The organism is Sphingomonas palmae, from assembly GCF_900109565.1.
GTDB lineage: Bacteria > Pseudomonadota > Alphaproteobacteria > Sphingomonadales > Sphingomonadaceae > Sphingomonas > Sphingomonas palmae.
Genome location: NZ_FNZZ01000004.1, coordinates 56,226 through 112,569, shown reverse-complemented (window position 1 = coordinate 112,569; position 56,344 = coordinate 56,226). Strand labels below are relative to the sequence as shown.

The 56,344-nt window shown below is 68.6% G+C and carries 55 protein-coding genes and 1 tRNA gene (2 of these 56 only partly in view); 35 read left to right on the top strand and 21 right to left on the bottom strand.

Annotation, left to right across the window (positions count from 1 at the left end; all coding sequences use genetic code 11):
- The 5 genes from kynU to BMW51_RS10650 all read right to left on the bottom strand — a co-directional run.
- Positions 1-1,106: the 5' portion of a kynureninase gene (kynU, locus tag BMW51_RS10670; protein ID WP_093006240.1), read on the bottom strand. 100 nt of this gene lie to the left of the window's left edge; the window shows 1,106 of its 1,206 coding nt (coding positions 1-1,106); the start codon lies at positions 1,104-1,106; its stop codon lies beyond the left edge, outside the window.
- A 46-nt stretch (positions 1,107-1,152) separates the two neighbouring features.
- A complete protein-coding gene (locus tag BMW51_RS10665) occupies positions 1,153-2,667 on the bottom strand; it encodes a DHA2 family efflux MFS transporter permease subunit (protein WP_093006814.1) in 1,515 nt (504 codons plus the stop codon).
- 136 nt (positions 2,668-2,803) lie between these two features.
- Complete coding sequence (locus BMW51_RS10660) at positions 2,804-3,952, bottom strand: HlyD/EmrA/EmrK family protein (protein ID WP_093006238.1); 1,149 nt, start codon at positions 3,950-3,952, stop codon at positions 2,804-2,806.
- Positions 3,949-5,367, bottom strand: a complete 1,419-nt coding sequence (locus tag BMW51_RS10655; protein ID WP_177171632.1) for an efflux transporter outer membrane subunit — start codon at positions 5,365-5,367, stop codon at positions 3,949-3,951. The genes BMW51_RS10660 and BMW51_RS10655 overlap by 4 nt, the downstream gene beginning before the upstream one ends.
- Complete coding sequence (locus tag BMW51_RS10650; RefSeq protein ID WP_093006236.1) at positions 5,364-5,813, bottom strand: MarR family winged helix-turn-helix transcriptional regulator; 450 nt, start codon at positions 5,811-5,813, stop codon at positions 5,364-5,366. The genes BMW51_RS10655 and BMW51_RS10650 overlap by 4 nt, the downstream gene beginning before the upstream one ends.
- A 141-nt stretch (positions 5,814-5,954) precedes the next feature.
- Here BMW51_RS10650 and BMW51_RS10645 point away from each other — a divergent pair, with 141 nt between their 5' ends.
- The 3 genes from BMW51_RS10645 to BMW51_RS10635 all read left to right on the top strand — a co-directional run bounded on the left by BMW51_RS10645 (position 5,955) and on the right by BMW51_RS10635 (position 9,527).
- A complete protein-coding gene (locus BMW51_RS10645; RefSeq protein WP_093006234.1) occupies positions 5,955-8,822 on the top strand; it encodes a M16 family metallopeptidase in 2,868 nt (955 codons plus the stop codon).
- Positions 8,823-8,860: 38 nt separating this feature from the next.
- Positions 8,861-9,160, top strand: a complete 300-nt coding sequence (locus BMW51_RS10640; RefSeq protein WP_093006232.1) for a hypothetical protein — start codon at positions 8,861-8,863, stop codon at positions 9,158-9,160.
- 91 nt (positions 9,161-9,251) lie between these two features.
- Positions 9,252-9,527, top strand: a complete 276-nt coding sequence (locus BMW51_RS10635) for a hypothetical protein (RefSeq protein WP_093006230.1) — start codon at positions 9,252-9,254, stop codon at positions 9,525-9,527.
- Between the two features lie 15 nt (positions 9,528-9,542).
- On the opposite strand, the gene BMW51_RS10630 is transcribed toward BMW51_RS10635, so the two are convergent.
- The 3 genes from BMW51_RS10630 to BMW51_RS10620 form a co-directional block, all read right to left on the bottom strand.
- Positions 9,543-10,799 carry an MFS transporter gene (locus BMW51_RS10630; protein WP_093006810.1) on the bottom strand — a complete coding sequence of 419 codons (1,257 nt, stop codon included), beginning with the start codon at positions 10,797-10,799 and terminating at the stop codon, positions 9,543-9,545.
- 77 nt (positions 10,800-10,876) lie between these two features.
- Complete coding sequence (locus BMW51_RS10625) at positions 10,877-12,130, bottom strand: arsenic transporter (protein ID WP_093006228.1); 1,254 nt, start codon at positions 12,128-12,130, stop codon at positions 10,877-10,879.
- The gene (locus BMW51_RS10620; protein ID WP_093006226.1) at positions 12,124-13,260 is read right to left on the bottom strand and encodes a metallophosphoesterase; all 1,137 of its coding nucleotides are present in this window, start codon (positions 13,258-13,260) and stop codon (positions 12,124-12,126) included. The genes BMW51_RS10625 and BMW51_RS10620 overlap by 7 nt, the downstream gene beginning before the upstream one ends.
- 146 nt (positions 13,261-13,406) lie before the next feature.
- On the opposite strand from BMW51_RS10620, the gene BMW51_RS10615 reads away from it, so the two are divergent.
- The 10 genes from BMW51_RS10615 (at position 13,407) to BMW51_RS10570 (ending at position 23,631) form a co-directional block, all read left to right on the top strand.
- The gene (locus BMW51_RS10615) at positions 13,407-14,174 is read left to right on the top strand and encodes a Crp/Fnr family transcriptional regulator (RefSeq protein ID WP_143051850.1); all 768 of its coding nucleotides are present in this window, start codon (positions 13,407-13,409) and stop codon (positions 14,172-14,174) included.
- A 146-nt stretch (positions 14,175-14,320) separates the two neighbouring features.
- The gene (locus BMW51_RS10610; protein ID WP_245708438.1) at positions 14,321-15,499 is read left to right on the top strand and encodes an inositol-3-phosphate synthase; all 1,179 of its coding nucleotides are present in this window, start codon (positions 14,321-14,323) and stop codon (positions 15,497-15,499) included.
- Positions 15,496-16,428 carry an HD domain-containing protein gene (locus tag BMW51_RS10605; protein ID WP_218139386.1) on the top strand — a complete coding sequence of 311 codons (933 nt, stop codon included), beginning with the start codon at positions 15,496-15,498 and terminating at the stop codon, positions 16,426-16,428. Before BMW51_RS10610 ends, BMW51_RS10605 begins: the two co-directional genes overlap by 4 nt.
- Positions 16,425-17,567 (top strand): class I SAM-dependent methyltransferase, encoded by a 1,143-nt coding sequence (locus BMW51_RS10600; RefSeq protein WP_093006220.1) that lies wholly within the window; start codon positions 16,425-16,427, stop codon positions 17,565-17,567. Before BMW51_RS10605 ends, BMW51_RS10600 begins: the two co-directional genes overlap by 4 nt.
- Positions 17,567-18,571 (top strand): Gfo/Idh/MocA family protein, encoded by a 1,005-nt coding sequence (locus BMW51_RS10595; protein WP_093006218.1) that lies wholly within the window; start codon positions 17,567-17,569, stop codon positions 18,569-18,571. Before BMW51_RS10600 ends, BMW51_RS10595 begins: the two co-directional genes overlap by 1 nt.
- Positions 18,562-19,377 (top strand): MBL fold metallo-hydrolase, encoded by an 816-nt coding sequence (locus tag BMW51_RS10590; RefSeq protein WP_093006216.1) that lies wholly within the window; start codon positions 18,562-18,564, stop codon positions 19,375-19,377. Before BMW51_RS10595 ends, BMW51_RS10590 begins: the two co-directional genes overlap by 10 nt.
- 8 nt (positions 19,378-19,385) lie before the next feature.
- Complete coding sequence (locus BMW51_RS10585) at positions 19,386-20,888, top strand: YcaO-like family protein (protein ID WP_245708437.1); 1,503 nt, start codon at positions 19,386-19,388, stop codon at positions 20,886-20,888.
- Complete coding sequence (locus BMW51_RS10580) at positions 20,885-21,715, top strand: sugar phosphate isomerase/epimerase family protein (protein WP_093006212.1); 831 nt, start codon at positions 20,885-20,887, stop codon at positions 21,713-21,715. The genes BMW51_RS10585 and BMW51_RS10580 overlap by 4 nt, the downstream gene beginning before the upstream one ends.
- Positions 21,716-21,722: 7 nt before the next feature.
- Entirely contained in the window at positions 21,723-22,931 is a 1,209-nt protein-coding gene (locus BMW51_RS10575) for a glycosyltransferase family 4 protein (protein ID WP_093006210.1), read from the top strand.
- Between the two features lie 10 nt (positions 22,932-22,941).
- A complete protein-coding gene (locus BMW51_RS10570; protein WP_093006208.1) occupies positions 22,942-23,631 on the top strand; it encodes a PIG-L deacetylase family protein in 690 nt (229 codons plus the stop codon).
- Positions 23,632-23,644: 13 nt separating this feature from the next.
- Here the strand turns inward: BMW51_RS10570 and BMW51_RS10565 are convergent, their stop codons facing one another.
- From BMW51_RS10565 to BMW51_RS10550, 4 genes are all read right to left on the bottom strand, one after another.
- Positions 23,645-24,667 (bottom strand): potassium channel family protein, encoded by a 1,023-nt coding sequence (locus tag BMW51_RS10565; RefSeq protein ID WP_093006206.1) that lies wholly within the window; start codon positions 24,665-24,667, stop codon positions 23,645-23,647.
- A gap of 5 nt (positions 24,668-24,672) precedes the next feature.
- On the bottom strand, positions 24,673-25,293 hold the full coding sequence (locus BMW51_RS10560) for an OmpA family protein (RefSeq protein ID WP_093006204.1): 621 nt from the start codon (positions 25,291-25,293) through the stop codon (positions 24,673-24,675).
- Positions 25,290-27,143 (bottom strand): cation:proton antiporter, encoded by a 1,854-nt coding sequence (locus BMW51_RS10555; protein ID WP_093006202.1) that lies wholly within the window; start codon positions 27,141-27,143, stop codon positions 25,290-25,292. Before BMW51_RS10555 ends, BMW51_RS10560 begins: the two co-directional genes overlap by 4 nt.
- A gap of 124 nt (positions 27,144-27,267) precedes the next feature.
- Positions 27,268-28,917: a Na+/H+ antiporter gene (locus tag BMW51_RS10550; RefSeq protein ID WP_093006200.1), complete on the bottom strand. Its 1,650-nt coding sequence runs from the start codon at positions 28,915-28,917 to the stop codon at positions 27,268-27,270.
- Positions 28,918-29,296: 379 nt separating this feature from the next.
- On the opposite strand from BMW51_RS10550, the gene BMW51_RS10545 reads away from it, so the two are divergent.
- Together BMW51_RS10545 and BMW51_RS10540 are read left to right on the top strand one after the other, a co-directional pair.
- Positions 29,297-29,503 carry a hypothetical protein gene (locus tag BMW51_RS10545; RefSeq protein WP_093006198.1) on the top strand — a complete coding sequence of 69 codons (207 nt, stop codon included), beginning with the start codon at positions 29,297-29,299 and terminating at the stop codon, positions 29,501-29,503.
- Positions 29,504-29,520: 17 nt separating this feature from the next.
- Positions 29,521-29,880 (top strand): hypothetical protein, encoded by a 360-nt coding sequence (locus BMW51_RS10540; RefSeq protein WP_093006196.1) that lies wholly within the window; start codon positions 29,521-29,523, stop codon positions 29,878-29,880.
- Positions 29,881-29,967: 87 nt separating this feature from the next.
- Here BMW51_RS10540 and BMW51_RS10535 read toward each other — a convergent pair.
- Positions 29,968-30,057 (bottom strand) — tRNA-Ser (locus BMW51_RS10535).
- A gap of 158 nt (positions 30,058-30,215) precedes the next feature.
- Here BMW51_RS10535 and BMW51_RS10530 point away from each other — a divergent pair.
- Positions 30,216-30,974, top strand: coding sequence for a DUF1134 domain-containing protein (locus tag BMW51_RS10530; RefSeq protein ID WP_245708436.1), 759 nt, complete (start codon positions 30,216-30,218; stop codon positions 30,972-30,974).
- 46 nt (positions 30,975-31,020) lie between these two features.
- On the opposite strand, the gene BMW51_RS10525 is transcribed toward BMW51_RS10530, so the two are convergent.
- Positions 31,021-32,349: a dihydroorotase gene (locus BMW51_RS10525; protein ID WP_093006192.1), complete on the bottom strand. Its 1,329-nt coding sequence runs from the start codon at positions 32,347-32,349 to the stop codon at positions 31,021-31,023.
- Positions 32,350-32,393: 44 nt separating this feature from the next.
- Between BMW51_RS10525 and ygfZ the strand changes: the two genes are divergently transcribed.
- A complete protein-coding gene (ygfZ, locus tag BMW51_RS10520) occupies positions 32,394-33,125 on the top strand; it encodes a CAF17-like 4Fe-4S cluster assembly/insertion protein YgfZ (protein WP_093006190.1) in 732 nt (243 codons plus the stop codon).
- 2 nt (positions 33,126-33,127) lie between these two features.
- Here ygfZ and BMW51_RS10515 read toward each other — a convergent pair whose 3' ends face one another.
- Entirely contained in the window at positions 33,128-34,051 is a 924-nt protein-coding gene (locus tag BMW51_RS10515; RefSeq protein WP_093006188.1) for a glycosyl hydrolase, read from the bottom strand.
- Positions 34,048-34,869 carry a TIGR04290 family methyltransferase gene (locus BMW51_RS10510; protein ID WP_093006186.1) on the bottom strand — a complete coding sequence of 274 codons (822 nt, stop codon included), beginning with the start codon at positions 34,867-34,869 and terminating at the stop codon, positions 34,048-34,050. Before BMW51_RS10510 ends, BMW51_RS10515 begins: the two co-directional genes overlap by 4 nt.
- Positions 34,870-35,023: 154 nt before the next feature.
- Here BMW51_RS10510 and BMW51_RS10505 point away from each other — a divergent pair, with 154 nt between their 5' ends.
- Together BMW51_RS10505 and BMW51_RS10500 are read left to right on the top strand one after the other, a co-directional pair.
- Entirely contained in the window at positions 35,024-35,950 is a 927-nt protein-coding gene (locus tag BMW51_RS10505) for a glycosyltransferase family 9 protein (protein WP_245708435.1), read from the top strand.
- The gene (locus tag BMW51_RS10500) at positions 35,934-36,380 is read left to right on the top strand and encodes a DUF6165 family protein (RefSeq protein WP_093006184.1); all 447 of its coding nucleotides are present in this window, start codon (positions 35,934-35,936) and stop codon (positions 36,378-36,380) included. Before BMW51_RS10505 ends, BMW51_RS10500 begins: the two co-directional genes overlap by 17 nt.
- Here the strand turns inward: BMW51_RS10500 and BMW51_RS10495 are convergent.
- On the bottom strand, positions 36,364-36,948 hold the full coding sequence (locus BMW51_RS10495) for a histidine phosphatase family protein (protein WP_093006804.1): 585 nt from the start codon (positions 36,946-36,948) through the stop codon (positions 36,364-36,366). The two genes, BMW51_RS10500 and BMW51_RS10495, sit on opposite strands and share 17 nt — an antisense overlap.
- 195 nt (positions 36,949-37,143) lie before the next feature.
- Here BMW51_RS10495 and BMW51_RS10490 point away from each other — a divergent pair, with 195 nt between their 5' ends.
- From BMW51_RS10490 to BMW51_RS10460, 7 genes are read left to right on the top strand one after another with little or no spacing between them, the layout of a single operon-like run.
- Positions 37,144-38,256: an NAD-dependent epimerase/dehydratase family protein gene (locus tag BMW51_RS10490; RefSeq protein WP_093006182.1), complete on the top strand. Its 1,113-nt coding sequence runs from the start codon at positions 37,144-37,146 to the stop codon at positions 38,254-38,256.
- Complete coding sequence (locus BMW51_RS10485) at positions 38,253-39,329, top strand: SDR family NAD(P)-dependent oxidoreductase (protein ID WP_093006180.1); 1,077 nt, start codon at positions 38,253-38,255, stop codon at positions 39,327-39,329. Before BMW51_RS10490 ends, BMW51_RS10485 begins: the two co-directional genes overlap by 4 nt.
- Entirely contained in the window at positions 39,326-40,408 is a 1,083-nt protein-coding gene (locus BMW51_RS10480; protein WP_177171631.1) for a glycosyltransferase family 4 protein, read from the top strand. The genes BMW51_RS10485 and BMW51_RS10480 overlap by 4 nt, the downstream gene beginning before the upstream one ends.
- Positions 40,405-41,511: a CgeB family protein gene (locus BMW51_RS10475; RefSeq protein ID WP_093006800.1), complete on the top strand. Its 1,107-nt coding sequence runs from the start codon at positions 40,405-40,407 to the stop codon at positions 41,509-41,511. Before BMW51_RS10480 ends, BMW51_RS10475 begins: the two co-directional genes overlap by 4 nt.
- Entirely contained in the window at positions 41,508-42,596 is a 1,089-nt protein-coding gene (locus BMW51_RS10470) for a CgeB family protein (RefSeq protein ID WP_093006178.1), read from the top strand. The genes BMW51_RS10475 and BMW51_RS10470 overlap by 4 nt, the downstream gene beginning before the upstream one ends.
- On the top strand, positions 42,593-43,675 hold the full coding sequence (locus tag BMW51_RS10465; protein ID WP_093006176.1) for a CgeB family protein: 1,083 nt from the start codon (positions 42,593-42,595) through the stop codon (positions 43,673-43,675). The genes BMW51_RS10470 and BMW51_RS10465 overlap by 4 nt, the downstream gene beginning before the upstream one ends.
- 11 nt (positions 43,676-43,686) lie before the next feature.
- Positions 43,687-44,670 (top strand): UDP-glucuronic acid decarboxylase family protein, encoded by a 984-nt coding sequence (locus BMW51_RS10460; protein WP_093006174.1) that lies wholly within the window; start codon positions 43,687-43,689, stop codon positions 44,668-44,670.
- A 46-nt stretch (positions 44,671-44,716) separates the two neighbouring features.
- Here the strand turns inward: BMW51_RS10460 and uvsE are convergent, their stop codons facing one another.
- Positions 44,717-45,874, bottom strand: a complete 1,158-nt coding sequence (gene uvsE / locus BMW51_RS10455; protein ID WP_245708434.1) for a UV DNA damage repair endonuclease UvsE — start codon at positions 45,872-45,874, stop codon at positions 44,717-44,719.
- A gap of 116 nt (positions 45,875-45,990) precedes the next feature.
- Between uvsE and BMW51_RS10450 the strand changes: the two genes are divergently transcribed.
- The 5 genes from BMW51_RS10450 to BMW51_RS10430 all read left to right on the top strand — a co-directional run bounded on the left by BMW51_RS10450 (position 45,991) and on the right by BMW51_RS10430 (position 51,366).
- Positions 45,991-48,336 (top strand): GH92 family glycosyl hydrolase, encoded by a 2,346-nt coding sequence (locus tag BMW51_RS10450; RefSeq protein ID WP_093006170.1) that lies wholly within the window; start codon positions 45,991-45,993, stop codon positions 48,334-48,336.
- A gap of 91 nt (positions 48,337-48,427) precedes the next feature.
- Positions 48,428-49,411, top strand: a complete 984-nt coding sequence (gnd, locus tag BMW51_RS10445; protein ID WP_093006168.1) for a phosphogluconate dehydrogenase (NAD(+)-dependent, decarboxylating) — start codon at positions 48,428-48,430, stop codon at positions 49,409-49,411.
- Between the two features lie 32 nt (positions 49,412-49,443).
- Positions 49,444-50,244, top strand: a complete 801-nt coding sequence (locus BMW51_RS10440; protein ID WP_245708475.1) for a Cof-type HAD-IIB family hydrolase — start codon at positions 49,444-49,446, stop codon at positions 50,242-50,244.
- Positions 50,241-50,987, top strand: coding sequence for an HAD-IIB family hydrolase (locus BMW51_RS10435; RefSeq protein ID WP_093006164.1), 747 nt, complete (start codon positions 50,241-50,243; stop codon positions 50,985-50,987). Before BMW51_RS10440 ends, BMW51_RS10435 begins: the two co-directional genes overlap by 4 nt.
- A gap of 13 nt (positions 50,988-51,000) precedes the next feature.
- Positions 51,001-51,366 (top strand): hypothetical protein, encoded by a 366-nt coding sequence (locus BMW51_RS10430; protein ID WP_093006162.1) that lies wholly within the window; start codon positions 51,001-51,003, stop codon positions 51,364-51,366.
- Positions 51,367-51,414: 48 nt separating this feature from the next.
- Here BMW51_RS10430 and BMW51_RS10425 read toward each other — a convergent pair whose 3' ends face one another.
- Genes BMW51_RS10425 through ubiA form a run of 3 tightly spaced genes read right to left on the bottom strand, consistent with a single transcriptional unit; the run spans position 51,415 to position 54,555 of the window.
- Positions 51,415-52,215 (bottom strand): 3'(2'),5'-bisphosphate nucleotidase CysQ, encoded by an 801-nt coding sequence (locus BMW51_RS10425; protein ID WP_093006160.1) that lies wholly within the window; start codon positions 52,213-52,215, stop codon positions 51,415-51,417.
- Positions 52,208-53,566: a TldD/PmbA family protein gene (locus BMW51_RS10420; RefSeq protein ID WP_093006158.1), complete on the bottom strand. Its 1,359-nt coding sequence runs from the start codon at positions 53,564-53,566 to the stop codon at positions 52,208-52,210. Before BMW51_RS10420 ends, BMW51_RS10425 begins: the two co-directional genes overlap by 8 nt.
- 56 nt (positions 53,567-53,622) lie before the next feature.
- Positions 53,623-54,555, bottom strand: coding sequence for a 4-hydroxybenzoate octaprenyltransferase (ubiA, locus tag BMW51_RS10415; RefSeq protein WP_093006157.1), 933 nt, complete (start codon positions 54,553-54,555; stop codon positions 53,623-53,625).
- Positions 54,556-54,656: 101 nt separating this feature from the next.
- Between ubiA and BMW51_RS10410 the strand changes: the two genes are divergently transcribed.
- The 4 genes in view from BMW51_RS10410 to thyA are tightly spaced (at most 10 nt apart) and all read left to right on the top strand, a layout consistent with a single transcriptional unit that may run on beyond the window.
- On the top strand, positions 54,657-55,061 hold the full coding sequence (locus BMW51_RS10410) for a DUF2147 domain-containing protein (RefSeq protein WP_093006155.1): 405 nt from the start codon (positions 54,657-54,659) through the stop codon (positions 55,059-55,061).
- A 3-nt stretch (positions 55,062-55,064) separates the two neighbouring features.
- Positions 55,065-55,229, top strand: a complete 165-nt coding sequence (locus BMW51_RS16110; RefSeq protein WP_177171630.1) for a hypothetical protein — start codon at positions 55,065-55,067, stop codon at positions 55,227-55,229.
- On the top strand, positions 55,229-55,972 hold the full coding sequence (locus BMW51_RS10405; protein ID WP_093006153.1) for a 16S rRNA (uracil(1498)-N(3))-methyltransferase: 744 nt from the start codon (positions 55,229-55,231) through the stop codon (positions 55,970-55,972). The genes BMW51_RS16110 and BMW51_RS10405 overlap by 1 nt, the downstream gene beginning before the upstream one ends.
- A 10-nt stretch (positions 55,973-55,982) precedes the next feature.
- Positions 55,983-56,344, top strand: partial view of a thymidylate synthase gene (thyA, locus tag BMW51_RS10400; RefSeq protein ID WP_093006151.1) — the start only. It continues 565 nt past the right edge of the window; the window shows 362 of its 927 coding nt (coding positions 1-362); it begins with the start codon at positions 55,983-55,985; its stop codon lies beyond the right edge, outside the window.

Here is a 56,344-nt window from a genome sequence, read left to right as displayed (position 1 = left end):
GACAGGTACAGGGGCGTGAAACCGAAGCGCAGGATGTCGGGCGCGCGCACGTCGCCGATCACGCCGCGCGCGATCAGCGCCTGCATGACCGGGTAAGCGTGATCGTGGCGGAACGACACCTGACTGCCGCGCGCGTGCGGATCGCGTGGCGAGGCGAGCGCGAGGCCGCAATCGTCTGTGGGGCAGCGTCGCTCGACCTCGCGGATGAAGGTCTCTGTTAATCGAATCGAGGCGGCGCGCAGTTCGCCCATGTCGACGCCGTCCCACGCGTCCAATGCAGCGTCGAGGATCGACAATGCGACGATCGGCGGGGTGCCGACGCGCATCCGCTCGATGCCGGGGGCAGGGCGATAGCCGCGCTCGAACGCGAACGGTTCGGCGTGGCCGAGCCAGCCCGACAGGATCGGCTGCGCGACACCGGCGTGACGCGGGGCGACGTAGATGAAGGCGGGGCTGCCCGGACCGCCGTTCAGATACTTGTAGGTGCACCCGACCGCGAAGTCGGCGTCGGCCTGTTCGAGATGGACGGGGATTGCGCCGGCGGAATGCGCGAGGTCCCAGACGGTGATCGCGCCTGCGGCGTGCGCGCGCGCGGTTAGTGCGGCCATGTCGTGGAGGCGACCGGTGCGGTAGTCGACCTCGGTCAGCATCGTGACCGCGACGCTCTCGTTGATCGCGTCGGCGACTTCTTCGGGTGCGACGACCTTCAGCTCGCGTCCGCCGAGTGCGGTGAGCAGCCCGTCGGCGATGTAGAGGTCACTGGGGAAATTGCCGCTGTCGCTCAGGACCACGCGGCGGTCGGGCGGGGCGAGCGCGAGTGCGGCGGCGAGCGCCTGAAACACCTTGATCGACAGCGTGTCGCCGGTGACGACGCTGGCGGGCGGCGCGCCGACCAGCCGCGCGATCCGGTCGCCGACGCGCGCGGGCAGCGCCATCCAGTCGCTGTCGTTCCAGGCGCGGATCAGCTGGTCGCCCCATTGCTCGCGCAGCACCTGCCCGACGCGCGTCTGCGCGGCGAGCGGCAGCGGGCCGAGCGAGTTGCCGTCGAGGTAGATCACGCCCTCGGGCAGGTGGAACAGCGCGCGCGTCGCGGCGAAATCGGTCATGCGGGTGCGTTTAGCGGGTCCGCGGGCCAAGTCCTAGCAACGCGCGTCAGTCGGCGGCGACGACGTGACCCTCGGGCGGGGTCGGGCGGCGGCAGAACCAGACGATGACGAGCAGGCCGGCGCACAGATACGAGCTGATGCGGAACAGGTCGGTCGAGGCGAGCAGATACGCCTGCCCCACCATCTGCCGCGTGATCGCGCCCGCCGCCTGCTCGGGCGACAGCCCCACGCGCGCCAGCTGCTCGACCGCCATACGGTAGGGCACGCCGTTGCCGATCGCCTCGGCGAGGCGCGACTGGTGCAGCGCCTCGCGCCGGTCCCAGGCGGTGGTGATGATCGAGGCGGCGAACGAGCCCGCGACGATGCGCGCGAAGTTGGAGATGCCCGTCGCCGAGGGCAGCCGCTCCGCCGGGATGCGGTCGATCGCGATGGTCAGCATCGACAGGAAGAAGGTGCTCATCGACACGCCCTGCACCAGCAGCGGCAGCATGAAGTCGTAGAACGACGCGGTATTGGTATAGCCCGAGCGCATCCAGTAGCTGATCGCGAAGCCGATGAACGCGACGCTGGCGAGCAGGCGCGCGTCGAACTTGCCCGACAGGCGCGCGACGAGCGGGGTCAGCAACACCGCGACGACGCCGCTGGGTGCCGCGACCAATCCGGCCCAAGTGGCGGTGTAGCCCAGCTGGGTCTGGAGCCACAGCGGCAGGATCAGGATGTTGGCGAAGAACACCGCGTAGCCCAGCGAGAAGGCGAGATTGCCGATCAGGAAATTGCGCCGGGCGAATAGCGACAGGTCGACCGTCGGATTGGCGTCGGTCAGCTCCCAGATGATCCAGGCGACGAAGCCGATCGCGGCGACGATCGTCAGCAAGACGATCGCGGGATCGTTGAACCAGTCGGCGTTCTTGCCGAGGTCGAGCATTACCTGGAGCGCGCCGACCCAGACGACGAGCAACCCGAGCCCGACCGCGTCGATCGGCAGCTTCGCAGTCGGCGTTTCGCGCGATTTCAGGTTGGTCCAGCACATGAACGCGACGAAGATGCCGAACGGCACGTTGATCAGGAAGATCAGCGACCAGTGATAATTGTCGGAGATATAGCCGCCGAGGATCGGCCCCATCACCGGCGCGACCAGCGTCGTCATCGACCAGATGCCGAGCGCGGTGGCGCGTTTCTGCGGTGGGAAGATCGCGATCAGCAGCGCCTGGCTGCCGGGCATGATCGGGCCGGCGGTGGCGCCCTGCAGCACGCGAAAGAGGATCAGCGACGGCAGGTTCCAGGCAATTCCGCACAGGAACGAGGCGAGCGTGAACAATGCGACCGCGGTGCAGAACACGCGCACCACGCCGAAGCGCCGCATCAGCCAGCCGGTCAGTGGCACCGCGATACCATTCGAGACCGCAAAGGCGGTGATGACCCAGGTCGAATTGTCGCTGCTGACGCCCAGATTGCCCGCGATCGTCGGCAGCGACACGTTGGCGATGGTCGAATCGAGCACCATCATGAACGTGCCGAGCGCGAGCGCGAACGAGGTGAGCGCCAGCTGCCCGCCGACCATCGGTGGTGGCCCGCCACCCGCCTCGACCGCCGCCTTCGCCGGGTTCGCCGCGGGGCGGATCGGCGCGTTGGCCTGCACCTGCGCGGGGGCGGCCTGCGCGAGCTTGCTGGCGTCGCTCTGTTCGACCACGGTCGTGTTACCGGTTCGCGGCGATGATCTGGCGGATGTTGGCCTCCACCTGCGGGTCGGTGCCGGTCACCTCACCCTTGTAGGGCGCAGCGGCAACGGCGGCGAGGCGCGCGCCCGACTTGCTCGCGGTGTCGACCACGGTCTTGACCGACAGGCCGATGCGCAAGGGGTTGGCGGCGAGTTCGCGCGGGTCGAGTGCGATACGCACCGGCACACGCTGCACGATCTTGATCCAGTTGCCGCTGGCGTTCTGCGGCGGCAGCAGCGCGAAGGCGTTGCCGCTGCCCGCACCCACGCCCGCGACCTTGCCGTGGAAGACCAATTCGTTGCCGTAGGTATCGGCGGTGACGCGCACGGGCTGTCCGATGCGCAGGTCTTTCAGCTGCGTTTCGCGGAAATTGGCGTCGACCCAGACGCGCTTCAGCGGCACCACCGCCATGAGCGGCGTGCCCGCGGCGATCTGCTGCCCGACCTGCACCGTGCGCTGCGCGACGACGCCGTCGATGGGAGCGACCACGTGCATGTGGCTGCGCACGATCGCGGCGCGGCGATAGGCCGCGATCGCGGCGAGCACCGCGGGGTTGGTGTTGACGTCGGTGCCTTGGACGCTGCTCTGCGCCTGCGCGCGCTGCTGCTGCGCGAGGCGCAGATTGGCGCTGGCGACCTTCACCGCGTCGGCCGCGTGGGACAGTTCCTCGCCCGAGACGGCGCCTTCCGCGGCAGCACCGCGGCGACGCTGATAGTCGTCGCGCGCGCGGGCGAGCTCGGCCTGCGCCTGCACGATCGTCGCGTCTGATTGCCCGACGCGGGTGATGTCGGCGCGGGTAGCGCGCACTGCCTTTGCCAGATCGGCGGCGGCTGCGGCGACGTTCACGTCGGCGGTGACGGGATCGAGGTCGATCAGCGGCTGTCCCGCCTTCACGCTCTGCGTATTGTCGGCGTGGATGGCGAGCACGGTGCCGGGATCGCGCGCGGTGATCGCGACGACGTCGCCCGCGACATAGGCGTCGTCGGTTTCCTCCTCGGGCGCTGCCAACAGGAAATGGAACACCGCCCAGACGATCAGCGCGACGAGGACGATCACGCCCAGGATCGCGAAGGCGCGACGCCGCGCGCGCGGCTTGCCCGCAGGGGTCTCTAAAGCAGTATCGGTCATCGGGGTGTCACGTCCTGAGCAGGGTCGAAGCCGCCACCGAGCGCGATGGCGAGTTGCGCGCGCGCGAGCAGCGCGTCGATCGAGAGATTGGCGGCGGCGAGCTGCGCGTCGAGCAGCCGCACGTCGTTGTCGACGAGGTCGAGCCGGCTATCGAGCCCGCTCTGCACGCGGATGGCGTTGAGGCGCCCGGTTTCGGCGAACCCTGAGACGACCTGCTGCTGACGCGTGCGCTCGAGGTCGGCGGCACGGACCTGCGCGATCGCGTCGGCGGCCTGGCGCGCGGCGTCGATCACCGACTGATTATACTGCGCGGTCGCGACATCGACGAGCGCGGTCGCCCCCTCCAGCTCGGCGCGCAGCCGGCCATTGTCGAACAGCGGCAGATGGATCGCCGCGCCGCCACCCGCGGTGCCAGCATCCAGGTCGAGGAAGTTGCCGAAGCCGATCGCCTGCAATCCCACCAGCGCGGTCAAATTGACGTTGGGGTAGAAGGCGCGGCGCGCGACCTGCCGCCCGGCCGACGCTGCCTCGACACGCGCGCGTGCGGCGGCGACATCGGCGCGGCGCGACAGCAGGTCGGCGGGGATCTGCGCCGGAATCGGCAGCGCGGCATCGGTCGGCAGATGCGTGGCACCGATCTGCGCGGCATAGTCGCTGCCGCGCCCGGCCAGCGCGGCGAGCGCGTTGGTCGCGAGCACGCGCGCGGCCTGCGCCTGCACCAGCACGAGCCGCGCCTGCGCCAGCAACGTGCCCGCGGCCTGCTGGTCGAGCCGGCTGGCGAGGCGGTTGCGCACGCGCGCGTCGATCAGGCGGACGCTCTGCTCGCGCGCTGCGATGGTGCGCTGAGCAATCGCGGCCTGCCGCTCGGCGCGCGCGACCTCGGCGTAGCTCTGCATCACCGCGCCTGCGATCATCAGCCGCGCGGCGGCGATGTCGTACTGCGCCGCCTGCAATGATGCGCCCGCCTGCGCGATCGCGGCCTTCTGTCGCCCGAACAGGTCGAGGTTCCAGTCGAGCCCGGCCTGCGCGGTGCCGATTGCGCGCACGGTGCCGGCGAAGGGAGGCGGTATGGTGTAGCGCCCCGACAGACGCGATCCCTGCACCTGTCCGTCGAACGTGACGTTCGGTCCGCGCTCCGATCCCTGCCGCGCGAGCACCGCCTGCGCCTGCCGCGTCCGCGCGAGCGCGACGTCGAGCGACGGATTACCTGCCAGCGCGTCGGCGATCAGCCGGTCGAGCTGGGGATCGCCCACCACCGTCCAGAAATCGGGCGCGAGTTGCACCGACGGGCCAGCGAGCGCGAGGTCGCTCGCAGCCTTGGGCGTCAGCATCGGGCGCGTGTCGGGCGGGGTGCAGGCGGCGAGCGCGGTGGCGGCAAGCAGGCTCACCGACAGAGCGGGGGCAAAACGGGTCATGCGAAATGTTCCAACGTGCGGCGCAGCTTCTGCAACTGCGCAATCAGCGAAGCAGTCTCATCCGCGCTCCAGTCGGCGAGCACCGCGTTCCACAACGCGATGACCCCATCGCGGCAGCGCATCGCAACCGCATTCCCCTCGGGCGTGAGCGACAGATTGACCAGACGGCGGTCGGCATCGTCGCGGTCGCGCTGCACCAGACCTTTTGCCTCAAGCACGTCGATCACCCGCGTCATCGCGCCCTTGTCATGCGCGAGATCGCGCGCGAGCGCCGCGCAGTTGGTCATGCCAAAGTGGATCGCGATCAGGGTCGACCATTGAATGCCAGTGATGCCGTAATCGGCGCATACGCGGTCGAGCTGTGCGTATCCCAATTGGTGGTTCGCACGCAGCAGATAGCCGATCGACGTGTCGGGGACGAATGTGTCTCGCGTGTAAACGCTCATGAAGGTTGCTGTGGCAATGGTTGCATCGGCAGTCAAGTACGCGCCGTAAAGATTAGTAACACTCGCCCATTGCCGCGTGCCGGGCCGCTGCTATGCTCCGGCAAAACACCACAGCAAAATATCTCAGGGAGCGTGCCAGTCTTGACCTTCAAGTCGTTCCTCGCCGCGAGCGTCGCGTTCGCCAGTCTCACCCCCGCTGCCTGGGCGCAGTCCGCACCGCCGTCGACCGCCGCCGCGGCGCCGGTGTCGTCGCTGGTGAGCGCGGTCGACATTCCGTATCAGCAGTTCACGCTCAAGAACGGGCTGCGCGTCGTCGTTCACACCGACCGCAAGGCACCGGTCGTCGCGGTGAGCGTCTGGTACGATGTCGGGTCGAAGCACGAGCCCAAGGGCAAGACCGGCTTCGCGCACCTGTTCGAACATCTGATGTTCAACGGCAGCGAGAATGCGCCGGGCGATTTCTTCGAGCCGTTGCAGCAGGTCGGCGCGACCGACTTCAACGGCACGACCTATTTCGACCGCACCAATTATTTCGAGACGGTGCCGCGCGCGGCGCTCGACCGCGCGTTGTTCCTCGAATCCGATCGCATGGGGTACCTGACCGGCGCGATCACGCAGGGCGTGCTCGACGAGCAGCGCGGCGTCGTCCAGAACGAGAAGCGGCAGGGTGACAACCAGCCCTATGGCCTGCTTGAATACAAGCTGACCGAGGGGCTGTTCCCGGCGTCGCACCCGTATGGCCACACCACGATCGGATCGATGGCGGACCTGGATGCTGCGACGCTGACGACGGTCAAGGACTGGTTCCGCGACCATTACGGCCCCAACAACGCGGTGCTGGTGCTGGCGGGCGACATCGACGTCGCGACCGCGCGCCCGCTGGTGGAGAAATACTTCGGCGCGATCCCCGCTGGTCCCAAGAGCGTCGCGCCGCCCGCCGCGGTTCCGGCCTCGCTGCCCGGGCCCTCCAGCGCGGTGATCAAGGACAATGTCCCCGCGACGATGATCGTCAGGACCTGGGCGGTGCCGGGGTTGAACGATCCCGCCGCCGCACCGCTCGACGTGGCGGCGGGCGTACTCGGCGGGCTGCAGAGCTCGCGCCTCGACAACGAACTGGTCAAGCGAGACAAGCTGGCGGTGCAGGTGTCGGCCGACAACAGCAGCTTCGCGCAGGTCGGCACGTTCACGATCAACGCAATCGTGCGCCCCGGCGTCGACCCCGCGGTCGTCTCGCGCCGGATCGACGAGATCATGGCCGAGTTCCTGAAGAACGGGCCGACCGCGGACGAGGTCAACCGCTACGTCACGCAGACGGTGTCGCGGCGGATCAGCGGGCTTGAATCGGTCGGCGGCTTCGGCGGCAAGGCGGTCGCGCTGGCGGAAGGCGCGCTCTATTCGAACGATCCGGGCTATTACAAGAAACAGCTCGCCCGGCTCGCGGCGCAGACCCCGGCGAGCGTGAAGGCGGCGGCGGACCAGTGGCTGTCGCGCCCCAGCTTCTCGGTTCAGGTCGTGCCGGGCAAGCGCGACGCGTACGAGGAGGCGAAGGTGCCTCCGGCGGTCGCGGTGCAGGCGGCACCCGAGCCCGCGGCGAAGGGCACGCGCGGACCGCTGCCGACGGTCGGTCAGATCGCGGGCCTGAGCTTCCCCAAGGTGGAGCACGCGCGGCTGTCGAACGGGGTGGAGATCGTCTACGCGCAGCGCGCCACCGTGCCGATGACGCAGGCGGTGCTGAGCTTCGACGCCGGGGCAGCCGCCGACGTGGCGGACAAGCTCGGCACGCAGGCGCTCACGCTCGCGATGATCGATGAGGGTACGCGGACGCTCAACTCGGTGCAGCTGGCGGAGGCGAAGGAGCGGCTCGGCGCGACGATCGGGACGAACAGCTCGGCCGATCGCACCACGCTGTCGCTGCAGGTGCCGAGCGCCAATCTGGGTGCCGCGTCGCAGATCTGGGCCGATGTGGCGCGCGCGCCCGCTTTCCCGGAAAGCGAGTTCGGCCGCGTCAAGACGCAGCAGCTGACGCAAATTCAGCTGGAGCTGACCAGCCCCAACGGGCTTGCGCAGCGGATGCTGCCCCGCCTGATCTCGCCCAACTCGCCTTATGCGAAGGCGCAGGGGTCGGGCGATCCGCGCGCGGTGCAGGCGCTGACCCGCGCCGACCTCGTCGCGTTCCAGCAGGCGTGGCTGCGTCCCGACAAGGCAAAGATCTTCGTCGTCTCCGACCGCCCGCTCGGCGAGATCCGCCAGCTGATGGAGCAGCGTTTCGGCGACTGGCGCGCGACCGGCACCGCCGGGCAGAAGGCGTTCCCGCCCGCCGGCGCGGCGACGCGGCCGCGCATCGTCCTGATCGACCGGCCGGACAGCCCGCAGTCGCTGATCGTCGCGGGCGCGCAGACCGGCCTGAAGGGGACGGACGACCTGCTCCCGTACGAGGTCGGCAACGACGCGCTGGGTGGCAGCTTCCTAGGCCGCATCAACATGGACCTGCGCGAGACGAAGCACTGGTCCTACGGCGCGGGCGGCAATTTCCGCCGCTACGAGATGGCCGCACCCTACGCGGTGCAGGCGCCGGTGCAGGCGAACCAGACGGGTCCCTCGATCGCGGCGATGCGCGGCGACATCGCGGGCTACGTCGGTGCGCAGCCGATGACGCAGGCCGAGTTCGAGCGCGCGATCAACGGCGCGACGCGGTCGCTGTCGGGTGATTTCGAGACCTCGGGCGACGTGCTGCGCGCCATGCAGGCGAACGACCTCTACAAGCGGCCGGACGATTACTACGCCACGATCACGCAGAAGTACCGCGCGCTGACGCTGCCGCAGGTCAATGCCGCCACCAAGGCGGTGATCGATCCGGGCAAGTTCGTCTGGCTGGTGGTCGGCGACGCCAAGCAGGTCCAGCCGCAGCTCGGCACGCTCGGCCTGCCGGTCGAGGTGATGCCTGCCGCGGCGGTGGCGGCGCCGGTCGCGACCGCTGCACCTGCAACGCCTGCACCTGCGCAGCGTTGAGCCCGCGCATGCAGTTTCTGAACGCTTAGGAGAACATCATGGCCAATCTCGACGGTACCTACGATTGCACGGTCAAGTCGCCGCTCGGCGACCAGAATCTGACGCTCACGGTCAAGACCGAGGGCAGCAGCTTCACCGGCCAGGCCTCGGGCGCGATGGGCGCGTCCGACGTGTCGGGCGAGGTGGAGGGCGACACGCTCAAGTGGAAGCAGCAGATGACCTCGCCGATGCCGATGACGCTCGATTGCAGCGCCACGATCGACGGCGACACCGTGACGGGTCAGGTCGGCGCTGGCGCGTTCGGCAGCTTCCCGCTGTCGGGCGCGCGCAAGGGCTGAGCGACCGGTTGGGCACGCGTCGCGGTTTGCGGCGCGTGCCCCTTGGGTGTCCCGTGATGACGGTCGCGGGGCGAGCCTGTATGCGGCGCCGATGGCGAGAAAGAAGCGCTATCTGACCGCGACGATGCCCGACGGCTACGTCAAGACGATCGGGCCGACCGCGTCGCCGTTCACGCATTTCTGGCGCATCGTCGCCGAGCTAGAGAACGGCCGGACCGAAGTGTTCTGGGGCCACGCCGCGTCGTTGAAGGAAGCGACCGCGAAGAAGCAGGCGACGGCCGATGCCGCGCGACAGCGGGGCTGGCGCGCTTACCTGTTCGAGGTCGTTCCCCTGGAGGAACACCGCGACGATCCGCGCCGCGGGTGACGCTCGGGCAGCCGGTCAGTCTTCCTTCGTCTCTGGCATCGCCACGAGGTAGAGCGAGAAACCCATCGCCGCGATCGCTGCCAGCGTCAGAAAGCTGGCACTGTACCCCGCCCAGACGATGATCGCGCCCGCGAGGCTCGCCGATAGCGCGGCGCCCAGCCCCTGCGTCGTCGCGACCGCACCCTGGCTGACGTTGAAGCGACCCGAACCCTCGGTCAGATCGGCGATCACGACCGGGAAGATCGCGCCGAAGATGCCGGCACCGACGCCGTCGAGCGCCTGCACCCCGACCAGCCACCACGGATTGTCCGACACGGTGTAGAGTGCGCCGCGCGCCGCCAGGAACGCGAAGGCGACGAGGAAGATCGGCTTCGTGCCCCAGCGGTCGGCGTTGCGCCCGACCAGCATCGCGATCGGCACCATCACCAGCTGCGCCGCGACGATGCACGCAGCCGTCAGCGAGGTCGCCTGATCCTTGCCGACGCTTTTCGCGAGCAACTGGCTGACCGAGGTCAGCATCGCGGCGTTCGACAGGTGGAACAGGAAGGCGATGACCGCGAAGATCAGCAGCGGCTTGTTCTCGATCAGCGTCTTCCACCCGCTCGGCTCCTCGCAACCTTCCTCCGGCTCGCAGTCGAGCCCGCGTGCGACCGCATTGTCGATGTCGTCGTTGCGGATGCGCGCGGCGCTGGCAATGCTTGCAACCGTCAGCGCGCCCATCAGGTAGAAGACGACCACGGGCCCGAATTCCCACGCCAATCCGCCCGCGAGGGCCGCCGACACCGCATTGCCGGCGTGATTGAACGCTTCGTTGCGCCCGATGCGATGCGCGAACATCTTCTGCCCGACGAGGCCAAGCGTGATGCCCGAGATCGCGGGCGCGAACACCGCGCCTGCCGCCGCCGCGATCGACTGGGTCGCGGCCACGACCGCGAAGCCGTGGACGAACGGTAGCGACACGCTGGTCAGCGTGACGAGCAGCGCGGCCGCCATGACGATCCGCGGCTTGTTGCGGCTCTTGTCAATCAGGCTGCCCGCCGGGGTCTGCGCCAGCAGGCCGAAAATGCCGGCGATCGTCAGCACCATGCCGACCGTCGCCTCGTTCCAGCCGTGCGCCGGCCCGCGCACCGCGACGAGGTAGATGGCGAGGTAAGGCCCGAGACCGTCGCGCACGTCGGCCAGGAAGAAGTTGAGCGCGTCGAGCGTGCGGCCCGAGGTCTCCCGCTCCGGCGCGGAGCCGCCTGCCATGATCGATGCCGTTGCCGTCGCCATGATCCGTTCTTCCATCAGTTGAACCAGCATTCAGCCAGTGGACGCGAGCGCAACGGCGCCGCACCCGCGGGCCCGTGTCATCCCAGCATCAATCGCGTGCCCAGCGCGGCGACGAGCGCGAGCGGCATCGCCACCGCGCCGACTTTCAGAAAGGCGAGGAAGCCGACATCCTCGCCCTCGCGCCGGATCACCTGCAACCACAGGATCGTCGCGAGCGAGCCGGTTACCGACAGATTGGGGCCGAGGTCGACGCCGATCAGCAGCGCGTCGGTGACGATCCGCGGCGGCTGCGCCTGCGCGACCGCGGTCGCGGCGACGAGGCCCGCGGGCAGGTTGTTCATCAGGTTGCTGACGAAGGCGAGGATCGTTCCCGACGCGGCGGCCGCCTGCACCGGCTCGCTCGAGACGGCGCGCAGCCACGCGGCGACGTGCGCGATCACGCCGGTGCGGTCGAGCGCTTCGACCAGCACGAACAATCCGGCGACGAGCGGCAGCACCCCCCACGACACCTGCCGCGCGAGCGTGAGCGGCGACGCCTTCGCCGCCGCGGATACCACGAGCGCGGTGGCGATCCCGGCGATGGCGGTCGGCAGGCCGAGTTCGCGATCGAGCGCGGAGACGACGAGCAGCAGTGCCGCGGTCGCGACGATGCCGAGGATCGCGAGCTTGCCCGGACTGGTCAGCGCCTCGCGCGTCACGTCGCACGCGCACTCACCCGCCAAGCGACGCCGCTCGATCCAGCGCAGCACCAGAAAGGTGACAACGATCGATGCGATCGACGGCACGGCGAAGGATCGCAGCCATTGTCCCAGCGGCGGCATGTGCCCGCCGTAGAGCACGAGATTGGCGGGGTTGGAGATCGGCAGCACGAAGCTCGCCGCATTGGCGATCAGCGCGCAGGCGAACAGCAGGGGCAGCGGGTCGGCCTTCGCCTTCTTGGCCGCGGCGAACACTGCGGGCGTCAGCACCACCGCGGTCGCGTCGTTCGACATGAAGGTCGTGACGACCACGCCGGTGGCGTAGACGAGCAGGAACAGCCGCGCGCGCGATCCCTTGCTCGCGTTGACCGCGGTGGCGGCGATCCAATCGAACGCGCCGTGCTCGCGCGCGGTCTCGCTCAGCAGCATCATGCCGGTCAGGAACAGGTAGACGTCGAGCCCCTTGGCGATCGCGCCGCCCGCTTGCGCCAGCGGCATCAGCCCGAGCAGGACGAGCAGCACTGCGCCCGCGACCGCCCAGATCCACTCGGGCCAGCGCATCGGCCGCGCGATCACCGCCGCGGTCGACAGCCCCGCAATAGCCCAGCTTGCGCCGGTGGCGAGGCTTACCATCCGGCACCGTTCTTGTTGGGGCCAAGCTGCGCGCCATCGATCCCGGCGATCGGCCACGCACCGACCGCGTGGCAGTCCTGACCAGGCGCGACCGGCAGGCGGCGCTTCGGGATCGCGTCGGCGCCGCGCACCAGCACGTCGATTGTATCTTGGGAATTACCGCATGTGACGCGCAGCGCGTGCAACCCGGCGTCGAGCGACACCGCGCCGCGCCACCATCCGTCCGCACCGCGCGTCATTGGCGTGGCGGTCGAACCGTGCTCGAGCGTCACGTTGCTGTCGTGGGCGGCACCGTGGACGCACGCGGTCACGGTCACGCTGCCCGGCCGCGGCACCTGGTACGGATCGGCGGGGCGCGTGACGAGGCGGCGGTCGCACGGCGACACGATCTGCACGTGCGGCCAGGGTGCGTCGAGGGTGCGGAAGCGCCAACTCGGCACGCCGTCGTGGACGGTGACGATCGCGAACCCAGCGCGGCCGCGACCCTCCTCGATCTGCCCGGTCGAGCGCGTCGCGCCGTAGACGACGTAGCCGTCGTTCAGCAGCTCGTTGTAATGCGTGTGCCCGGTGTCGACGAAGGCGACGTCGCCGTGGATGAAGCTGAGCGCCACCGCCCCGCCGTCCGCCGCCAGATCGCCCGGGTAGGCGTGCATGAAGACGAGCGGCGTTTGCTGCTCGGCGCTGGCACGCGCGAGTTCCTCGGCGATACGGTTGCGGTCGTGCATCGTCAGCCGGAAGTCCGGACCTCCGGCGCCTGCCGACACGATGTTGAGGAAGATGCAGCGGTGCCCGGCGATCACCTCGTGGTCGGGGCGGTTCGCGGGCGGGATCGCGGCGTCGTAGGCGGCGAGGTCGCCGGGCTCGAAATCATGGTCGCCGGGGATGATGCGCCACGGCACGGTCAAGGCTGAGAGCGTGTCGGTCATAACGCGATATTTCTCGGGCGTGCCGTGGTTGGCGTTGTCACCGGGCAGGTAGACGAAGTCGACCGAACCGCGCAGCCGCGTTTCGACCTGATCGACGATTGCCGCCAGACAATCGCGGCTCTGCCAGCCGTCCGCCTCATCGAGGTGCAAGTCGCCGATATGGACCCACGTGATCGACCGAGACGGTGCGCGCGCGTCAGTCATGCCGGTGTTCCATCGACTTCGCCTTCGCTCGAGGTGGCGCTGGAACCCAGCAACGTTCAGAAATGTCCACGTCGGCCAGAATAAAGTAGATCAGTCCTCCTTCGGCCCGCGTGGACACCGCGACCGGTTCGGGCGTTTGCAGCGCCATGTCGGCCAGCCAGCTCGAAACCCGCCTGTCGCATCACCTCGACCTCACCTTTGCCGAGCGCGACGCGCTGCGCTGGCTCGAACGGCGCGAGCGGTCCTATCCGGCCGGCACGTTGATCTTTCACGAAGGCGAGGCGATCGAGAACCTCTACATCGTCGGCAGCGGATGGCTGCACAGTTCGGTGACGCTGCGCGACGGCGACCGGCAGATCCTGCGCTTCTACTTCATCGGCGACATCACGACGACGCTGTCGGTCGCGTGGCAGCACAGCGCGGCGACGTTGCAGGCGGTCAGCGACACGACCTTGTTCGAGATTCCGAAGGCGCATTTCGGCGACCTGTTTCGCAAGCATCCGCGGCTCGGCGCGCTGCTGTTCGCGATCTCCGCGTCGGAACAGGTGTCGATCGGCGACCGGCTGACCTCGATCAGCAAGACCGACGGGTTCACGCGAATTGCGACCTTGCTGCTCGACATCCGCTCGCGGTTGCGCGTGGTCGACAATCTGGAGGGCAGCGCGTTCGAGCTGCCGCTGACGCAGAAGGACATCGGTGATGCGGTCGGTTTGACCAAGACGCACGTCAACCGATCGCTCAAGGCGCTGGAGGCGACCGGGCTGGTCGAGCGCGACGGGAGGGTGGTGCGGATCACTGACGTCGATCGGCTCGCTACGCTGGTCGACTTTCGCGACCGGCACGCGGTGATCGCGACCGATTGGTTGCCGGCGGTCGGTGCCGCCGTGTCTCCGGTGCTCGAAAAAGTGACATAGGTTACACTGCTAAATCAAATTAGTGATGTAGATCACCGTCGCGGAACAAAGTTGCGTTTTGTACGTGCGTCATGGGAACGGTGGCGCTGTCCGCTTCTTTTTCCTTCTCATCGGGTCCGCTCTCGGGCCGGGGTTGGGGAATGAACATGGCAGAACGGCTGGGCGTGGCGATCGTCGGCGTCGGTGGTGCGGTCGCGACCACCGCGATCGCGGGGATCGAGATGATCAAGGCGGGCTCGAACAGTCTCGACGGGCTGCCGCTCGCCGACCGCGACGTGGCGGGCATGGTCGCGTACCGCGACATGGAGTTCGGTGGCTGGGACCTCGCCGACGACACGCTCGGCGCGTGCGCGCTGCGTCACGGCGTGATCGGCGAGAAAGAGCTGGCCGACGGCGCCGCGGTACTTAACCAGATGCGCCCGTGGAAGGCGGCGGGCTCGACCGGCTATTGCGCCAACATCGACGGCAGCAACAAGCTGACCGGCGGGCACCGCGGCGCGATTGAGCAGATCCAGGCCGATCTTGCGCGGTTCAAGGACGAGAAGAAGCTCGACCGCGTCGTCGTCGTCAATCTCGCCTCGACCGAGCGCAAGCCCGGCGACGATGCCGCGCTGCAATCGCGCGAGGCGTTCGAGCAGGGGCTCGATCAGGACGACGCCGCGATCAGCCCGGCCATGCTCTACGCTTATGCGGCGATCGATTCAGGTACGCCCTACGCCAATTTCACGCCATCGGTCGCCGCCGACGTCGCGCCGCTGGCGCAGTTCGCCGCGGAGCGGAACGTGCCGGTCGCGGGCAAGGACGGCAAGACCGGGCAGACGTTCATGAAGACGGTGATCGCGCCCGCGCTGCGCGACCGCGCGCTCCACGTCGACGGCTGGTTTTCGACCAACATCCTCGGCAATTCGGACGGCCTCGCCCTCGACGATCCCAAGTCGCTGCAGTCGAAGCTGGGCACCAAGAAGAGCGTGCTGAACCAGATCCTCGGCTACCCGGTCGAGGATCACATCATCATGATCCATTATTACAAGCCGCGCGGCGACGACAAGGAAGCGTGGGACAACATCGACCTGACCGGCTTCATGGGTCAGAAGATGCAGCTGAAGCTCAATTTCCTGTGCAAGGACTCGATCCTCGCCGCCCCGCTCGCGATCGAGATCGCGCGCTGCCTCGATCTGGCGAAACAGCGCGGAGAGGGCGGCGTGCAGGAGCAGATGGGACTGTTCTTCAAGCTGCCGCAGACGCGCGGCGACTATGATCCCGTGCACGGCGTGCCCGAGCAGCAGCTGATCCTCGACAATTGGCTGGGCGACAAGAGCGCGTGACCGACGCGCCAGTGCTGGACGGACGCGCGGCGGAGGCGCCGGGGCTGACCCCGGCTGCCTTGCCGTTCCTGCGTGAGCTGGGCGACCTCAAACGCGTGCGATCGGCCGCCGCGCCGGGATCGATCGCGGAGCGGTTGTTCGTCGCCGGCTGGGCTGCACTGGTGCGCGGCGAGGACCCGGCAGAGGTGACCGCGCGCGTGACCGCGGCGGCGCTCGTCTCAGCACGGCTCGGCGACCTCGATCTCGCGGCGATGCAGGCGCTCGGGATCGGCGACCAGGCGGCAGCGGTACTCGAACGCGCGTTCGACGAGATCGCCGATCAGGTCGCGCCGTCGCTTCACGCGACGCTGCGCGCGGCATTGCCGCTCGGGCGGCCAGCGACCGGCGATACGCCCGCGTTCGTCGGCAAACTGGCGCGGCAACCGCGCGCGGGTGTGACCTGTCCGGGGCAACCGCGCATCATGCTGCAACCGCCCGAGAACCATGCCGAGCATTGTCTGATGGTCGCGGTCTACGGCGTGCTGGCGAGCGCGTGGCATGGTGCCGATCCGGTGCCCGTGTTTCTCGCCGGCATGGCGCACCATTTCCACAACGCCGACATGCCCGACAGCGGCTATTCGGGCGAGATGCTGCTGGGCGACGCGCTCGACACCGCGATTCAACACGCGCGTGCGGCGAGCATGGCGGAGCTCGCGCCCGATCTGGCGCGGGTCATCGGCGATGCGCTCGCGCCGATCGGCGGCGACGCGACGCCCGAAGCGCGTGCGTTCCACGTCGCCGACGTGCTAGACCGCGTGCTGGAGATCGAGCAGCACACCCGCGCCGCCAAGCTGACGATGCAGGTGGTGCTGGGCGATTACGGCCTCGTTCACGACGGCCCGGTCAAGGCGTTCCATGATCGCATCCTGCTCGACGCGGGGTTGATGTGACGGGCATTGAAGGGAAGGGGGAGGCGAGCCGCTGGCGCTCGCCGCTGACCGGGCGCGTGCTCGTGCACGATACGCCGCACTCGCTCGCGTGTCTTGGCGAGCGCTGGCCGGTGGTCGACGGCATCCCCTACCTGCGGATCGAGAGCGAGGGGCTGGTCGCGGTCGCGCTCGACCACCTTGACGCGGGCTGCCCCGATGATGCTCTGGTGGCGCTGCTGACCGATCAGGACGCGTGGTGGACCGGGCCGGCGACCGACCTCGCCGAACTGAAGCGGCTGGTGCGGGAACGCGACACGCTCAGCTTGCGCGAGGCGATGGCGCTGCTGCGGCTGGGGCCGGTCGCGGATTATTTCGCCTATCGCTGGAGTGATCCGACCTATCTCGCCGGGCTGGCACTGCTGGAGGCGCATTGGACACAGCCCGCGACCGCGTTCGAGCTCGCCTGCGGGATTGGCCATTACCTGCGCGATCTGACGCGTGCCGGCGTCGCGTGTCTCGGTGCCGATGTGGTGTTCGCCAAATGCTGGCTGGCGAAGAACTGGGTCGCGCCCGACGCCGATTACGTCGTGTTCGATGCTGCCGGAGAGTGGCCGGTCGCCGATCAGCAATTCGACCTCGTCATGTGTCACGACGCCTTCTACTTCCTGCCCGATCAGCCGCGCGTGGCCGAGCGGCTGCGCACCGTGACCGCGGGAGGTGGCGTGCTCGCGGTCAGCCACGTCCACAACGCGGGCGTGAATGGTGGCGCGAAGGGCCCGGCACGCAGCGGTGCGGAGTGGCGCGCGCTGTTCCCGACCGCGCAGGTGCACGACGAGCGCGCGCTGCTATGTGCGCTGATGAAGCAATCGGTGCCGCCGACCACCGACTGGCGCGACGACCCGGTGATCGAGGCGTGGTCGCTGGTCGAGGGCGCGGGTGACGCGCGCGCGGTGACCGGCGGTGTGGCGGTGCCTGCTGGCGGCGCCACGCTCAGGCGCAATCCGCTGATCGGCGACGATGGCGAGGTCGACTGGCCATCGCCGCGCTACCGCGACGAATATGCCGCCGGCTGCTTCTGGGCGCTGCCGGACGAGGCGCTGCCGTTCGACGCCGACGATGCGCGGCTGCGTCGCACCGTCGACTTGCCGGAGCGGTGGTGATGGCTGCGCGCACCCGCTGGGGGATCGCCGGCTACGGCTGGGTGGCGCGCGATTACATGGCGCCGGGCATTGCGGCGGCCGGCGGCGTCGTCAGCGCGGTGGCCGATCCATCCCCCGCGTCGCGCGCGCGCGCTGAAGCTGCGGGCCTTGCGGCCTTCGACAGCGTCGAGGCTATGCTCGCGGCGGACGCGTGCGACCTCGTCTACGTCGCGACGCCGAACGACGCGCATGCCGCGCCCGTCGCCGCCTGCGCTGCCGCGGGCGTGCCGGTGCTGTGCGAGAAGCCGATCGCGGCGACCGTGGAGCAGGCCGAGGCGATGGCCGCGGCGCTCGGCGATACGCTCTACGGCACCGCGTTCGACCAGCGCCACCATCCCGCGCACGCGGCGATGGCGGACGCGATCGCGGCGGGCGACATCGGGCGTCCGGTAGCGGTGCGGATCGTCTATGCCTGCTGGGTCGATCCGGCGTGGACGCCCGATGGCGGCGAGCACGATAATTGGCGAGCCGATCCGGTGCGCGCGGGCGGAGGCGCGGTGATCGATCTCGCGCTGCACGGGCTCGACCTGTCCGAGCGGTTGCTCGGCGAGCCGCTGACTGATCTTTCGATCCAGTTGCAGCGTCGCATTCACGATTACCCGGTCGACGACGGCGGCATGCTGAGCGGGCGCACCGCGTCGGGCGTGCTGTTCCAGAGCCACGTCGCCTATAATTGCGCCGAGGTACTGCCGCGGCGGCGGCTGGAGGTGCTAGGCGACCGCGGGCTGCTGGTCGCCACCGACACGATGGGGCAGACCGCCGGTGGTACCTTGGTGCGGCGCTGCGGGCAGAGTGGCGCGGAGATGCCGGTCGCGTTCGACACCGCCACATCGCCGTTCGCTGCGCAGGCCGCTGCCTTCATGGCGGCCGCGCGCGGGGAGCCGCACGATTTCTCGATGACGCGCGACCTGGCGCTGATGCAACTCTTCGACCGCGCTTATACGGAGGCCCGCCGGTGGCTCTGAGCTGGTTCGCCTGCGCCAATTGCGGCTTCTGGCAGAAGCATTTCGCGCCGCCCGACTGCCCCGTCTGCACCGACGTGCGCAACGATTTGCCCGAGGACGGCTGGTGCTTCCTGCCCGAGACGGAGGTCGCGGCCACCCACGACGGAGCCGCGCGCGAGGTCGCACCGGGGCTGTGGGCGTTTACTACCACGCCCGCGCTCGGGCTCGCCGGTACCGGCTGGCTGATCGTGCGCGATGGCGGCAACATCGCGTTCGAGGCAGCACCGTTCTACACCGAAGCGATGCTCGACCAGATCGAGGTGCTGGGCGGGGTCGCGTTCCTTTCGGCCAGCCACGCGCACGGCTACGGCGCCTTGTTCCAGCTCCAGCGCCGCTTCGCGCCCGAGATCGTCGCGATCCAGCGCGACGATCTGAAGATGACCAAGGCGTTCCGCGTCACCGCGCCGTTCGACGACACGCTCGAACTCGCCCCCGGCTACACGCTGCACCACGTCGGCGGGCATTACGAGGGGCAGGCAGCACTCCACGATGCGCGGGCACGCCGGCTGTTCTGCGGCGACATGTTCAAGATCGACCAGGATGCCGATGGCCGATCGCACGCGATTTCCAGCCACAAGGCCTTTCACAAGGATATTCCGCTGACCCATGCCGAGCTTCGTCGCTACCGCGACGTTATCGCCCCGCTCGACTTCGATGCGGTGCTGACCCCGTTCGAGTACGCGCCGGAGGTGAACCGCACCGTCGCGCTCGCCGTACTCGACGACGGCCTCGCGCGTGCACCCGGCGTGCGGCGCATTTCCTTGTGAACGCGCGCGTGACAAGCGGCCTTCCGGCTGACCTCAGCGACGCGGCGCGCCGGTACCTCGACGCGTTCCCGGCCGGCGACGTGGTCGCTTTCCCGATTCACCCGCTCGACCGGCTCGGGCTGCCGGTGTGGGTGGTGGCGCTGTTCCCGGACGACGAGGCGCTGTCGGGAATCATGCCCTACGGCGTCGGCTACGGCGCAACCGACGAGGCGGCGGTGCTCGGCGGGCTGGGCGAGATCGCCGAGATGGTGTGGCCGACGCTGACGCTTGGGCAACGAGCCAAGACGCGCGGTAGTTACACCGAACTGGTGCGGTCGCTGGGCGCTAGCGCAATCGCCGATCCGTTCACGCTGTGTCTGCCCGCAGGATCGCCGGTCGATCACGACACGGTGCTGGAGTGGGTCGAGGCGAAGCGCTGGCGGGACGGGTCGAGCGTGCTCGTGCCGATCGACCTCGCCGCCTATTCGTCGAAGGAGCTGTCGCCCGGGTACAAGCCGTTCACGACAATCATCTCGAACGGCATGGGGGCGGGGCCGGACCTCGATTGGGCGATCGGGCATGGGTTGTGCGAGATTCTGCAGCGCGACGGCAACGGGCTGCTGTTTCGCGCGCTCGATCGCGGCGTGACGCTCGAGCTCGACGGCGACCTGCCCGCCTCCACGCGCGCGATCCTCGACCGGTTCGATGCCGCCGGCATTCGCGCGATCCCGAAGTTCGCGACCGATCAGTACGGCTTGCCCAACCTCTACTGCGCCGGCGTCGACGAGCGCGGCGAGCCCGCGGCGCCGATCATGGTCACCGCGTGCGGCGAGGCGTGCCACGCCGACCGTGCCGCCGCGCTCGACAAGTGTTTGACCGAATTTGCCGCCAGCCGCGCGCGCAAGGCCTTCGCGCACGGCCCCGCCGACCTCGTCGCTGAGGTCGCGCCCAAGGGTTATGTCGCGCGCTTCATGGCGCAGGCGGGCGGTGCTGCGAAGTCGAGCGATCGCCGCGCATTCGACGCGATGCGCGACTGGACCGGGCGTAGCGCAACCGAACTGCGCAGCTGGCTCGCCGACAACGTGCTGTCCGAGCGGTCATCGCATCGTTTCTCCGACCTGCCGACGCAGGCCGCGCCCGACGGCCACGCGCGCGCGGCGACCGCGCGTGCCGCGGTGGAGGCGGCGGGGTTCGACGTGCTCTACGTCGACATGTCGCCCGCCGACGGATCGGTCACGGTCGTCAAGGTGATCGTGCCCGGCATGGAGGTCGAGACGATGAGCTATTACCGCATCGGCGCGCGCAATACCGAGAAGCTGCTCGCACTCGACTCGCCGCTGATCCAGTTCGGACGCGAGGAGGGGGCGGCGCTGCGGCGCATTCGGCTGTCGCCGGCGGACGCGGAGCGGTTGAACCACCCACTGTTCGACACCGCCGCCGCCGATCGGCTGGTGGGTCCGCTCTATCCGCTGTACCGCGAGCCCGAGGCGCATCACGTCGCGTGGAAGAGTGATGGAATTACGGGGGCATGACGTTGCGTTACGCCTACAACACCAACGGCGCGGCCAATCACCGGTTGGACGACGCGCTGCGGCTGATCGCGGACGCGGGCTACGCCGGGGTCGCGCTGACGCTCGACCACCATCACCTCGATCCGTTTGCGGGAGATTGGGAGCGGGAGTGCGAGCGCGTCGCGCGGTTGCTGGGTGACTTGGGGCTCGGCAGCGTGATCGAGACGGGCGCGCGCTACCTGCTCGATCCGCGGCAGAAGCATGAGCCGACGTTGATCACGCCCGACGCGGAGGGACGCGCGCGCCGCGTCGCCTTCCTCAATCGCGCGCTCGATGTCGCCAAACGGCTCGGCAGCGAGACGGTGTCGTTCTGGGCGGGGGTGCCGAAAGCGGGCGTCGATCATGCGCAGGCGTGCGTGTGGATGAACGAGGGGCTGGAGCAGGTCCTCGACCATGCCGAGGCGGTCGGGGTCGATGCGAGCTTCGAGCCCGAGCCCGGCATGCTGATCGAGACGGTTGCCGATTACGACGCGCTCGCCGCGCGCCACCCGCGGCTGCGGCTCGCGCTCGACACCGGGCATTGTCTCGTCACCCAAGACATAGAGCCAGCCGACGCGATCCGGCGCTACGCGACCCGCCTCGGCACCGTCGCGATCGAGGATATGCGGCGCGGCGACCATACGCATCTGCCGTTCGGACAGGGCGACATGGACATGCCGGCGGTGCTGAACGCGCTCGACGCAATCGGCTTTACCCGCCTCGTCTGCGTCGAATTGTCGCGCGAGAGCCCGCGCGCGCACGCGGCGATCCCGGAGTCGATCGACTATCTCAGGAACCTCGCCCGGTGAGCACACGATGAGGGTGTGCTTCGTCTCGCGCCGCTTCTTTCCGGCGATCTCGGGCATGTCGATCTACGCGATCAACCTGCTGCGGCAGCTGGTCGCACAAGGGCACGACGTGACGATGGTGAGCCAATATTACGGCGATCCCGAGCGCGCGCGCGTCTACGGCGGTGGTCCGCCCCCGCCGGTCGAGGGCGTTCGCGTCATCGGGCTGGAGGCGCTCGGCGAGCAGTCTGGCGGTGATTTCGAGCGCGATGTCGAGACGATGATCGGGGCAATCGCGGCCGAGCACGCGCGCGCGCCGTTCGACGTGCTCCACGCGCAATATGGCTATCCGACCGGCTGGGCGACCCTGCTCGCGGCACAGAGGCTGGGCGTGCCGTGCGTCGTGTCGATTCAGGGTGGTGATGGTCACTGGGTCGGTTCGTGCTGCGACACCCACCGGATCGCGATGGAGCGCGTGCTGGACAACGCCGGTGCGCTGCTGATCGGCGGGCAAAGCTTCGCGCGCGAGGTGCACGATCGCCTGGGGACGCCGATGGAGCGGTTCACGATCGTGCCCGGCGCCGTCGACACCGAACGCTTCACGCCGGGCGACCGCGCACCCGATGGCGTCACGCGCTTCTTCTATCACGGCCGCGTCGATCGCCGCAAAGGCGTGCTCGACCTGCTCCGCGCGCTGCCGGATGTGGCGGGCCGATGGCATTGCACGATCTCGGGCATCGGACCCGATGTCGACGCGGCGCACGCGCTCGCCGCGGAACTGGCATTGGGCGACCGTGTCAGCTTCACCGGTTACGCCGAATACGACAGCGTGCCCGAGCGCTACCGCGAGCACGACGTGTTCGTCTCGCCGACCTACGCCGAGGGCTTTTCCAACACCATCCTTGAGGCGATGGCGAGCGGGCAGGCGGTGCTGTCGTGCCGCGCGGTCGGGGTGACCGACTGCATTCGCGACGGCGAGAATGGTCTATTGGTCGAGCCGGGCGACGTGCCCGCGCTGACCGCGGCGATGTCGCGGCTCGTCACCGACATCGGCTTGCGTGAGCGGTTGGCGGCGGCGGGACTCGCCGAATGTCGCCGCGTGTATAGCTGGCACGCGGTGGGCGCGCAGATCGCGGGTATCTACGAGGACCTGCGCGGCACCCGGCCCGCTACGGGCATCGATCCGCATATCGCGGTGACGCCGTGCCGTTTCCGCGCCGAGCCGCACCTGTTGTGAGCGGATCGAGATGACGCACATCGTCGCAATCTCGCCGCATCTGGACGACGCGGCTTTCTCGGTCGGCGGGCTGCTAGCCGCGCGGGCGCGGGCCGGCGCGCGGGTGACGATCGTCACCTGCTTCACCGGCAACGTCCCGCGCCCGACCGGCTTCGCGCTGGCATGCCAGCTCGATAAGGGATTGTCGGCGGACGTCGACTATATGGCGCTGCGCCGCGGCGAGGATATCGCCGCCTGCGCGGTGATCGGTGCTGAGGCGGTTCACCTGCCGCTGCTGGAAGCGCCGCACCGCGGTTACGCTAGCGCACCCGAGCTGTTTGCCGGGCGGCGCGCGGACGACACGGTGCTGGAGTCGCTCACTGAGCAATTGGTGGAAACGATCGACCGGTTGCAACCGGATGCGCTGCTCGGCCCGCTGGCGGTCGGCAACCATGTCGATCACTGGCTGGTGCGTGACGCGCTGACCGCCATCGGCAGGCCGATGCTGTTGTGGGAGGATTGGCCCTATCTGACCCGCGCCTCGCACAAGCCTGGCGAAGCAGTGCGCGAGCGGCACGAGTTGAGCGCGCAGGATCGGGAGGAGCGCACCCGAATGTGCGCGGCATACGCGTCGCAGATCGGCTTCCAGTTCGGCTCGGTGGAGAAGATGGAGGCGGCGATCGCGCAGGTGCGTGAGGAACGGCTCTACGCCGCGGAGTGACGCCGGTTCGCGATCAGCAGCGGCGTTCGACCTCGACGATCACGTCGCCTGCCATCAGCGACGCGGCCTGCGGGTCCCAGTAACCGTACGGCTCGGTTCCGCGATAGATACGTAGGCCGAGCCCGGTCCGGATCGCGGACAAGGGCTGCCCAATCTCGTCGGCTGTGACCGTACGCTCGGTCAGCGACACGCGACCGCCCGCGTTGGCGAGATCGGCGAGGTAATCGGCGATGTGCGGGCCGTGGCGCGATCCGGCGAGCAGCAGGCCGGCGAAGCTCGCGGGGTTGATGACGGTGTTCGCGCCCGCCTGGCGCGCCAGCACCTCGTTATCCTCTGACCGGATGACGACACTGATCGGCACGTCGGGCGCGATCCGACGCGCGGTCAGCACGATCAGGATCGAGGTGTCGTCGCGCCCGGCGGAGACGAGGATGCTGCTCGCCTGGTTGGCGCGCACCGCCTCAAGCGTGACGTTGCGGGTCGCGTCGCCCTCTATCACCACCGCGCCCGCGGCCTCGGCGGCGGCGGTCGCCTCGGCCCGCGGATCGATCACCACGATCGTTTGCGGGTCGGCACCGCGGCGGATCAGTTCGCTCACCGCCTCCTCGCCGCTGGTACCGAAGCCCGCGACCACCGTGTGCGCGCTCAGATTGCGTTGGATCGACCGCATCTTCCATTTCTCCAGAACACCGCGCAGCAGGAATTGATAGGCTGAGCCCAGAAAGATCAGCCACACGAACAGCCGGATCGGCGTCACCACGAAGGTATCGAACAGCCGCGCACCGTCGGTCACCGGCACGATGTCGCCGTAGCCGACCGTGGTGATGGTGATCATTGTGAAATAGATCACGTCGACCACGCTGATGCTGCCGTCGATGTTGTCGCGCAGGCCGTCGCGCTCGATCCAGTGGCCGGCAAGCGCGATCCCGATCAACCCGGCGACGAGCAGCACGCGCCACACGAGCGCGGCCCAGCTCGGTGCGGTGTTGCGCCGCAGACTGGGTGCGACGCCGCGGTGGCGAACGGGACGTGCCACCCGCGTCAGCCTTGCGCGTTGGCGAGCGGCTCCGGCGGGCTGGCCTCGGACGCGGGCGCTTCCGCCGGGTCGGTCGCGGGCGGTGCCACGATCTCGATGTCGACGCGGCGGTTGCGGCGGCGGCCGTCGGGATCGTCGCTGCCGTCGAGTTTCACGTTGGGCGCGATCGGGCGCCCCGCCCCCAGCGCGACCACGGTGACGAGCGCCGGGTCGACCTTCTTCTCGATCAGGTAATCGCGCACGGCCTCCGCGCGCCGGCGCGACACGCGCAGGTTGGCGGCGTTTTCGCCGTCATTGTCGCTGCTGCCGCGCAGTATCCAGCGCGCTTGCGGCGGCAGCGCCGGCGCTGCGAGCAGTTCGTCGAGGGTCGCGCGCGCCTGATCGTCGAGCAAGGCACCACGTTCGAACAGGATCGTCGCACCCGTTGGTGGCGCGGCTACCGGGGTGGGCGTCGGTTCGGGCTTGCTCGCCGCGATCACCTCGGGCTGCATGATCGACTGCGCCGCGGCGCTGTTGTCGAAACCGGTCGTAGAGGTCGGCGACGGCGACGGTTCGGGCCGCGGCGATGCGCCGTCGCACGCGGCGAGCAGCAGGAGCGTCAGCAGCGCGGATGCGGTCTTCGTCATGCGGTGATCTCCTCTGCCCGGTGTAGTTGATCGGCGGCGCCCAGCGCCTGCCACCCCGCCGCGTCGATCCGGTCGCTCGGCACGTAGAGCAGCACGGTGTCGCCGTGCGACGGCGTCGGCGTCGACGCGTGCGAGAACATCCGCAGCGAGCCGTCCTTTCTGAGCAACAGCAGCGGCCCGCCGTCCTCGGGCAGGCTGCGCGCGGCGTCGGCAAAGTCGGCCACGTCCACTATCCTCGCAGCGGCGAAGGTCCAGCCCGCGCGCTCGCGCATCGCGACATCCTCGACGCCCAGCCCGGAGCGGAACATCGCGCGACCGCGTAGCGCGTCGGGAAGTCGCCTGGGATCGTCGCCGGCCGCGTCGCCCAATTGGTAGACGTTGTCGCGACCGAGTTCAGGGGCGAACTCGCTGCAAACCAGCGCGTTATATGCCTCGTTCTCGGTCGTCGCGGCGAGCAGGCCGAATTGCTGCAGGTCGAGCTGCTCCTCGGTCGCCTCGGCCAGGATTTCGCCGTGATAGGTCGGCACGCCTTCTTGACGCGCGGGGGCGAGGCGTTGCCAGCTGGTGTCGCTGATCGTGACGCCGACGCCCAAGGCACGCAGCGCGCGCGCGAGCGACAGGCTCCAGCCGGTCGAGCCGACGACCAGCACGCCGCGTCCGCCCGGCGCGGTCACGCCCAGCAGGTTGGCGAACGGGCCGATGGTGAATCCGTGCGCGACGATGGTGGAGGCGACGACCGCGAACGACAGCGCGACCAACGTGCCGCCATCGCCGTAGCCCAGTTCGTCCAGGCGCAGCGCGAACAGACCGGTGATCGCGATCATCACCACGCCGCGCGGCGCGATCCAGCCGATCAGCAACCGCTCGCGCCACGGTATCCGGCTGCCGGCTAGGCTGAGCAGCACGGTCGCGGGACGCACGACCAGCAGCAGCGCGACGAGGAACAGCCCGAAGCGCCATTCGAACTGGCGCAGCACGCCGAGATCGAGCGAGGCGGAGAGCAGCACGAACACGCCTGACACCAGGATAATCGTCATATTCTCCTTGAAGGTCAGGAAATCGCGCAGCGACGCCAGCTGCATGTTGCCGAGCGCCACCCCCATCACGGTGACCGCGAGCAGCCCGGTTTCCTGCTGGATCGCGTTGGAGGCGACGAACGTCCCGATCACCGCGACCAGGATCACCGGTGCCTTCAGATATTCGGGCACGTAGCCGCGCGGCAGCGCCCAGCCGAGCAGCCGCGCCACTGCGTAGCCGAGCAGTCCCGCCACCGCGGCGGCGGCGAGCAGGCTGACGAGGCTTTCCAGCATCGTCGCGCCGCTGCCCGCCTGGCGCAAAATCTCGTAGGTGACGACCGCGCACAAGGCGCCGATCGGATCGTTGACGATCGCTTCCCATTTCAGGATCGCGCGCGGTCGAGCCGCCACGCTCGATTGCCGCAGCAGCGGCAGGACCACGGTCGGCCCGGTCACCACCAGAATGCCCGCGAACAGGATCGCGACCGGCCACACCAGCCCCGCGACATAGTAACAGGCGAGGGCGCCGAGCACCCAGCCGAGCGGCACGCCGATCAGCACAAGCCGGTGGACAGCGCCCTCGGCATGCTGCAGCTCACGCAGATTGAGGCTCAGCCCGCCCTCGAACAGGATCACCGCGACCGCGAGCGACACCGCGGGTTCGAGCAGGTGGCCGAAATCCTCCTCGGGGCGGATCAGCCCGGTCGCAGGCCCGGCGATCAGCCCCGCGACCAGCATCAGCGCGATCGCGGGCAGTCCGGTGCGCCACGCGACCCATTGCGCGCCGATGCCGAGCAGCCCGACGAGCGCCAGCACGAAGGCCAGATGGTTCATTGCAACTCCCCAGTCGCGCGCGCGGCGCGACTGCCTACCAAGATTTCAGCCGCCGCGTTTGTTCCGGCGCGGCAACGAGCGCTTACAGCGCTCAGGAAAGGTGCGATGCGCACGCCCCATTGCCTCAGACACTGTGACGGGTGAGGCGCGCGTCGGCGAGGTCGAGTTCGCGCCCGAGCTGGTCCGCCAGCGTGTTGCTGATCTCGCCCTGCCGCGCGAGGTCGAACAAGGTCGCGCGCTCGGCACGGATCCCTGCGAGCCGCAGCGTCCGCTCTAGCCCGTATCGCTGCGCGTGCCACGTCCGGTCGTCGTCGTCGGCGGTGATGCTGTCGATCCGCTCGCGGTACTGGTCCATGATGCGCGCGGCGATCTCGGTCGAGCGATCGGCGTCGCCGTGCTCCTCCGCCATTCGGTGCTGGACGCGCTCGATCTCGGCGATCGCCGCCTTCGCGCCCTTGATGCGCGCGCGGTCGCGTTCCTCCGCGATGCCTTCGTCGACGGGCAGGTGCAGCCCGCGCAGCAGCAACGGCAGACCGACCGACGCGATCACGAGCGAGGCGAGGATCACGCCGGAGGCGAGCAGGATGGCGAGATCGCGTGCCGGGAAGGGCGAGCCGTCATTCATCGTCATCGGCAGCGTCAGCGCACCCGCGAGCGTGATCGCGCCGCGTGCGCCCGCGGCCGACATCGCGGCGATGATCCGCTGCGGCGGGCTAGCGGTGTTCGTCGCGCCGGCGCGCCGCGCGCGCAGCAGCGTGAAGCGCAGTGCCACCCACACCCAGGCGTAGCGCAAGGCGCCGAGCGCCGCGACGATCGCACCGACGTAGAGCAGCAGCCACCACATGCTGCCATGCCCGGTCACCGCGATCGTCGCGCGCGCGCGGTGGATCAGGTCGGGGAATTGCTCGCCCAGCAGCACGAAGATGACGCCGTTCAGCGTGAACTGCAGCATGTCCCATACCGCACGGCGCCTGATCCGCGCGACAGCCCCGAGTGCCACGCCGCTGCCGGCGAAGGTCATTGCGATGCCCGATGCCGCCGCGGCGAGCACGCCCGAGGCATGGACGTGCTCGGCGAGCAGATAGGCCCCGAACGGGATCAGCAGGCTGACCAGGATGTTCGAGCCGGTATCGTCGCCGAACCGCTCGGCGAACAGCGCCTTGCCGCGCACCACCGCCCAGGCGGTCGCGACACCGATCGCGACGCCCGCCAGCGCCATCCACGCGAACGTCGTCGCGGCACTGCCGAGCGAGAAGGTGCCGCTCAGCGCCGCCGCGATCGCGAAGCGCAGGCACACGAGGCCCGAGGCATCGTTGAGGAGCGACTCGCCCTCCAAGATGTGCATCATCCTCTTGGGGACCGTGACCTTCTGCGCGACCGCGCCGACCGCGATCGGATCGGTCGGGGAGACGATTGCGGCGAGTGCGAAGGCGACCGCGACAGGCATCGCCGGGATCAGCCAGTGGATGAACAGGCCGACACCCAACACGGTCAGGAAAACCAGACCCAGCGCCAGCCCGAGGATCGCGCGACTGTCGCGAAACAGCTCGTCCTTCGGAATGCGCCAGCCGTCGAGGAACAGCAGCGGCGGGACGAGCAGCAGGAAGAACAGGTCGGGATCGAGCTCGACCCGGATGCCCGCGAACAGCCCGATCAGCGCGCCGAGCCCGATCTGGACCAGCGGGCGGGGCAGAGCGGAGGGCAGCAGGCGCGAGACGATGCTGCTCGCAACAACCGCCAGCAGCAGGAAGAGGCACAAGGTGACGACGTTCAATACACGCTCCGGTAATTGGCTGACGGCTTGTACCGCGATTGCGGGTCAGGTCACCCCCGGGCGGACAGAGGCACCCACTTAGCCTCTAAGTCGGGGATGCGCCGGTTCCGCCGCCAAGGCATCGCGGGTGCGTGTTCACGATCCCGTGGGCGCGGTCGCCGGATCGTCCGCGCGAAGACCGTTTGCTGATCAATCAGCGCACCAGCCGCGCGAGAGGATGGCATCACTCAGTATCACCGATCCAGCCGCTTCGATTTGGGGGTCGATCAGCGCGGGCGATCACGCCATAACGATGGCGCGGTTCATTCCGGTCAGCGCATGGTTTACGTGCGTTCGTCCGGGTTCCAGCTATTGCCGCGCTCTGTCCGTCGGGAGAACCATGACCGCCTTCGATGCCCTGCACGCCGCACCGGCCGACGTGCGCGCCGCCGCGCTCGGCCTCCTCGACGCCGTCTCCGCGCCGCTGACCGAGCGGCAGCTGGTGACGGCGCTGCGGAAGGGTGGCCTGGGCGTGCTGGAGGCCCGGCGCGTCGCGCGCAGCCTGCGCAAGGTGGACCTGATCGCCGTGTCGCGACGATCGTTTTAGGCGAAGGGCGACGAGCGATGACCAAACAGCCAGATGAGTGGAACCAGACCGCCGTGCGTACCTGGCTGAACAGCCGCATCGCATCGTCCCGGGCGGATCAGGCGAGCGCACAACGGCGTGGCCGCTCAGGCGAGGACGACTGCGATATCGCGAGCGCCGAGGAGCTGGTCTGCTCTGGCGTGAACACCGACGCCGCGACCGCTACGCAGGCCAGCTTCGTCGCCGCACTCGACACGCTGCTCGATCGCGACGACTATATCTGGCGCGGCGTCTACGATGATCGTCGCTTCGACCGCCACGTGCGCAGCGTGATCAGGAAGCTGCGCCGGATGGCAAAGACCAATACCGGCTTCGAGCGCCTTTCGCATTATCAGTAAGGGTGCCTGATGGACGATGCACAAGGATCGTCCTGATCCTGCATACGCGCCGCGTCGACTAAGCCGGCGCCCACGGCGTCCGAGGCATGGCGGAGACGGAGGGATTCGAACCCTCGGTACGGTTTCCCGTACGACGCTTTAGCAAAGCGTTGGTTTCAGCCACTCACCCACGTCTCCGGATGCGGCGCGAGGGCGGGCTATAGCGAGGCGCAGGGCGGTGATCAACCGGGCTCTCGCATCGAACAGACGCGAAATCGTGCCATATTGTCGAACGTTCATTGCCGGGACAGCAGGGGGGAGCGTAGATTGCGCCATCGGGTGATGGGGCGAGTGTCATGAGTAAGTGGATGCGTGGGCTGGGCAGTCTGGTTGCCGCGGTGGCGATGGCGGGATTGCAGGTAGCGCCGGCGCTGGCGCAGGTGCGCTCGATTGATCCCAATGCGGCGATCGACGCCGATGTGCAGGGGCCGCAGGAAGTGCTGCGCGACGCCTCGCCGCGCTATCCCGATGCGCCGGTACAGACACCGCCGCCTGCCTCCAGCGCGACCGTGACCGGCAACACCGCGCGCAGCGGCGCACCGGTCGACCCGACGCAGACCACCGCGGCGGCCGACACGTTCAAGCGCGACGACCTGATCGGCGCGGGCGAGGACGTGTTCGGCAAGGGCGCGGAAGGCTTCGCCTCCTTGATCGAGAAGATCCTGAAAGAGCAGGGCGAACCCAACGCCTATATCGCGGGACGTGAAGCGTCGGGCGCGTTCATCCTGGGGCTTCGCTACGGCTCGGGCATCATGACGCACAAGGTCGAGGGGCAGCGCCCGGTCTATTGGACCGGTCCTTCGGTCGGGTTCGACGTCGGCGGCGATGCGAACAAGGTCTTCGTGCTGGTCTACAACCTCTACGACACGCAGGAGCTGTTCAAGCGCTTCCCGGGTGCGGAGGGGCGGCTGTACTTCGTCGGCGGGTTCGCCGCGACCTACCTGCGGCGCGGCAACGTGGTGCTGATCCCGGTGCGCTTGGGCGTCGGCTGGCGCGCGGGCGTCAACGTCGGCTGGATGAAGTTCAGCGAAAAGTCGAAGTGGATGCCGTTCTGAGGCGGATGGCGCCGCGAACCTGACGCCGCGCCCTTTGTTTAACGCCTTAGCGCCCGAACGCGGTCGCCTCGAACCGGATCGGCGCGCCCTGCGCCCGCTCGCCGAGCTGGTCTTCCCACATCGCGACCTGCCCGCGCACGATCGTGCCGATCGGTTTGCCGGTCAGCTCCATGCCCGTGAACGGCGACCAGCCGCTGCGCGAGGCGAGCCAGCGGTCCTCGATCGTCCAGCGCTTCTTGAGGTCGACCACCGTGAAGTCGGCGTCGTAGCCGGCGACGATCCGTCCCTTGCCGACGATCCCGAAGATACGCTGCGCCCCCGCGCTGGTCAGCTCGATCACTCGCTGCAGGCTTAGCCGACCGTTGGCGGCGTGGTCGAGGAGCAGCGGCAGCAGCGTCTGCACCCCCGGCATGCCGCTTGGGCTGGCGGGGTAGGGCTTCGACTTTTCCTCCAGCGTGTGCGGCGCGTGGTCGGAGCCGATCACGTCGGGCACGCCCTGGTTGAGCCAGTGCCACAAACCGTCGCGGTGCGCGCCCGAGCGGATCGGCGGGTTCATCTGCGCCAGCGTGCCCAGCCGCGGGTACGCTTCCTCGCCCGCCAGCGTCAGATGCTGCGGCGTCACCTCGCACGTCGCGATGTCCTTGTTCTGGCCGAGCAGCTCGAGCTCGGCCGGCGTGGTGACGTGGAGCACGTGGATGCGCCGCCCCGCCGCACGCGCCAGCCCCAGGATGCGGCGCGTGGCGAGGATCGCGCTCTCGTCGTCACGCCAGACGGGGTGCGACGAGGCGTCGCCGGTGACGCGCTCACCCTCGCGCGCGTTCATCCGGTCCTCGTCCTCGGCGTGGATCGCGACGCGGCGCGTTCCGTGGGCGAGCACCTGCGACAAGGTGGCGTCGTCGCTGACCAGCAGGTCGCCGGTCGATGCGCCCATGAATATCTTGACGCCCGCGGTGCCCGGCATCCGCTCCAGCTCGGCGAGCGCCTGCGGATTGTGGTGCGTGGCACCAACGTAGAAGGCGTGGTCGCACCACATCCGGTCCTTGGCGCGCGCCAGCTTGTCCGCAATCGCCTCCGCACTGTCGGTGTTGGGTTTGGTGTTGGGCATCTCGAACACGCCCGTCACGCCGCCCATAACCGCGGCGACGCTGCCGCTTTCCAGGTCTTCCTTGTGGACGAGACCCGGTTCGCGGAAGTGGACCTGCGTGTCGATGACGCCCGGCAGGATGTCGAGCCCGGTGCAGTCGATCGTGCGGCCGGCCTCGCCCACCTGTCCGATTGCGACGATCCGCCCGCCGCTCACGCCCACGTCGGCCTGCACGGGACCACCCGGCGTGTGAACGGTGCCGCCCGTCAGTTTCAGGTCACAGGTCGCCATCGCCAGCCCTTTCGTCGCGTGAGGAGCCTCCCTAACTCGGGGGCATGAGCGATGCCACCCCGACGACCGCGCCTGACGGCACCACCTTGAGTGATCGCGCGGTACTGCGTGTCGCGGGCGAGGACGTGCGCGGCTTCCTGCAAGGATTGGTCACGAACGACACCGCGCGGCTGCCGGCGTACGCCGCGCTGCTGACGCCGCAGGGCAAGGCGTTGTTCGACTTCATCATTTGGGCGGACGGCGACGACGTGTTGCTCGATGTCGAGGGAACCCAAGCCGACGCGCTCGCGCGGCGCCTGTCGATCTACCGCCTGCGCCGCGCGATCACGATCGCGCGCGACGAGAGATTGGCGGTGCATTGGTCGCGCGAGCCGGTCGAGGGTGCCGCCCCCGATCCGCGGCTGGCGGCACTCGGCTATCGCTGGATCGCGCCGCCCGGTGCGCCCGCGGCCGGCTGGCACGCGCATCGCCTATCGCTCGGCGTGACCGAAGGGGTGGCCGAACTCGGCTCAGGCGAGACTTTGTGGCTGGAGGCGAATGCGCGCGAGCTGAACGGCGTCAGCTTCACCAAGGGTTGCTACGTAGGGCAGGAGAATACCGCGCGGATGCATCACCGCAGCAAGGTCAACAGACGCCTCGCGGTCGCACCCGACGACCTGAGCGATCCGAAGCGGCGTATGGGTTATGCGGACCTTGGCCTAATGGTGACGGTGCGCCGCGCCGAGGAGCTGGGTGACGCGGTGGTGCCTTCCGGTGGGGAAGACACCACCGGCTGAATTCAGGCCGCGACCGTCTCGGTCACCGGCGTCGCCACCTTGGGCGCGTAGCGCTCGATCATCTGCGCGCAGAAATCGGCGAAAGCCTGCGGGTCGCGCGCCGCGCTGGTGTGGTGCGGCTGGATGCCGAGATGTTCGGGCGTGAAGCAGAAGGTGACGGTGGTGTCGAAATCCTGCAGCGCTTCCATCTGCCGGTCGAACCAGCCGAGCGCGTCGGGACGGAAGCTGTCGGCCCAGGACAATCCGGTGCGCAGCTTCTTGGTGCCGAGCCGCTTCATCCACTCCACCGCGTCATCCAGTCGCGGATCGAGATAGTGGAACCACTGCATCAGCCCCATCTCGCTCGCCACCTTGGCATAGGAGTCGAGCGACGGCTTGGGCGTGCCGTCGGCGCGGATCAGCCCCATGTAGAAATGGCGGTAATAGCTCGACCCCTCCGCCTCGCGGTGGCGCGTCGTCGCACCCCATTCCTGCGGCAGGTCGAACAGCGAATACCAGTAGATGCGCGGCACGCGGCCGATCAGCAGCTCGGCGGTCTTCTCGACCCCGAACACCTGCACTTCCTCCGCGCCGAACGATCCGACGCCGACCTCGGTCACCCAGACGGGCTTGTCCGTCACGGCCTCGATCTCCGCAATTTTGTTCGGCCATTCGTGGATCGACCACAGGTTCCAGTCGAGCGGGAAGCCGTGCACCGCCAGCACGTCGACTGCGTCAAGACAGCCGTGGCCCTCCAACCGCTTCACCCACATCGGGTCGATCGGCGACATCCCGCCCAGCACGCGCGTGACGCCCGGATTGACGGCGCGGATCGCCGCGCCGGTGCGGCTGACGGTGTCGGCGAACTTCGACCAGTCGGGGTCGACTTCCGGATCCCAGTGCGACTTGTTGTTCGGCTCGTTCCAGATCATCGCCGCTTCGATCACTTGGCTGCCCCCATCTCGTTATTGGCCGGATAGACCGCGGCCGGACCGAATTGCGCATAGGGCACGTCGGCGACGCGGCAAAGGAAGACGTCGTCCTGCGGGCTTTCCACGATCTCGAACCCGGCCGCGCGCAGCATCGCCATCGATCCCGCACGATTGGGCGCCCACCAATTGGTCCAGTCACCCGCGAACTTGCGCTCGATGAAGTGCATCTTCGGATAGCCCGGCTCGTCGAAATAGGGCGGCGGGGTGTAGCTGTCTGGCAGGAAGAAGGGGTGATCCTCGGGCACGTTGGACACTTGCGTGGAGCCCTGCTGCATCGTCTGGAATAGCATCAGGTCTCGCGCGACATGCTCGCGGATCAGGTCGAGTGCTAAGAGCGGGTGGCGCAGGTGGTAGAGCACGCCCATGAAGATCACGAGGTCGAACCGCTCGCCCAGCTTCGCGACATCGTAGACTGACAGGTTGCGGAACTCGACACTGTCCTCGAACCCCAGCGCGCGCGCGGCGACGCGCGCCTGCGCCAGATAACGCTCGTCCGAGTCGATCCCGACGACGCGCTCCGCGCCGCGCCGCTTCATCTCCATCGAGTAGAAGCCCGCGTTGCAGCCGATGTCGAGCACGGTTTTTCCCGTCAGGTCGGCGGGTACGCAGTCGCGGAACATCGCGAACTTGAAATTGGGATAATCGCCTAGGAAATGCTCGGGCGCGGTGTGGAGCCCGTCGCCGAGATCGATGTTGTGGAACCACGGTTCCAGCGCGCGCACTTCCTCGCGCAGCGCCGTGCGCGCATCGTCGCGCTGTTCGGTGTCGGTCAATCCAGCCCCCCTTGATGCGGCATGCGAGCACGCCAAGTGATCGTTACGCCAACACTCCTGACTTGGCCGCGTTCCTTGAGCGAAGCAACAAAGCTTATTGCATTACGCGAGCGCAACGACGGAACCGCGGCATGCAGCCAGGGATTGGACGGGGATGGTAGAAGCCGCCGCTCGATCCGACATCGACCCGTGGACCGCGGCGATGCGGCGCGGCGATTATGCGGCGGCGTTCGCGATCGGCGACGACGTGATTGCCGGGCGCGATCCCGCCGAACGCGACGATCCGAGGGTCGATTACCATCGGCGCTGGGTGTGGAACGGTCGCGCGTTCGACGGCGAGGACGTGCTGGTCCGCTGCTATCACGGGCTGGGCGATTCGATCCAGTTCGCGCGCTACCTGCCGCTGCTGGCCAGGCGGGCGCGATCGGTGACGGTCGAGGCACCGGCGCGGCTGCATGGTCTGCTCGGTGGCATCGCGGGTGTCGATCGGATGCTCGCGTTCGATCACGCCCGCCCGGCAAAACCGTCCGCGTGCGACATCGAGATCACCGAACTGCCGCAGGCCTTGCGCGCGACGCCGGATGACGCGCGCGCGCCCTATCTGCGCGCCAGCCCCGCCGCGCTGCCCGCGGGCACGATCGGCTTGTGTTATTCCGCCGGCGACTGGGACCATGATCGCCGCGTACCGCCCGCGCTGCTCGCGCCGTTGTGCGCCGGCCGCCGCTGCCTGTCGCTCGTCGCCGAGCCGACCGACCTCGGTGTGCTCAATCCAGACGGCTGCCCGTTCGACATCGACGCCACCGCCTCGCTGATCGCGGCGTGCTCGCTCGTCATCACCGTCGACACGATGATCGCGCATCTCGCCGGGGCGCTCGGTCGTCCGACCTGGCTGATGCTCAAGGCGGAGCCCGACTGGCGCTGGTCGCCCGATCGCACCGACACGCCGTGGTACCCGACGATGCGCCTGTTCGTGCAGCCACGCGCCGGCGACTGGGCCGGCGTCGTCGCGAAGATCGCGGACGCGCTCGACACACGAACCCACCAAATCGACGAAGGAGCGGCATATGGCGTCCAAGGTTAGCCCGATGGTTCCCGTTTCCTGGGGCGAGCTGCTCGACAAGATCAGCATCTTGGAGATCAAGCGCGAGCGGATCGTCCGCCCCGATGCGCGCGCCAACGTCGTGAACGAGCATCGGCTGCTGAGTGAATTCGGCGACATGGCGCTGCGCAGCGACGGCATTGCGCCGCTCTACGCGACGCTGAAGGCGGTGAACGAGGATCTATGGGAGATCGAGGACGCGATCCGCGAGCAGGAGGCAGCGGGCACGTTCGGCACAGAGTTCGTCCAACTCGCCCGCGCGGTCTACCACAAGAACGACGAGCGCGCCGCGATCAAGCGCGCGATCAACCTGCAACTCGGCTCCGAACTGATCGAGGAAAAGAGCTACGCCGACATGCGCGCGGTGCCCGTCGCCGTGCAGCAGGCACCGATGTTCATGGCCGCTCGTTGAGCGCGACCAGCCGCGTGCCCGTATCGCTCAGCTCCAGCGTCGTGACCGAGCCCGGATCGCAGTTGAAGCCATAGATGGCGGTGAACGGCAAGCCGAAGTGGCGTACGACCAGCCCGCGGATCACGTCGCAGTGGGTGACGCATAATGCAAGAGCGTCGCCGGCTGGGAGCGCGCGAATGTATCGCCACGCGCGCTCGACCGCCTGCGCCATCGTCTCGCCGTCCGGGCAGCGCGCCGTGTCGCGCTCGGCATTCCACGTCGCCCATCGAGGGTCGTCGTCGAGCGCCGCGAACGACTGACCGGTAAACGCGCCGAAGTCGATTTCGTCGAGCGCGGGAGCGATCACTGGCGACAAGCCGCAGCGGCGCGCCAACGGATCGGCGGTCTCCCGCGTCCGCCTGCGTGGACTCACGTGGATCGAACTGATGCGTGTTCGGTCGAGCCACGCCGCCAGTTGCTCGGCCTGCATGCGCCCCTCGTCGCTCAGTGAGATCTCAGAGCGGCCACTCAGGACGTGACCGACCTCGGCGTGGACTCCGTGGCGGGCGAGCAATATCGTGCGGGTCATTAGGCTGTCGTCGGCCAGCGGCGAGCCGCCCGCAACCACGCTCGAGGAAAAAAGTTGCGACCGCGCAACAATTTGTTGGAACCAAGCTAAGTAGAAGATGTTCTTCTACCCGTATGGCGTTGGTGGCCGTGCTGTGTCGTTGATCCAGATCAATGTCGTCCCCGCCCACCGACGCTGACCGGGGTGGGAGAATATATGGAAACGGTGCTGATCACGGGGGGCGCGGGCTTTATCGGGCGCTTCGTCGCGGACGAACTGCTCGCGCGCGGCAACAAGGTGCGCGTGCTCGATAGTTTGATCGAGCAGGTTCACGGCGATGTGGAGCGCCCGCCGCTGCTGAACGACGAGGTCGAGCTGATCCGTGGCGACGTGCGCAACGGCGACGTGGTGGCAAAGGCATTGAAGGGCGTCGACAGCGTCGTCCACCTCGCGGCCGAGGTCGGCGTCGGGCAGTCGATGTACGAGGTCGAGCGCTACACCTCGACCAACGACGTCGGCACCGCGGTGCTGTTCGAGAAGCTGATCGACCAGCCAGTGCGCCGTGTCGTCACCGCCTCGTCGATGTCGATCTACGGCGAGGGGCTTTACCGCGACGCTGACGGCAAGCTGGTGCAGGATGCGGAGCGCAAAGGCCTGCGCGACGGTTTGACCAACTGGGAGCCAGTCGATGCTGAGGGCCGCCCGCTCGAAGCGGTCGCGACGCCCGAGTGGAAGCGTCCCAATCTATCGTCGATCTACGCGCTCAACAAATACGTGCAGGAGCGCACCACCCACATCATGGCCGCGCCCTACGGCATGGAGGGTGTCTGCCTGCGCTTGTTCAACGTCTACGGCCCCGGTCAGGCGCTGTCGAACCCGTACACCGGCGTGCTGGCGATCTTCGCCTCGCGGCTGCTCAACGGCCAGCAGCCGATGATCTTCGAGGATGGCGAGCAGCGGCGCGATTTCGTCCACGTCTCCGACGTGGCGCGCGCCTTCGCCGACGCGCTGACGCTGCCGCAGGCCGCGGGCGGCACGTTCAACGTCGGTTCGGGCCACCACCGCTCGGTGCGCGAGGTCGCGACCGAACTGGCGCAGGCGATGGGCAAGAACGACATCTCGCCGCAGGTCGTCGGCAAGGCGCGGATTGGCGACATCCGCCACTGCTTCTGCGACACGACGCTCGCCAAGGAGCAGCTCGGCTTCGAGGCGACGCAGGACTTCCAGGCCGGACTCGCCGTGCTCGCCGAATGGGTCGCGCAGCAGACCGCCGAGGACAAGGTCGAGAAGATGCGAGCCGAACTCGACAAGCGCGGGCTGGTCGCGTGACGTCCGGGGGGGCGGCTGACGCGAGCGGAGCGGGGCCCGTCCTCGTTACCGGCGGCGCGGGGTTCATCGGCGCCAATCTCGCCTGGCGGCTGGCGGAGAGTGGGCGCGACGTGATCGTGTACGACGCGCTCGCGCGCGCGGGTGTGCGCCGCAACCTCGATTGGCTGCGCGGCCGCCACGGCAACCGTGTCCGGTTCGTCGAGGCGGACGTGCGCGACGCGGAGCGGGTCACGGAGGCGGTCAAGGGCGCTTCGGCGGTGTTCCACTTCGCCGCGCAGGTCGCGGTCACCACCAGCCTCGCCGACCCGATGGACGATTTCGCGACCAATATTGCGGGCACGCTCAACGTGCTGGAGGCGGTGCGCCATCACGCTCCGCAAGCGCCGGTGATCTTCGCGTCCACCAACAAGGTCTACGGCGACCTGACCGACCTCGACTTCGCGCTGGAGGGCGACCGCTACGTGCCGGTCGACACCGACGTGCGCGCGCACGGCATCTCGGAGGCGCGCCCGCTCGATTTCCACACCCCCTACGGCGTGTCGAAGGGCGCGGCCGACCAGTACGTGCTCGACTATGCGCGCAGCTATGGTTTGCGCAGCGCGGTGATGCGGATGAGCTGCATCTACGGCCAGCGCCAGATGGGGACCGAGGATCAGGGCTGGGTCGCGCATTTCCTGATCAGTGCGCTCAAGGGCCGCCCGATCACGCTCTACGGCGACGGGTGCCAGGTGCGCGACATTCTCGACGTGTCGGACGCGGTCGACGCCTATCTCGCCGCCTGGGCGCGGATCGACGAGGTGAAAGGCCGCGCGTTCAACCTGGGCGGCGGGCCCGACAATGCCGTCAGCCTGCGTGTCCTGCTCGACCACATCGCCGAGGTGACCGGCCGCACCGTCGACGTGCGCCACGATGATTGGCGCGCGGGCGACCAGCGCTATTTCGTTGCCGACACGCGCGCGGCGGAGGAAGCGCTCGGGCTCAAGCGCCGGGTCGACTGGCGTGACGGCGTCGCGCGCCTCGCCGAGTGGTTGAGCGCGGAGCATGCGGCGGCTCCGGTCGAGGTCGCTGCGTGACGCGTCTGCTGATGACGGCGGACGTGGTCGGCGGCGTATGGCAATACGCGCTCGAACTCGCCGCCGCGCTCCGCCCATTGGGTGTCGAGGCGCATCTGGCGGTGCTAGGCCCTGCGCTGTCAACGGCGCAACGCGGCCGTGCCGGCGCGCTCGGCATCGGTGTTACCGAAACGGGACTGTCGCTCGACTGGCTCGCGCGCGATGCGGGCGAGGTCCGGCGCACCGCCGACGCGCTCGCGCGCCTCGCCGCGCTGCACGGTGCCGACGTGGTGCAGGTGAACCAGCCCGCCTTCGCGCTCGCCGATTATGCGATGCCGGTCGTCGCAGTCGCGCATTCTTGCGTCGCGTCATGGTGGGACGCGGTCGAGCACGGACCGCTGCCCGTCGATCTCGCGTGGCAGGCGGCGCTGACCGGCGATGCTCTCGCCCGCGCTGACGTGGCGGTGTGCCCGTCGGCCGCGCTCGCCGACACGCTCGCACGTCTCTACGCGCTGCCGCGCCGTCCGCGCGTGGTTCATAACGGCCGCACTGCCGTGGCGAGCGCGGGTGCACTCGCCGGCACCGTGTTCACCGCCGGCCGGCTGTGGGACCGCGGCAAGGACGTGGCGACGCTCGACCGTGCCGCTGCGCAGGTGGCGCTGCCATTCGAGGCCGCCGGACCGCTTGTTGGCCCGAACGGCGAGCAGGTTGCGTGCGTGCATCTCCACACGCTCGGCATGTTGTCGGACGGCGATGTCGCCGGCCGGCTCGCCGCGCGCCCGATCTTCGTGTCGGCGGCGCGATACGAACCCTTCGGACTCGCGGTGCTCGAGGCCGCGTCGGCTGGCTGCGCATTGGTGCTGTCCGACATTTCGACCTTCCGCGAACTGTGGGACGGCGCGGCGCGCTTCGTGGGCGTGGGAGACGACGCCGGTTTCGCGCTCGCGATCGAAGCGCTCGCCGCCGACCCGGTCGGACGCCACGAGGCGGGGGAGCGCGCCCGCGTCCGTGCAAGCCGCTACACCCCTGCCGCCAACGCGCGCGGCATGGCTGCGATTTACGCCGAGGCGTGCGCGCCGCAGAAGCGGGCGGCGGCATGAGGATCGTCTACTTCACCCACAGCCTCGCGTCGTGCTGGAACCACGGCAACGCGCATTTCGTCCGCGGCGTGCTCTCCGAACTGATCGCGCGCGGTCACGACGTGCACGCCTATGAGCCGGCGGACAGCTGGAGCCTGCAGAACCTCCTCGCCGACGGCGGCGAGGATGCGCTCGCGCCCTACCGCGATGCTTATCCCGAGCTCACGTCCGCCACTTACACCCCCGGCGATGACGTGGCCGCGATGGTCGACGGGGCCGATCTCGTCATCGTGCACGAGTGGAACGCGCACGATCTCGTCGCCGAGGTCGGTCGCCTGCGCAAAGGCGGCGCGCCGTGGACGCTCTTGTTCCACGACACGCATCACCGCATCGTCAGTTTGCCGCACGAGATGGATGCCTACGATCTGTCGGGCTACGATGGCGTCCTCGCCTTCGGCGAGACCTTATCGGAGCAGTACCGCGCGCGTGGCTGGGGCAAGCGTGTGTGGACCTGGCACGAGGCCGCCGACACGCGCCGGTTCCATCCACTCGACAGCGACGCCCGTGAAGGCGTGGTGTGGATCGGCAACTGGGGTGACGGCGAGCGGACGCGCGAGATCGAGGAATATCTGCTCCGTCCCGTGCAGGCCGCCGCGCTGCCGCTCGACATCTACGGCGTGCGCTACCCGGATGAGGCGCGCGCGATGCTCGCCCGCTACGGTGCCGGCTATCACGGCTGGGCGCCCAACGCGCGCGCGCCCGAGATCTTCGCGCGTGCGCTCGCCACCGTTCACGTCCCGCGTAATTACTATCGCACGATCCTGCCCGGCATTCCGACGATCCGCGTGTTCGAGGCGCTCGCCTGCGGCATCCCGCTCGCCAGCGCGCCGTGGGACGATGCGGAAGGACTGTTCCGCCCGGGGCAGGACTTCCTCTACGCCAACGACGGCGAGCAGATGGCGGACGTGCTCGCCCGCATTCGCGACGACGCCGACTTGCGCAACTCGCTGATCGCCTCGGGGCTGGAGACGATCCGCGCGCGCCACACCTGCGCGCACCGCGTCGACGAACTGATGACCATCCTGGACACGCTGGGCACCCCCCGCGTGGGAGTTTCCGCATGAAGATCGCTTTCTACGGATCGAGCCTGTTGTCGTCCTATTGGAACGGTGCGGCGACCTATTACCGCGGCATCCTACGCGCGTTGGGTGAGCGCGGCTACGACATCACCTTCTACGAACCCGATGCGTTCGATCGCCAGCAGCACCGCGACATCGACCCGCCCGAATATGCCAAGGTCGTCGTCTACCCGGCCACCGTCGACGCGATGCGCGGCGTGCTCGCGGAGGCTGGGGCTGCGGACATCGTCGTCAAGGCGAACGGCGTCGGCGTGTTCGACGCCGAACTGCTCCAAGGCGTGATCGCCAATGCGCGACCGGACGCGCTCAAGATCTTCTGGGATGTCGACGCTGCCGCGACGCTGGACGAGATGCGCGCGGACGCTGACCACCCCGTGCGCGCGGCGCTGCCCGGGCTCGACATGGTACTGACCTACGGCGGCGGCGCGCCGGTCGTCGATGCCTATACCGGCTTCGGCGCGAAGGACTGCGTGCCGGTCTACAACGCGCTCGATCCGCAGACGCATCATCCCGTCGACCCCGACCCGCGCTTCGCCTGCGACTTAGCCTTTCTCGGCAATCGCCTGCCCGACCGCGAGGCACGCGTGGAGGAGTTCTTCCTGCGCCCCGCCGCGCTGCTGCCCGAGCAGCAGTTCCTGATCGGCGGCAACGGCTGGGAGACGAAGGCGATGCCCGGCAACGTCCGCCACCGCGGCCACGTCTTCACCGCCGAGCACAATGCATTCAACTGCACGCCGCGCGCGGTGCTGAACGTCGCGCGCGACTCGATGGCACACATCGGCTTCTCGCCCGCCACCCGCGTGTTCGAGGCCGCGGGCGCCGCCGCCTGCCTCATCACCGACGCGTGGGAGGGGATCGAGCTGTTCCTCAAACCCGACGAGGAAGTGCTGGTCGCGCGCGACGGGCAGGATGTGGCGGACCACCTGTCGGCGCTCACCACTGAACGCGCGGCGGCGATCGGGCAGGCGGCGCTCAAACGCGTGCTCGCCGAACACACCTATGATCTTCGCGGTGAACAGGTCGACGCGCTGTTCAAGGTTCACGCGGCGCGCGAGGTGACGCCGGCATGAAGCTCGTCGTACTCGGCCTCAGCCTCGGCTCGTCCTGGGGCAACGGCCACGCCACCACCTTCCGCGCCCTGTTGAAAGCTTATGCTGCGCGCGGGCACGAGGTCGTGTTCCTTGAACGCGAGGTGCCTTGGTATGCGGGCGCGCACCGCGACCTCGTCAATCCCGACTGGTGCCGGCTCGATTACTATTCCGACCTGGACCATTTGGCCGAGTGGCGCGAGGAAATTGCTGCGGCGGACGCAGTGATCGTCGGCAGCTACGTGCCCGACGGCGTCGCGGTCGGCAGGCTCGTGCAAGAGTGGGCGGAAGGCACGACCGCCTTCTACGACATCGATACTCCTGTGACGCTCGCCAAGCTCGCGCGCGGCGATTTCGAATATCTCTCGCCCGCGGTCATCCCCGACTACGACGTCTATCTGTCGTTCACCGGCGGTCCGACGCTGCGCCACCTGGAAGATCACTACGGCTCGCCAATGGCGCGCGCGCTCTACTGCTCGGTCGATGCGGAGGCCTACGTGCCCCTCGACGTGCCGAAGAAGTGGGATCTGACCTATCTCGGCACCTACAGCGACGATCGCCAGCCGACGCTCGAGCGGCTACTGCTCTACGTCGCGCGCGCGGCGCCCAACCGTCGCTTCGCCGTCGCGGGGCCGCAATATCCGGACACGATCCAATGGCCCGACAATGTCGAGCGTATCGAGCATCTGCCGCCCGCCGAACACGCCGCCTTCTACGGTGCCAGCCGCGCGACCTTGAACGTGACGCGCGCCGACATGATCGCGGCGGGCTGGTCGCCCTCGGTCCGCATCTTCGAGGCGGCGGCGTGCGGGACGCCGATCATCTCCGATCGCTGGGACGGGCTGACCGAGCTGCTGGGCGACGGGCGCGAGATTCTGCTGGTCGACACCTGCGCCGACATGCTCGCCGCGCTCGGGCGCCGCGACCTGGAACAGATCGGACAGGCGGGGCGCGCCCGCGTGCTCGCCGAACATACCGCCGCGCACCGGGCCGAAGAGCTGGAGCGCCACTTGGGTGAAGCCGCCGAGCACGCACGCGACCGCGCGCGCGTCACGGCATGAGGGAGAAGAACATGGACACCATCCTGGTCGCCGGCGGCGCCGGCTTCATCGGATCGCATCTGTGCCGCGCGCTGAGCGACGCCGGGCACCGCGTCATCTGCCTCGACAATCTGCAGACCGCACGGCCGTCGAACCTGAAACTGCTCGAAGACCTGCCCAACTTCACCTTCGTCGAGGCGGACATCGTCAACGCGCTGCCCGCCAGCGTGACCGACGCGCCCAACCTCACGCGCATCTACAATTGCGCCTGCGCCGCCTCGCCGCCGCAGTACCAGGCCGACCCCGAGCACACGATGCTGACCAACGTCGTCGGCACCAACCACCTGCTGCGCCTGGCTGAGAAGACCGGCGCGCGATTTCTGCTCACCTCCACCAGCGAGGTCTACGGCGACCCCGAAGTACATCCGCAGGTCGAGGGCTATCGCGGCTGGGTCAGCTGCACGGGACCGCGTGCCTGCTACGACGAGGGCAAGCGCGCGGCGGAGGCGATGACGTTCGACTTCGCGCGGATGAGCCGCGCCGAGGTACGCGTCGCGCGCATCTTCAACACCTACGGCCCGCACATGCATCCCGACGACGGGCGCGTCGTCTCCAACCTGATCTGCCAGGCGCTGACCGGGCGCGACATCACCGTCCACGGCGACGGCACGCAGACGCGCAGCTTCTGCTACGTCTCCGATATGGTGCGCGGGCTGATGGCGCTGATGGAGAGTGACATCGACGGAACGGAGCCGGTCAACATCGGCAACCCGGACGAGTTCACGATCAACGAGCTGCTCGACATGGTGCTTGAACTGGTGCCGAACGCGGGCAAGGTCGTGAACACGCCGCTGCCGCAGGACGATCCGCGTCGTCGCCGCCCCGACATCAGCCGTGCGCGCGACGTGCTCGACTGGTCACCCCGCGTGCCCTTGAGCGAAGGGCTGCCGATGACCGCAGAGTGGTTCGCCGAGGAAGTCGGTGCGGAAATGAGCGTGCGCGAAGCAGCGGAATGATCGAGCGGGCGGCGGAGTAATCCGCCGCCTTCAGCTCAGCGCCAGCTTACTCCGCCGCCTCAAGCATCGCGTCGCCCTCATCCACGTCGGGTGTCTCGTCCGCGTCGACGCCGCCGTCCAGCTCGACCTCGTCGGCCGCCAGTTCGGCGGCGTCCTCGGGGTAGATGCCGAAGCGCGCCGCCACGTCGGGGGCGAAGCGCAGCAGATCGGGGCGCAGCTTGAGCAGGCTGACATCCTTCGATTTGCCTTCCATCATTACGTCGAAGACGAGCCCCTCGGCCATCCGCATGAAGGTCGCGAACTCGAACGGGTTGGTGAAATCGGCGTGGCCGGTCCAGATCGGCGGGCGCAGTACGGTCTTCACGCGCGCGTTCGCCTTCACCGGCGCCTTGGTCAGCTCGCCCTTCTTCGTCGTCTTGCCGCTGGCGCGCTGTTTCGCGGTGATCTTCTGCTTCACCTCGCGCATTTCGGTGCGGGGTGAGGAGAAATGCATCTTCGGGCGCACGCCCTCGGGCCAGGTCGCCAGGAACTTCTCGAAGGTCTGGCGCATGTCGAGCCGCTCGGGGTTGAGGCACCAGAAATGCTGGTAATCGAACACGAGGCGCACGCCGGTCCGCTCGTGGATCCACAAGGCGTCCGCGGCCGAGAAGCGGATGTCGTCGTTCTCCAGCACCAGTCGACGCCGCACGTGCTCGGGGCATTTCTCCCACCCCTCGATCCAGCGCGCACGGCTGGCGTCATGGTCGTCGTACACGCCGCCGACGTGGGTGATCATCACCGCCTCGTCGTCCAGCCCCATGCGGTCGAGCATCTCCGCCTGGCTCGACAGGTCCCAGATGCTCTTCTCCGTCAGCGCCGCGTCGGGGCTGTTGAGCAGCACGTACTGTGACGGGTGGAACGACAGCCGGATGTCGAGTTCGCGCGCCTTCTTGCCGAAGGCGGCGAGCTCGGCGTCGCTCTCCGCGACCATGTCGTGGAACTGCGGCATGTCGGGGTGCGTCGCATAGGGTGCGAGGTCCGACGACAGCCGATACATGTCGAGCTTTTCCTTGGCGAGGTAGTCGAGGATTTTCGACACCTCCTCCAGCGAGCATTTGAGGTGCGGGTTCTTCTGCCAGCGCCGCGTGTCGTTGCTTTTGAAGCCGGGCTTGCCCATCACCTTGACGGGAAAGCCGAGGCGCATCGGGCGGGCAGGGTCGGTCATCGTGATTTACTCGTGCTGATTGAACCAGCCAACGCGCTGCCGCGTCCGCATGTTGCGCGCTTGTCAGACGCCGCGACATCTTTCCCGCGTGCGTCGCACGAGGCACAAGGAGCGACATGACCTTTGCTCGCCGCTGCCTGTCCGCGCTTCTCGCCCTATCGCTGACGACACCGCTCTCCACGCCGGCGCTCGCGCAACGTGAAGCCGATCCGCTCGCCGCGGTCGATCCGTTCATCGGTACGGGCGGGGAGGGGCACACCTTTCCGGGCGCTGTCGCGCCGTTCGGCATGGTGCAGCTGTCGCCCGACACCGACACGACCTGCGTCATCCGCGACTGCTATTCGCACGCGGCGGGCTATCGCTACGAGGACCCGACGATGCAGGGGTTCTCGCACACGCACTTCTCGGGTGCGGGGCATAGCGATCTCGGCGACTTCCTGCTGATGCCCGCGATTGGCACCGTCGACGCGGTAAAGCTGGAGCCGGGTGACGCGAAGCAACCCGGCTCGGGCTACCGTTCGCGCTTCTCGCACCGGAACGAGCAGGCGACGCCCGGCTATTACTCGGTTCAGCTCGACGACGCGCACGTCCGCGCCGAACTGACCGCAGGCGCGCGCGTCGGCGTCCATCGCTATACCTTTCGCAGCGGCGACGAGGCACACCTGATCCTCGACCTGCGATCGAGCCTGTACAACTACCCCGGCAAGACGCTCTGGTCCTCGATCCGCCTGCGCCCCGACGGCACGATCACCGGCAGCCGCCAGACGCGCGGCTGGGCGCCCGATCGAAAACTGTTCTTCGCGATGCGCTTCTCGCGGCCGCTCACCAACCATGCTTTCGTCAGCACCGAGACCGACGTGACCTACAAGGGGTTTCAGGGCCCTGGCCGCGGCAGCGACCGGCTCGCCGAGCGGAGCGGACGCGCGCTGGTCGGGCGGCTAGACTTCGGCAAGCTCGACAAGCCGCTCGAGGTCACCGTCGCGATCTCGAGCGTCGACGAGGACGGCGCGGTCGCGAACCTGAAGGCGGAGAGCGGCGGCTTCGACGCGGTGCGAAACGCGACCACCGGTGCGTGGAAACAGGCGCTCGGCGTGCTCGACGTCGATGGCGACGCCGCGATGCGCAAGAACGTCATGACCGCGCTCTATCATAGCCTGATCGCGCCGTCGGTGACGAGCGATGTCGACGGGCGTTGGCGTGGTCCCGACAATCAGGTGCATCGCGCGGAAGGGTACACGCAGCGCTCGACCTTCTCGCTGTGGGATACGTTCCGCGCCGAGCACCCGCTCCTCACGCTGGTCCAGCCGGCCGAGGTCAATTCGGAGATCATCCGCTCGCTGATCGCCAGTCAGCAGGTCAGCCCCGACGGCATCCTGCCGGTGTGGCAGTTCCAGGGCCGTGAGACGTGGACGATGATCGGCTATCACGCGGTGCCCGTCATCGCCGACGCGTACCTGAAGGGCATCCGCGGGTTCGACGCGACGCAGGCGCTCGCCGCGATGATCAAGAGCGCGACCTACGCGCCCTACGGCGGGCTCGCCGATCTGCCCGTGCTCCATTACATTCCGATCGATCACGAGCCCGAGGCGGCATCGAAGACGGTCGAATATGCTTATGACGATTGGACGATCGCGCAGATGGCCCGCGCGATGGGGCGCGACGATGTGGCGACGTGGTTCGACGCGCGCAGCGGTTACTGGCGCAACACCTTCGATCCGAAGACCGGCTTCGTCCGCGCGCGCAAGGCCGATGGTTCGTTCCGCGAGCCGTTCGATCCGACCGCGATCAACTACGGTTCGGATTATACCGAGGGGAACGCGTGGCAATATTCCTGGTTCGTGCCGCAGGATCAGGCCGCGTTGTTCGATGCGATGGGCGGGGATCAGGCCGCGGTCACCAAGCTCGACCAGATGTTCGACTACGACAATTCCAAGCTCGACTACAGCCACGCGGAGGACATCGCCGGGCTGATCGGCCAGTACATCCACGGCAACGAACCGAGCCACCACGTCGCGTATCTCTACGACCACGCAGGGCAACCGTGGCGGACGCAGTACCGGCTGACGCAGATCGTCAATTCGCAGTTCAAGCCGACACCCGACGGGCTCGCCGGCAACGACGATCTCGGACAAATGTCCGCCTGGCTCGTCTTCACCGCGCTCGGCTTCTATCCGGTGACGCCCGGCAGCCTCGAATATGCGATCGGCCGCCCCTTCGTGCGCCGTGCCGCGCTCGACCTGCCCAACGGCAAGCGCTTTACGATAGTCGCCGACAATTTCGGCCAGTCGCGACCGTACATCGGCGCCGTCATGCTCAACGGGCGCCCGCTCGAGCGGAGCTATCTGACCCACGCCGAAATCATGGCGGGCGGGGAGCTGCGCTTCGCCATGTCGGCGGAGCCGAATTACAAATGGGCGACCGACAAACACGCGCGTCCATTCTCCGCTTCGGTCAAGCGCTGAGCGCCCGCGTCCGGCCGCGCGGCGCGGGGTAGGGCGGGAACATTGCCCCATCCCGCCGATTTACCGCAACATCGAGCAGGAGCGTTTCGCGATGAAGATGGTGATGATCGGCCTTGGCCGGATGGGCGGCAACATGGCGCGCCGGTTGATGGACAAGGGGCATGAGATCGTCGCCTTTGATCGCGACGCCGACGCGGTCGCCAAGCTGGTCGAGGCAGGCGCCGAGGCCGCCACATCGGTTGACGACGCACGTGCCAAGGCGGGCTTGCCGGTCGTGTGGTGGGTGATGGTGCCCGCGGGCGAGATCACCGAGAGCGTCATCACCAGCATCTGTGAGAATGCGGCCGAGGGCGAGATCGTCATCGACGGCGGCAATTCCTTCTACAAGGACGATATCCGCCGCGCGAAGATGCTGGCAGAGAAGGGCGTCCATTACGTCGATGTCGGCACTTCGGGCGGCGTCTGGGGTCGCGAACGGGGCTATTGCATGATGATCGGCGGCCCGGACGAGATCGTGCGCCAACTCGATCCGATCTTCTCGACGCTCGCGCCGGGGCTCGGCTCGATCGAGCGCACCGAGGGGCGGCTGGACGACGCGACCGACCCGCGCGCGGAGAACGGCTATATCCACGCCGGTCCCGCGGGCGCGGGGCATTTCGTCAAGATGGTCCATAACGGGATCGAGTACGGGTTGATGCAGGCCTATGCCGAGGGGTTCGACGTGCTGAAGGGCAAGGCGTCGGAGAAGCTGCCCGAGGATCAGCGCTACGACCTCAACCTCACCGACATCGCCGAGGTGTGGCGCCGCGGCAGCGTGATCTCGTCGTGGCTGCTCGACCTGACCGCGCTCGCGCTCGCCAAGGACGGCAAGCTCGAGGGTTTCTCGGGCCATGTCGCCGATTCGGGCGAAGGCCGCTGGACGATCGACGCCGCGATGGAGGAAGCGGTGCCGCTCAATGTGCTCAGCGCCGCCTTGTTCGCGCGCTATCGCAGCCGCGTCGACCACACCTTCGGGGACAAGGTGCTCTCCGCGATGCGCTTCGGCTTCGGCGGTCACGTTGAGATGCCCCAATAATGTCTGATAAGGGCTCAATGGCGATAAGATTGATGGTATCCGACGTCGACGGCACGCTCGTCGACGGAGACAAGAAGCTGACCGAGGGCACGATCGCGGCGGTGAAGCGGTTGCGCGACGCCGGTGTCGCCTTCACCGTCATCAGCGCGCGGCCAATGTCGGGGATCAAGCCGCTGCTCGAACCGCTCCAACTCGACGAGGACGTGGGCGCCTTCAATGGCGGCGTCATCTTTCGCCGCGACGGCACGATCGTCAGCCGGCACACGATCGATGAGCAGGTGGCGCGCGGCGTAATCGAGATGGCGGCGGGCGAGGAAGTCGACACCTGGGTCTTCGCCGACGACCAGTGGTTCGCGACCGACGGCGACGGCCCGCATACCAAAAGCGAGCGCGTCAGCTCAAATCAGGAGCCGGCGATCCGCACCGACTTCGACGACCTGCTAGGTCATGCCGACAAGATCACCTTCGTCAGCGACGACGCCGATCGCCTCCACGCGCTCTACGAACGTGCGCACGAGAAATACGGCGAGCAGGCGACGATCGCGCAGTCGCAGACCTATTACCTCGACGTGACCGCGCTTGCCGCCAACAAGGGCGACGGTGTCGCCGCGCTCGCCCGGTCGAACGGCGTCGAGCTGGCGAAAACGGCGGTGATCGGCGACCAGCACAACGACCTGCCGATGCTGACCCGCGCGGGGCTGTCGATCGCGATGGGCAACGCGCCCGACGACGTGAAGTCGCAGGCAAGCAAAGTCACTCGATCAAACGACGAGGATGGCGTAGCGCACGCCATCGACACGATCATCCTGTCCTCTACGGAGAATGCCAAGTGAAAGAACTCGTCGCCTTCGACCTCGACGGAACGCTCGCCGAGAGCAAGCAGGCGATCAAGGAGGACATGGCCGAGGCGCTGGCCGATCTGCTCCAGGTCGCGCACGTCGCGGTTATCTCGGGCGGCGACTGGCCGCAGTTCGACAAGCAGGTGGCGAGCCGGCTGCCAGCGCGCGCCGATCTGTCGAAGCTGTGGCTGATGCCAACGACGGGCACCAAGCTCTACACGCACCAGTCGGGCGAGTGGAAAGCGGTCTACGCTGAGCTGTTCGACGAAGAGACCAAGAAGAACATCGTCGAAGCATTCGATGCTTCGTTGCAGGCGACCGGGTTCAAGCCCGAGGAGACGTGGGGTGAGCGGATCGAGGATCGCGGCTCGCAGATCACCTTCTCCGCGCTCGGCCAGCAGGCGCCGGTCGAGGCGAAGGAGAAGTGGGATCCCGATTTCGCCAAGCGCAAGGTAATCCAGGCCGATCTGAAGCAGCGCCTGCCCGAACTGTCGATCAACATGGGCGGTGCCACCTCGATCGACATCACGCAGAAGGGCGTCGACAAGGCGTACGGCCTGAAGCGCCTGCGCGACGAGAGCGGCATCGCGCTCGACAAGATGATGTTCATCGGCGACGCGATCTTCCCCGGCGGCAACGATTATCCGGCCAAGGAACTCGGGCTCGACACCGTCCGCGTGCGCGATCCCCACGACACGCTATCGGTGATCGCGACGATCGTCGCCTGCCAGAAGTAAGGCGCGGCTCCGCGTGGATGTCCCAGGCTTGTGGGCGCGGTTCATCGGCTGGATCGGTGATGGCACCGGGCTGCCCGACACGATCCTGCACATCCACGCCGGCATGGCGGTGCTGCTCGTCGCGCGGCTCGTCACCGGGCGCTCGCTCGGGACGCTGATCCCGCTATCGGTCGTGGTCGCGGCCGAGGCGGGAAACGAGATCCTTGACCGGTTGCACTACGGCTCGTGGCGCTGGGCGGATACGCTCAGCGACATCGGCAACACGCTGTTCTGGCCCGCGGTCATCTGCCTCGCGGTACGCCTGCGTCCGATGGTCCCGCGCGACGCGGTGCGGCATAGCAGGGAGCCTGCGACGATCGTTCACGAACAGGCGTCGTAAGGCCGCCGAGTGCTGGTCAGTTAGGCCAGCAGCGGTACCAACCTACCGTCAGTGAATCATCGCCTGCGCTCGACCGGCAAGCCGCTCGACGGCCGCAGCGTGGATGCCGCGTGTGCTGGTCAGCACGCCGAATGCGCGCGGTTTGGGCTTGTTGAACACAAGCGGTCGGCCGAGTGCGTCGGTGATGCTCGCGCCCGCTTCCTCAGCGACCAGCGCGGCGGCGGCGATGTCCCACTCGTTACCCCAGCGCAGCGTCGCGACCAGATCGGCGCGGTCGTCGGCGACCATCGCCATGCGTAGCGCGATCGAGTTGGGCTTTTCCACTGCCGTCAGATCACGGTCGGCCTTGGGCAGCGCGTCGGCGGGCACGCGCGCGCCGACGATCTCGGCCCGGTCGCCCGCCTGCACGGACGCGCCGTTCAGCGTCGTGCCGCCGCCAGCCACTGCGCGCCACACCTCGCCGCGCGCCGGCGCGTCGAGCACCGCGATCACCACGCGTCCCGCCTCCACCAGCGCGACCGAGACGCACCAGCCGCTGCGCCCGCGAATATAGTCGCGCGTGCCGTCGATCGGATCGACCACCCAGACATAGCTCGTCGACAGCCGCTCGGGATTGTCGGCGGTCTCCTCCGACAGCCAACCGGCCTGCGGCAGCAGCGCGGACAAGCGCGCGTGGAGCATTCGGTCGACGTCGAGATCGACCTCGCACACCGGGCTGCCGTCGCTCTTCTCCGTCCGCGCGAAGTCGGTGCGCCAGCGCGACATCGCCATCGCCGCGGCCTCGCGCGCCGCGGCGGCGACCGCATCGGCGAGCACGTGCAGGTCAGGGGCGACGCCCGCGTCAGCCACCCGCGACCGTCATCCCGTCGACGCGGATCGTTGGCACGTTGATGCCGTAGCGGAACTGGAGGTCGTTAGCGGGTACGAGGCTGCGGAACATATCCTTGAGATTGCCCGCGATCGTGAACTCGGCGACCGGTCGCGTGATCTCGCCGTTCTCGATCAGGAACCCCGCCGCCCCACGGCTGTAGTCGCCCGTCACCGGGTTGACGCCCTGTCCGATCAGTTCGGTGACGTAGACGCCGAGTGCGATGTCCTCGATCAGTGTCGTAACCGGCACGTGCCCCGCCTGCATGAACAGGTTGCTGGTGGTGACACCGGGTGCGCCGTTTACTCCGCGCGCGGCATGCCCGGTCGGCTCGAGCCCCAGTTGTCGCGCTGACGCCGAGTCGAGCAGCCACGTCTCCAGCATCCCGTTCTCGATGATCGAGCACGGCGAGACCGGCAGCCCCTCGCCGTCGAACGGGCGTGAGCGGAGGCCATGCGGGCGATGCGGATCGTCGCAGATCGTAACGCCGGGGGCGAACACCTCCGTCCCCATCGCGTCGAGCAGGAAGCTCGTCTTGCGCGTGATCGCCTGACCCGAGATCGCACCGGTCAGGTGGCCGAGCAGGCTCGATCCGACGCGCGGATCGAACACCACCGGCACCGCCCCGCTCGCCACGCGTCCGGGGTTGAGACGCGCCACCGCGCGCTCGCCCGCGCGCCGGCCGATCTCGTGCGGCGCGTCGAGCCGCTGGCGATGCCGTGCGGAGTGGAACGCATAGTCGCGCTGCATGCCGCCACCCCCGCCTGATCCTTCGCCCGCGATCACGCTAGCCGATACGCTGTAGCCGGTCGTCGCGTAAGCGCCCGCGAAGCCGTGGCTGGTGGCGAGCGCCCAGACGCTCGACGACGCACCCGCGCCACCGCCTTCGCTATTGGTCACGCCCGGCACGCTGCGCGCGGCTTCTTCCGCCTGCGACGCCAGCTCGCGCAGTTCCGCCGGCGTCACCGCGCCGTCGTCGGCGAGGTCGAGCAGCGGCGCCGCGCCGTGCATCAGCCGCTCCTCGGGTGCGAGGCCGGCCCATTGATCCTCCGGCGCCTCGCGCGCCATCGCGACCGCACGCTCGACCAGCGCGTCCATCGCCGCGGACGAGAGATCGGAGGTCGACACACTCGCCGAGCGCTGCCCGACGAAGACGCGCAGACCCAGTTCCTCCGCCTCCGACCGGCCGACATCCTCCAACTTGCCGAGCCGTACCGACACCTCGCTCGACGCGTCGGCGGCGAAAACGGCGTCGGCGGCATCGGCCCCGGCGGCGGTGGCACGGCGGACGATGTCGTGGGCGCGCTCCTGCGCCTGGTCGGGGGTAAGCATGCCGGCGACTTAGGGGGCAGGAGTGGCGATTACCACTCCCTGTTCGACCCTCGCTGCTACAGCGGCGTGCCGACTACCACGCAGGCGAGGAACATCAACAATCCCGCGAACCGGTTGGAGCGGAACCGCGCCAGCGCGCCCGCGCCCCCACCCGTAGCATCGTCGGGTGCGAGCGTCGCGACCTGCCACGCCAGCTGGATCACCACCGGCAGCAGTGCGACGAGCGCGAGCGGATCGGCGCGCACCTGCCAAAAGGCCGCCGCCCACAGCACCACTGCGGCCAGATAGCACAGCGCAACCCCGCCACGCACGTGCCGCCCCATCCGCAGCGCCGACGATCGGATGCCGACCAGCGCATCGTCCTCACGGTCCTGCAACGCGTAGATCGTGTCGTAGCCGACCACCCAGAATACACTGCCGGCGTAGAGCAGTACCCCACCCGCGCTCAGTGATCCCCATGCCTCGGTCCAGCCGACCAGCGCCGCCCAGGAGAAGACCAGTCCGAGCCACACCTGCGGCCACCACGTGATCCGCTTCATGAACGGATAAGCCGCGACCGGCAGGATCGCCGCAACCGACACGATCGCGGCGGGCCAGTGGAGTTGCAGCAGCACGACCAGCCCGACCAGGCACAGCAGCAGCAGCCAGCCCCAAGCAGCGCGCATCGACACCGCACCTGACGCCAGCGGCCGGTTGCGCGTGCGCTCGACGCTCGCGTCGAGGTCACGGTCGACGATGTCGTTGTAGACGCAGCCCGCGCCGCGCATCGCGATCGCGCCGAGGAGCAGCCACAGGATCAAGTCCCAGCGCTCGACTGCGCCACCCGCCAGCGCGACAGCCCAGGCGCCGGGCCAGAACAATAGCCACCAGCCGATCGGGCGATCGAACCGCGCCAGCAGCGCGAACCCGCGCAAGCGCGGCGGCAGCAGGGCAATAAGCCCGCGATGCTCGCTGTCAGGGGTGAGGTCGGGGGCAGGGGAGGCGGTCACCGGGTCAGCCCTTATCGTCAATTGGACGTTCCCGCCACGCTGGCGGCTGTCCGCACGTGCGCGGCCTTAAATCGGACCGATTGCATGCCTATCTTCGTGGTATGAAGCGTTTGATCCTTGCCGCCCTCGCGTTCGCCGTGGCCACGCCCGCGATCGCTGCTCCCGCCGCCACGCCTGCGGGCACGTGGCGCAACGCGCGCGATAGCGTGCGCATCCGTGTCGCACCCTGCGGTGCGGGCCTGTGCGGCACCGTCGTCGCCGCTGACCAGCGCGCGCGCGACGACGCCGCCGCGGGGGGCACCGACCGGCTAATCGGTACGCAGCTGTTCCGCGACTTCCGCCGTGGTTCGGGCGGCGTGTGGCAGGGCACCGTGTTCGTTCCCGATTTGGGGCAGGAGTTCGACGGTACGCTCTCGCTGCAGGACGCGAACACGCTAGTCGGCACCGGCTGCGTGCTGCCGGGCCTGTGCAAGTCGCAAACCTGGACCCGCGTTGCGGCCAAATAGCGCGTGGTCCATATCTCGGTCGCGATCGGCCGCTTCTTCGAGGCGCTGTTCTTCGCGATCGTCCGGGTCGCCGGGGTCGTCGCCGGCGTGGTGCTGGGGGTTGCGCTCGCGGGCGCGATCCTGTTTCTCGTCGCGCGCTGGCTGATCGTGCGCGGACGGAGGAAATGATGGGAGCGACCCCTGCCTGGCCGCCGCGCTCGACCCCGCGGCTGTTCGTCGAGACGCCGCTCGGCGCCGGCGCGCTGACACTGACGGGCCCGCAGGCGCATTACCTCGTCTCGGTGATGCGGATGAAGGTGGGCGAGCCGGTCAAGCTGTTCGACGGGGTCAGCGGCGAGTGGCTCGCGGTTGCGACCGACGTGGCACGCCGCGACGTGACGCTCGATGTGCAGCAACAGCTCACCCCGCTAGAACACGTCCCTGATCTGTGGCTCTGCGCCGCGCCGCTCAAGAAGGGTCGCGTCGACTGGATGGCGGAAAAGGCGTGCGAACTGGGCGTCGCCCGGCTCGTCCCCGTCGTCACGCGCCGTACCGTGGTCGACAAGCCCAACACCGACCGCCTCGCCGCGCACATGATCGAGGCGGCGGAGCAATGCGGCCGCACCGCGGTGCCGCAGGTCGCCGAGCCGGTGAAGCTGGCCGCGCTGCTGCGCGACTGGCCGCAAACACGCCACCTGTTCTTCGCCGACGAACTGGGCGGCACGCCCGCGGCCGAGGCGATGCGGGCGGCGCCCGGTCCGGCCGCGATCCTGATCGGTCCCGAAGGCGGCTTCGACGACGACGAGCGCGCCGCGATCCGCGCGCTTTCGCAGTCCGTGCCCATCGCGCTCGGCCCGCGCATCCTGCGCGCGGACACCGCGGCGGCGGCGGCAGTCGCGCTGTGGATGGCGTCGGCGGGTGACTGGCGATAGCACTGCCGCCGTGACCGACTCGCACTACGAACACCAGTACCTCGACCTGCTCCGCCGCGTGTGGGAGCATGGCGACGAGCGCCGCGACCGTACCGGCGTCGGCACGCGCGCGCTGTTCGGCCCGCAGCTGCGCTTCTCGCTCGACGGCGGCGCGGTGCCGCTGCTGACCACCAAGCGCGTCGCGTGGAAGACCGCGGCGCGCGAGATGCTGTGGTTCCTGACCGGCGACACCAACATCCGCCGGCTGGTCGAACAGAAGGTGCATATCTGGACCGACTGGCCGCTCGATCGCTACCGCCGCGCAACTGGCGAGCAGGTGACACGCGATGCGTTCGAGGCGCGCATCCTCGCCGACGATGCGTTCGCGGCCGA

Bases quoted from the DNA above. Each gene is read 5' to 3' on its own strand.
- BMW51_RS10620 (WP_093006226.1), bottom strand. From the start codon at position 13,260: ATGACTGACGCGCGCGCACCGTCTCGGTCGATCACGTGGGTCCATATC.
- uvsE (WP_245708434.1), bottom strand. From the start codon at position 45,874: ATGACCGACCCTGCCCGCCCGATGCGCCTCGGCTTTCCCGTCAAGGTG.
- BMW51_RS10460 (WP_093006174.1), top strand. From the start codon at position 43,687: ATGGACACCATCCTGGTCGCCGGCGGCGCCGGCTTCATCGGATCGCAT.
- BMW51_RS10440 (WP_245708475.1), top strand. From the start codon at position 49,444: ATGGTATCCGACGTCGACGGCACGCTCGTCGACGGAGACAAGAAGCTG.
- BMW51_RS10575 (WP_093006210.1), top strand. From the start codon at position 21,723: ATGAGGGTGTGCTTCGTCTCGCGCCGCTTCTTTCCGGCGATCTCGGGC.
- BMW51_RS10560 (WP_093006204.1), bottom strand. From the start codon at position 25,293: ATGACGAAGACCGCATCCGCGCTGCTGACGCTCCTGCTGCTCGCCGCG.
- BMW51_RS10500 (WP_093006184.1), top strand. From the start codon at position 35,934: ATGGCGTCCAAGGTTAGCCCGATGGTTCCCGTTTCCTGGGGCGAGCTG.
- BMW51_RS10450 (WP_093006170.1), top strand. From the start codon at position 45,991: ATGACCTTTGCTCGCCGCTGCCTGTCCGCGCTTCTCGCCCTATCGCTG.
- BMW51_RS10540 (WP_093006196.1), top strand. From the start codon at position 29,521: ATGACCAAACAGCCAGATGAGTGGAACCAGACCGCCGTGCGTACCTGG.
- BMW51_RS10625 (WP_093006228.1), bottom strand. From the start codon at position 12,130: ATGGTAAGCCTCGCCACCGGCGCAAGCTGGGCTATTGCGGGGCTGTCG.
- BMW51_RS10610 (WP_245708438.1), top strand. From the start codon at position 14,321: ATGGCAGAACGGCTGGGCGTGGCGATCGTCGGCGTCGGTGGTGCGGTC.
- BMW51_RS10490 (WP_093006182.1), top strand. From the start codon at position 37,144: ATGGAAACGGTGCTGATCACGGGGGGCGCGGGCTTTATCGGGCGCTTC.
- BMW51_RS10615 (WP_143051850.1), top strand. From the start codon at position 13,407: ATGTCGGCCAGCCAGCTCGAAACCCGCCTGTCGCATCACCTCGACCTC.
- BMW51_RS10655 (WP_177171632.1), bottom strand. From the start codon at position 5,367: ATGACCCGTTTTGCCCCCGCTCTGTCGGTGAGCCTGCTTGCCGCCACC.
- BMW51_RS10405 (WP_093006153.1), top strand. From the start codon at position 55,229: ATGGGAGCGACCCCTGCCTGGCCGCCGCGCTCGACCCCGCGGCTGTTC.
- gnd (WP_093006168.1), top strand. From the start codon at position 48,428: ATGAAGATGGTGATGATCGGCCTTGGCCGGATGGGCGGCAACATGGCG.
- BMW51_RS10635 (WP_093006230.1), top strand. From the start codon at position 9,252: ATGGCGAGAAAGAAGCGCTATCTGACCGCGACGATGCCCGACGGCTAC.
- BMW51_RS10580 (WP_093006212.1), top strand. From the start codon at position 20,885: ATGACGTTGCGTTACGCCTACAACACCAACGGCGCGGCCAATCACCGG.
- BMW51_RS10545 (WP_093006198.1), top strand. From the start codon at position 29,297: ATGACCGCCTTCGATGCCCTGCACGCCGCACCGGCCGACGTGCGCGCC.
- BMW51_RS10665 (WP_093006814.1), bottom strand. From the start codon at position 2,667: ATGGTCGGCGGGCAGCTGGCGCTCACCTCGTTCGCGCTCGCGCTCGGC.
- BMW51_RS10570 (WP_093006208.1), top strand. From the start codon at position 22,942: ATGACGCACATCGTCGCAATCTCGCCGCATCTGGACGACGCGGCTTTC.
- BMW51_RS10465 (WP_093006176.1), top strand. From the start codon at position 42,593: ATGAAGCTCGTCGTACTCGGCCTCAGCCTCGGCTCGTCCTGGGGCAAC.
- BMW51_RS10420 (WP_093006158.1), bottom strand. From the start codon at position 53,566: ATGCTTACCCCCGACCAGGCGCAGGAGCGCGCCCACGACATCGTCCGC.
- BMW51_RS10505 (WP_245708435.1), top strand. From the start codon at position 35,024: ATGGTAGAAGCCGCCGCTCGATCCGACATCGACCCGTGGACCGCGGCG.
- BMW51_RS10530 (WP_245708436.1), top strand. From the start codon at position 30,216: ATGAGTAAGTGGATGCGTGGGCTGGGCAGTCTGGTTGCCGCGGTGGCG.
- BMW51_RS10475 (WP_093006800.1), top strand. From the start codon at position 40,405: ATGAGGATCGTCTACTTCACCCACAGCCTCGCGTCGTGCTGGAACCAC.
- BMW51_RS10660 (WP_093006238.1), bottom strand. From the start codon at position 3,952: ATGACCGATACTGCTTTAGAGACCCCTGCGGGCAAGCCGCGCGCGCGG.
- BMW51_RS10595 (WP_093006218.1), top strand. From the start codon at position 17,567: ATGGCTGCGCGCACCCGCTGGGGGATCGCCGGCTACGGCTGGGTGGCG.
- BMW51_RS10650 (WP_093006236.1), bottom strand. From the start codon at position 5,813: ATGAGCGTTTACACGCGAGACACATTCGTCCCCGACACGTCGATCGGC.
- BMW51_RS10630 (WP_093006810.1), bottom strand. From the start codon at position 10,799: ATGGCGACGGCAACGGCATCGATCATGGCAGGCGGCTCCGCGCCGGAG.
- BMW51_RS10640 (WP_093006232.1), top strand. From the start codon at position 8,861: ATGGCCAATCTCGACGGTACCTACGATTGCACGGTCAAGTCGCCGCTC.
- ygfZ (WP_093006190.1), top strand. From the start codon at position 32,394: ATGAGCGATGCCACCCCGACGACCGCGCCTGACGGCACCACCTTGAGT.
- BMW51_RS10495 (WP_093006804.1), bottom strand. From the start codon at position 36,948: ATGACCCGCACGATATTGCTCGCCCGCCACGGAGTCCACGCCGAGGTC.
- BMW51_RS10555 (WP_093006202.1), bottom strand. From the start codon at position 27,143: ATGAACCATCTGGCCTTCGTGCTGGCGCTCGTCGGGCTGCTCGGCATC.
- BMW51_RS10410 (WP_093006155.1), top strand. From the start codon at position 54,657: ATGAAGCGTTTGATCCTTGCCGCCCTCGCGTTCGCCGTGGCCACGCCC.
- BMW51_RS10470 (WP_093006178.1), top strand. From the start codon at position 41,508: ATGAAGATCGCTTTCTACGGATCGAGCCTGTTGTCGTCCTATTGGAAC.
- BMW51_RS10525 (WP_093006192.1), bottom strand. From the start codon at position 32,349: ATGGCGACCTGTGACCTGAAACTGACGGGCGGCACCGTTCACACGCCG.